Below are 56599 nucleotides of genomic sequence, written 5' to 3' on the forward strand. Positions count from 1 at the left end.
GATTCTGCGCGCCACATAGCTTCCCAGCGGGAAATTGTCGGCACGCTTGAGGCGCGTGGCGGTGACGCTCGGCTGGCTCACGTCTTACTCGCCACCTTCGAGCAGTCGGCGGCTCTTCATGTTAGAGACCGAGACCGCCTTAGGGAGATGAAGATGTACGCGGAGAAGGTTGCCTTACATCGGATGTTGATAAAAGTGCGTTTGAGCAGACTTCGCGCTCATCGTGCTGCCAAAGAAAATGGCCCCAAAGGTGTCTAGGGGGGCCAAGTGTGTTCCGATCCGGCGGGCCCTAGGCGAAATGGGGAAGCCTAGGACCCGCGCCTGTGGTTCCGGGGAGAATCATGGACGCTCATCAAACGATCGGCGAGGAGATGAAACCGCGAGCAAGCTTGATCAGCTCGTTGGGAAGCTGGATCGGTCCCGCTCTTACATGGCTGCCGAAGCCATCGAGGCTTTCGTTGAGCAGCAGGAATGGCAGCTCGTCGAGATCGAAGCCGGGTTGGCCGAGGCCGACCGGGGTGAGTTCGCCCGCGATGAAGATGTGGCGAAAGTCGTTGGGAAGTACGTCAGGTCTGTCGTCAATAATGAGTGTGAAACGTATTCGCTGGACGCTTCGGGCGTTGCGGCGGCTTGATGAGATCGGCGCGTATATCGAGAAAGACAATCCGGAGTTCTTTGACGTCAATCGCATCGTACTGGGCGTGCGTCCAGCCGGTATGGAGAGTAACTAAACATCCTCAGCGGGCCAGATTTGCGTGTCGCCTAAGGACCAATTCACGCTTGATAGGGGCTGCGACCCAGAGCGGCGGTCTTTTCAAGGAAGATCGGGAACGGATCACGATGGGGAGTGATAGAGCAGGGTCGGCCCTTCACATTCACGATTTTTTCCAGCAGAACCCTTTTCACACGGCAAACCAGATTGTTCACATAGCAGGTCTGCCCGCACCAACGGTCAACGCCGCACTCGCCGATCTAGAGAGAATGGGCATCATTGATGAGGTGACCCGCCGCAAGCGTGGACGATGTTCAGCTATCGACGACATCTTGCAATTCTGAGCGAAGCCACCGATCCCCTTCCTCTTAGTTCATGACAAATAGCTGGGTAGAAGCTTCGGTCTTCACCAAGGCGAGCGATAGTAGGCATTCGGAAGGGTCGGCATATTGCCGCCGTCCGATCGTTTCAGTGGGCTGGAGAGTTCGCGTTTCGTTCGACGCGGCTCTAAGAGAGCGAAACCCAGCCTGGGGTGTGCGTGATATCGCTGATCTTGAACACGCGGGTGAGACCGCGGGGCTTAGCGAAACGATCGAGATGCCTACCAACAACATGTTGTTGGTCTTTCGCCACCGGTAGTGCCTGAACAACAATCGCCAAAGCGTGAGAGCGAGGACGTTCAACGCCAGCCGAACCTTGCATATCCCAATATTGTGAAGAGCTGAAGGAGCTATCGTTTGAGTGCGGTCGTGGGGATCGAGAGATCAAATCGAAGTCCATCAGCTTGATATAAAAGTTGCGCCGCCCCCCCGGTTTGGAAAGATAATGCGCGTTCAATCAATCGCGATCCGAAGCCTTTGCGCGTGGGCGGCAAGACGGGCGGGCCGTTTCGCTCCTTCCATCTCAAGGACAGCCCGCCGACCCGATCCCCCCAAGTGATCTCGATCCGTCCACCGGATACGGAAAGGGCCCCATATTTGGTAGCGTTAGTTGCCAGCTCATGGAAGCCCATGCCCAAACAAAGAGCCAGCGATGAGTCGAGGCGCACATCTCTCCCCTTGATGTTAACGCGGGTCTCGAAATCGTCCTCTGCGACGAACGGACGAAGGCTGCCACGGATTACCTGGGCCAGGTCTGCGCTTTCCCAACTCTTGCATGCCAGAATATCGTGCGAACTGGCCAGCGCGAGGAGACGACCATCCAGTTGGGCCCGGACCTCTGTCTCGGCTGCGCTGTCTTTCAACGTCTCCCTCACGATGACTTGGACCAGAGCGAGGGTGTTTTTTACACGATGATTGAGTTCTCCAATGAGAGTCTTGTTCAATTCTTCGGCCCGGTGGCGCTGTGTTTGATCTCGCATGATCTTGAGGAAGCCCGGCGTGCCCTCCGCTCGGAGCGGCAACATCAAGCCGCTACCCCAAAACTGGGTGCCGTCCTTCCGCACGTGCCAACGCTCGTTTTCAGCCCTTCCGTCGGTCAGGGCTTTGGCGATTTCTTTTTCGGGCTCGCCGGTTTCGCGATCCTGCGAGGTAAAAATAATACGCCCGGGTTGCCCCAGGATCTCGCCGCCCTGATATCCAAGGAGCCGTTCGGCACCCGGGTTCCAGGTAGTCACAAGTCCGCCGCGGTCCATAGTGAATATCGCATAGTCAACGGCGCTGTCTAAGATAAGCTGCATCTGTTCTTCATCAGCCAGCTCCTTTGTTCGATCATGAACAATTCTCAAAAAGCGTGGGGGCTGGTCGCCAGAGGAGCGAATTGCGCGTTCATGGGCGTAAAACCTGCTGCCATCTTTGCGGAGATGCCATCGGTTCGCTTCAAACACCTCGTCAGCGAGCGCCTCGCCCCCCTCGGGCACGCCTGAGCGAGGATCCTCGGGTGTAAAGAGCAACGACATATTCTGACCGATAGCTTCCTCTTCGGTCCACCCGTGCAACGTGGTCGCGCCGGCGTTCCAGAATGTTATTCGGCCCTCAGCATCGGTCTCAATGATGGCGTAGTCGGTTGCACCACGCAGAAGCGCCCGCATCCGGGCAGACTCAAAGGCGGCGGCGTCCGAGATCTTGCTGTCTACCACGGGCGCAGCTTGCCCGGATTCCGTGCGTAGAAGGGCATTCTCGTTTTCCAACGAGGCTATTCTTTCATTGAGGGCTTCGATTTGTTCGGTCGACTTACGGTTCATTGCGGGCCTCCAATTGCATGGCGCCAAGCAATCCTGGTTACAGCTTTTTCTCTAAACCGGTCGCCGTCGCCATATCCAATTTGCGAGTGCTTTTGGCTTGGTGGGTGCTCTTCTGCTCACCGCTATGCTTACCCCGTTGGGCTATGGTGTCAAATTGCGATACATCAGCCCACGCGGTTCACAGGCGCATCGCCGCGATCAAAACCAAGAGTCGATCTTCTTTTCCTGGCAGCAACTAACCTCAAGGATGGACAAGAGACGCGGTCGTGAAGTGATTGCGCCGGCCAAGCGGATGGAGGCAAGGCACCTTTTGCGGCGACTAGATTTCAGAAGCAATTCCGCCACCGGGATCACGGCCGCAGTCGTGGGCTATATCGCGTCGAGATGAGTAAGAGCGGCCGCGGTCGAGCTGCGCATGCTGTAGATTCCGGGCCGAGAAACCGGCGGTCGATGCGTTGGCTGTCGAGACTGGCCGGCTTAGCGTGAGCGCGAAGGCGTCTCCCGAAACCGCATCGCGAAGTAGCGGAGAACAAAAAAGCGACTTACTCGCGGGAATTTTTGATGCATTGAACACGGTCGCGCATATGTTGCTCCCGCCGGCCACAACCTTGTCGTGCTCGACAACCAGCCCGACCGGGACTTGATCTACTCTTCCGTTCGGTTGGTGCCTCTTTCGGTCACGGTCAATTGCGGTCGTGCTTGCCGGAAAACTGAATGACGGCGCGCCGGCCCCGCCGATGTCAAGCGTTGCAGAGGGGTCACTGTTGTCCAGAGACGATGCGACGCGACTTTGGTCAAAGCCGTCACCCTCTCGGAGCCGAATATGTCCACTGACGGCTGATCATAGTGTCGGCATTTTGTGCAATTTGACGCGCCGAGCCTTGGCTTCCTCAACTTTAATGCTGACTGCAGTTCACTGCGCTGCTGGATCACAAGGTAGGCACTGAGGTTATAAGCGCATCAACTAGGCAAAAATGCATGGTTCTGCCCCGTCGGTGCAAGGCTCGGGGCGTCGCAAATGACGATTCCAGTTGCGTAAATGTATCCCGCCTCTCGCGAGTGGACTGCTGTTGCGGCCATGCCGTGATGAGATCCGCGCACACCGTTGAGCGTTGCAATCGAGCTCAGAGCCTCAAGCGAAAGCAGGATCCCTGCGTTCGCAGCCGTTCGCCCGTTTGTTTAGAACAGCCCGGAGCCGATTCATGATCCCTGCCGACGTGACGCGGCAAAGTGGTTTGGCGTACCGGAACCATCCACTGACCGGCCGGTTTGATACGGAGAAAGCAAGCGCGAGCTTGGAAGAAAATGGCGGATCGGAACGAGGCAACGGTTTTGCGACGGCTGAAAAGCGGCTGGCGGTCGCGAACTCCCGTGACGAGCGCTCGCAAAACGGCTGTGCTTGAACGCCTTTGCAAATGGCGAACAAAGAAGGGATTGCTGCGTGATCATCGACCTTCAATTCACGGTCGGACATGGAGCGGGATGTTGGAAGCCTATTCCCTTCACTGTCTCCGACTAAGTTCCCGGGGCTACTTTTGGCGGCGCGCTGTATCAATGCAAACAGGAGTAGAATTCATGGCATCGACAGTCGAAACCGGGGGTACGGGCGCTACTGATACGAGCGATGGTGAAGCGCAGCTCGAGCGTAACATCCGGGCCATCTTGAGGCGGCGATCCCAACAGGAGCAAGCACGAACGACACAGGACCGTGTTGCACAGGGGCTCACGCGCTTTGCCGGTTCGATGACTTTTGTCTATCTACATGTCGCGATATTCGGAGCTTGGATCGTCACAAATCTCGGCATCCTGCCCGGCTCGCCGGTGTTCGACCCGACCTTCGCCGTCTTGGCTATGGTGGCCTCGGTCGAGGCCATTTTCATTTCGACGTTTGTGCTTATCAGCCAGAACCGCATGGCTAACCGCGATGACGAGCGCGACGATCTCAACCTCCAGATCTCGCTTCTGGCTGAACAGGAGGCGACCCATGTGCTGACACTTGTGAGCGCCATAGCAGAACGTCTCGGGGTCAGCTCGAACGTTGACGGTGATATAGGTGGACTTGCCTCTCCGACCACGCCGGAGGAGGTAATCGTCGAACTGGAGCGGCACAAGCGTAAGTTGGAGGACTAGGTCACCAGCCCCTTAGGAGGAGCCAGGTGAGTGGAACCTCTGCGCTGTTTACCAGTTCGAAGGAGCAGGAGGTGCTGGCCGTTGCCTAAGATGGGCGTTCTCACGTTTCACAGCTGCATCAACTATGGATCCTTCTGGCAAGCCTATTGCCTTGTGCATGGCCTGAGATTGTTTGGTGCCAATGCCTGGATCCTCGACCATCGTTGCGAGCGGGTCAGGCGCGCTGAACTGCGTTGCGCCTTGCAGCCGTATCGGCCGATCAAGTCACTGCCCTCCGATCTTCCTGCCTATGGCGCAAAAGTGCGGAAGTTTGCCCGTGCGCTGGATTGTCTTCCTTTGACCACTCCGTTCTTGCTTGACGAACCGCAGGATCTTGAGGCCTTCGACACGATCATCGTTGGTAGCGACGAAGTGTGGAACCTCCGTCATCCCTGGTATGGTGGATGCCCGATCTTCTATGGCGACGGCCTTGCCGCGCGCAGGATCACTTCCTATGCGGCAACTTTTGGCAGCCACCCATCCGACTGCGGAATCGGCTCCAGATGGGCGCTGCGCCTGAAAAAATTTGATGCGATCTCCGTGAGAGACGAGAATTCCAGATCGATTCTGGAGCGATATGTTGGGCGGGAAGCCGCGATCGTCCTTGATCCTTGCCTGCTGTTTCCCGAAGTTATAGCGCGTATCGACGGTGCACGAGCCGCCATGCGCTATGCGGTCGTTTATGGCCATTCGTTTCCGCGCTGGTTCCAGTGCGGAGTTCGAGATTGGGCGAACGCGCGGGCCTACAAGCTTGTCAGCGTCGGCTATCGAAACGACTGGGCCGATGAGCATTGGCTAGATGCGGACCCCTTCGAGTTTGCCAACTGCATGGCATATGCGAGCGCCGTCGCAACCAATTTCTTCCATGGATGCGTCTTCGCCCTTCTCAACGCGAGACCGTTTGCCTGTGTTCTATCTGATTATCGTCATAATAAGATTCGTGACTTAACGACGCTACTGGGCGTGGAGGAACGCATCGTCTCCTCGCGCACGTTACCGACTCAGTACGAGGCCATTCTGGACCTACCTCTGGGACAGGCGGTTTCCGATCGCCTTCGCGAGCTGCGCCAGCAATCTTGGAAGTATCTCGGCAATGTCGTCCAGTGAGCCTCATCGAGTTGACCCTGAACGCCTGGCGCTCACGCCGGAATGCATCGTGCGCTCGGGCCTTTGCATCGGATGTGGATGCTGCGCTGCGCGATCAATGGGCGGCACGATGCGCTACGACAGGCTCGGACAAATAAAGCCCTTGGCGGCGGGTTACGTTCCCGGGTTCGGAGAGCTTTGCTCGTTTTCTCCTCACGCTTCAAACGAAGACGACATTGCGTCCTCACTGTTTCAGGCACCAAGATTTATCAATCCGTTGATCGGTAGATTTGAAGCGGCCTTCGTCGGCCATGTGCGTGAAGGCCGCTTCCGCGCGCATGGTAGTTCCGGGGGAATGGCGAGCTGGGCAGCCGCGGAGCTTTTGAAACGGGGCATGGTGGACGGCGTTGCGCATGTGGTCCCTCGCTTAACCCCTGGTGTTCCGCTCTTTGAATATGCCGTCTCGCGTTCGGCTCTCGAAGTCTGCAGCGGTGCCAAGTCGCGCTACTATCCCGTAGAGCTGTCACGCATCATCCGTGAGATCAGACAACGGCCGGGGCGCTATGCGGTTACTGGCATCCCGTGCTTCATCAAGGCTCTTCATTTGCTGGCCAAACAAGATCCGCTGATTAAGGAGCGGCTGACATTCACGCTCGGTCTCTTTTGTGGACACATGAAAAGCGCGCGGTTTGCCGAAAGCCTCGTTTGGCAGATGGGCGAACAAATGGAAGGGGTGGCGGCCCTCGACTTCCGGCTCAAGGACACCGCCCGACCTGCCAACTGGTATGCCGCGCATCTGCGTTTGAGAAATGGAGGAGTGAAACGTCTCGACTGGTGGCATCTCGCCGATGGCGACTGGGGCGCGGGCTTTTTCCAGAACTCAGCCTGCAACTTTTGCGATGACGTCGTTGCCGAAACTGCCGATATTTCTTTCGGCGATGCCTGGGTTGAACCATATTCATCCGACGGCAACGGTACAAGTGTTGTGATTGTGCGCAATCCTCAAATCGAGGAGCTTGTTCGCGCGGCGATTGCCGAAGGACGTTTAGAGTTGCGAGAGGTCGACGCAGAATTCGTCATACGGACGCAGGCGGCGGGTTTTCGGCAGCGCCGCGAGGGGCTCGCTTTTCGCTTGAGTTGGCCGCGTCGCGGCGTCATCCCGAAGAAGCGGGTCATGCCGAAACGGGGTGGACTAGAAACCCGCAGGATGGTGATCTATTGGCTGCGCAGTTCAATCAGCGAAGGCAGTCATCGTGTATTCTGGCTTGCGCGAAGCCTCAACGCTCCGAGGATCTATCTCTGCTGGGCCTCTTCGATGCTCGCCCTTTATCAGGGAGTTGCCTATTCGCGGGGCTGGTTGGGCGCCATTGTCGATCGACTGTTTCCGCCAAAGGGGGGTGAAGGCGGCGCGTAGCGCGTCGTCATGTCGGCGCAAAACTGTGCGAACTCCTCTGGCACGAGGGGTGGGCTTGTGTGATGCGGGGCGAGCCCTCTATGTTCGGGCGTGAAACAGTAAGTGATTGTTACTTCAAACTCTTCGAGAGCGCTCATCTGGCGATCGAACCAGTCGAGCGCGTTGGGGCGGAAGCTATCGGCCCAGGACAGCCCGGTACGCAGATAGGTCACCCCAAGTCGTTTCATCCAAGAAACGGCGTCCTCCAATCTTTCATCTTCGAAATTAAACCATTGAACAAGGCCCATATCAGGTGTGTTCCTCGCGAATTCTTCGAGTGCCAGCTTGGGCGAGCCATCCTCTCGAAGTAGCCCCATATAGAAGTGGCGATAGTAGGAAGACCCTTCGGCCTCCCTATGTCGCGTTGTGGCCTGCCAGGCGCGTGGCAAATCATAAAGACTGTACCATTGCAGGCGCTCGACCTTTCCTTTCAGTAGCTCGGCCGTCTTGCGCAACCCCCAAAGTTGAACTTCTTCGGCGCCAAACGTCGACACGCCTACTTCGCTCACCCAAAGGGGAAGATCTGTCACGACACGTAGCTCTTCGAGCTTTTGCGGCCATTCCTGGATCTGCCACAAGTTCCAATCGAGTGGGAACCCGTGAGCGGCCACGGCATCGACGTGATCCAGCACCCCGTATGACTTCATCAGCGACAGGAAATGCGGATCGATGGGCGATATGCCGCCGAGAACTCTTTTCAGTTGCGGGTTCACATCGCCGATCGCCCGGCATGCCAGCTTAGCCATTTGAGCAAACCGGCTCCAATCCGGATCAACCTCCGGATCCCAATGGGACTTGTTGTTCGGTTCGTTCCATATCATCGCAGCTTCGATCATCGACAACCTCCGGGCTTGACGGAAGAACGGTTCGGGCGATGCCTCGGCCTACACACGTTCGTTCAGGTTCAAGATCTTTGCACCCCATTCACCCACAACGATCGTCGAGACAGACGCGGGCGCAATTTCGAAGCTCTCCGAGGCATTCGTCGAAATTCCCAGGACATGGCACACCGCCGCCTTGATGACTTCGGCATGGCTCACAAGCAATATCGTGTCGCCCCTCCTTTTTTCTTCGAGCGTCTCGATGAGCTCCATCACCCGCTTCTCGACGTCAAGCATGGTTTCTCCACCGGCCGTTCGAGCAAAGCTGCGAACAGCGTTCCACCTGCGCCAAAGCGGATCACTGTCGAGGGTCCTGAAGCTTTCGCCGGCCCATCGGCCGAAATCCACCTCATCCAGAGCTTCCTCGATCTCCATTCGAAACAATCCGCGCGCTGCGCCAATCGCTCTTGCGGTCTCCTGGGCGCGCTTGCGCGGGCTCGTGTGAATGGCGTCGACCTTATCTGTCGTGAGCCGCTCGGCCAAACGCACCGCCTGTTGACGACCGTCGCTGCCGAGGGAAACATCCATCGTTCTACCCGCCAGGTAGCTTCCCAGATTGTCATGTGCGGCATGGCGCACGAGCAGGAACGTCGTTGTCACTTGCTCGCTCCTTGGAGCGCGTCTTCATCGCCGGCTATGAAGTCCTCAAGGAGGCGGCGCGCTTCGGCATCCGTAAACTGGCGAGGGGGAGACTTCATGAAGTAGCTGGAAGGCGCGATCAAGGGACCACCAAGTCTTCGGTCAAGTCCGAGCTTGGCGCAGCGCACCGCGTCGATGACGACTCCGGCCGAATTAGGAGAATCCCACACCTCCAGTTTGAGTTCGAGGTTGAGGGGAACATTGCCGAAGGTCGTTCCCTCCGCCCGAATATATGCAAACTTCCGGTCGGCGAGCCACGCAACATGGTCGCTTGGGCCGACGTGAATGTTCTCGGATGCGAGTGGTGCGCTTAATTGGCTGAGGACCGATTGCGTTTTGGATATCTTCTTTGATTCCAGTCGCTCTCGCTCAAGCATGTTGAGAAAGTCGGTATTTCCTCCGAAATTGAGCTGGTAGGTGCGGTCCATTCGCACCCCGCGATCTTGGAAGAGGTTCGCCAGGAGCCGATGAATGATCGTCGCTCCGACCTGGCTCTTGATGTCATCTCCGATCAGGGGGAGCCCAAGTTCTGCGAACCTGCGCTGCCAACATCTGTCAGATGCGATGAAGACGGGGATGCAGTTGACGAAGCCACAGCCGGCGGCGAGCGCCTGCTCGGCGTACCAGCGCGTCGCAACCTCGGAGCCAACGGGAAGGTAGGAAACCACGATATCGGTTTCTGTTTGCTTGAGCACCTTGGCGACGTCTACGGGTGCCTCTGTGGACTCTCTGATCGCGTCACGCAAGTATCGACCGATCCCGTCATGCGTCTGGCCACGCTGAACGACAACGCCGGCCGCGGGGACGTCGGCGAAACGGATCGTATTGTTCGGGAGGGCGTAAACCGCGTCCGCCAGGTCTAATCCAACCTTGGCGGCAGCCACATCGAAACAGGCTGAGACCTTAATATCGCGGATATGATACCCCCCGAGAGTGGCATGCATCAGTCCCGGGACCGGCTCATCGTCTGGTGCCTCCTTGTAGAAGGTTAATCCCTGGACGAAAGATGAGGCGCAATTGCCGATACCGACCAGCGCAACTCTGATGGATTTCGTTGGCATCGATGATCGTCTCCACAGCTACAATCCTCGTCCAACCAACGCCTACGACATAGGTTCCTCCAACGCATTTAAGCTGGATCAATCCGCGTTCAGGAGAGTTGGATCGACAGGCGGAGACCGGGATGATGTGGATCTACGGCGAAAAGAGGAAGTCAGTATGCGTGGACGCGATGTGCGTGGAACTGACCGCCCGGTTGCGGGCGATAGACCGGCAGGCACCCGGGCTGGAGCGCCACTGCGCACTTGTTGCCCTCTTGCTGAGCGCGGCTGAACTGGTTGAGGGGGTGGTTGACAAGGATCAGGCCATGTCGGGCTGTGATCGCCCTTCTGTTGAGCGCGACGTTGGCGAGCTTCTGCTTCGTGATCTCGCCACGCTTGTTGTTCGCTCGTGGCGGAGCGCGATGGTGGCGCCCATTATTGTTCCAGACCGTATCCCGAATTTGCTTGCCAGACTTCGGGCGCCGAAGATCGTCGAGACCAAGGAAGCAGAAGGCTACGCTTTCTATGCTGTCTATCCCGAGAGTTATGCGGAGGCTGCAGTTGCGTCCGGCCTGTCGTCGAGTACCCTGGTAATCGGGATCCGAAGCATAGGCGCAAGTCTATCGGCCATGTGCGCATCAGCCCTTGGAGCGCAGGCGCCTACAACGCTTCGTCCACTGGGACACCCATTCGACAGGCGAGTGGCAATGGCGTCAGAGCTATCAAAAAAATTGTTGAATTATGCGCAAGGCGATGTGGCGATCGTCGATGAGGGGCCAGGCCTTTCCGGCAGTTCGTTCTGCTGCGTGGCTGAATGGCTGGAAGATCATGGATTTGAAAGTGAGCGGATCCATTTCTTCCCAAGCCATAAGGGGGGACCCGGCTCGAAGGCCGGTGAGCGACGTCAAACGCGTTGGAGCAAAACCACAAGCCATGTTCGCGATCTCGACGATCTTCTTCTCGGTTCATCGTGCCGGCTCGCCCAATGGCTTAGCCAATTGGTAGGCCCGCTGATAGAGCCTTTGGAGGACATTTCTGCCGGTAAATGGCGTTGGAAGCTCGGTTGCGATGCGGGTGAATGGCCACCGACCGACCCCAGGTTTGAGCGTAGAAAATTCCTGGCTCATACCGAGGACGCCACATGGCTTGTCAAGTTCGCAGGACTTGGAGAGACGGGGAGCCGAAAACTGGTCCGGGCTCGGCTTCTGGCCGATAAGGGTTTCATACAGCCGGTTATGGGGCTTTGCCACGGTTTCCTCGTTCAACGCTGGTGCGTTGGTCGACCTTTGCAGCTGGAGGAGATTCATTGCGACATGTTCATCGAGCACCTTGGGAATTACCTCTCTTTTCGCACGCTCTATCTTCCGAAGAGCCGTTTTCGCGGTGCGCCTCTTTCGACGCTCTGCGAGATGGCCGTGGCCAATGTGCACGAAACAATGGGATCACGCGCCGCATGGCATCTAACAACGAAAATCAACATGGCGAAGATAGAGGCTGTGCGGCCCGTCGACATCGATGGAAGGCTGCATCGCTGGGAATGGTCCTTGCACGCGGGTCAAAACTACCTGAAGGCCGATGCGCTTGATCATAGCACCGGACACGATCTGATAGGCTTTCAGGACGTAGCCTGGGACCTTGCTGGTGCCTGTGTCGAGTTTGATCTTTCCCGATCGGAAACGGACGCTTTACGATCGATCGTTTCGAAAAACTGTGGAAGAGACGTGAACACCAAGCTCCAGACATGTCTTGAACCGTGCTACTCAGCGTTCCAGTTGGGACTGTGGGTATCGGCTCGATCCGGCGCGGCAGACGCCGACGTTCCGCAATTGGAAGAGACCGCATCGCGCTACCGCAGGCACCTCGAACGCTACCTGACTTGATGAGCTTTCCTCAATAACTGTCGTTTGAGCTAGCACTCGTAAATACGGTCCAGAACCTCAGCGACCCTGATCAAATTCCGGTTGCCCGCACTATAGCGATTTGCGGACGCAAGTTCCATCGCCCATGCAGCAGCGGCTCTCCCCGGCCATGAATCAGGGGGGGACGTAAGCTGCTCGCGAGCCGTTCCCTTGTTGTGATCGCTCGTAAAATCGAGAAAAGACCCATTGACGTTGCGGAAGCAAGCTCCTGCATGCGTGCCGTGGAACTCTCCGGCGATGATAGAATCGCATCCCGCATTGAGATGCCATGAGCAGGCAATACGCGCGACGAGACCGCTTGAAAGTTCGAGCGTGGCGATTGCGTAATCCTCAACCTCCTCGGCTCCCCGCTTCAGGCGCGCACCCTTCGAAAACAAGGCACTTTCGACTCGAACCACGTCTGGCCACCCAAGGAGCCATAGAAGAAGATCGACCAGATGGACCCCAAGATCGATGACGCACCCCCCTCCAGCGAGCGCCCGATCGAAGAACCAGGGCTTTCCCGGGCCATAGGCATTGTGGAAGACGAGATCAACCGCGTACAGCGAGCCTAAGTCGCCCGAATTGATCAGCGCATGGATGCGCCGCATGGCGGACATGTGCCGATAAGACAAGTCCACACCCAACAGCCGGTCGCTGCGCCGAGCAGCGTCGACCACCGCCGACGTCTCCGCACAATTGCGGCCAAGAGGCTTTTGACAAAATACCGCCGCTCCACGCTCCAATGCGGCAATCGCCTGCGCTGCATGGAAGGCGCTCGGAGTTGCAATCACGATACCCTCAACGTCCTGATCAAGCATTGCCTCGAGGGACGAGGAAACGGTTGCGTTCGGGGCCAATTCGAGTGCCGCGGCGACCCTTTCAGGCGCAGGGTCGGCGATTGCGATCGCTTCGATCCTCCCGGTTGAGAGAATTGCTCTCATGCGATCAAGACCGATCCAGCCAACACCCAGGAAGCCCAGGCGCGGCCGAACAATGCCGGGCGATGAGCCTGAAGCGACGCTAACCATCGCACCGGACCAGCGCTTTGACGAACCCTTCCGGGCGGTCACGGGTCACATTGAGTGCCGCTGCCAACTCGCGCAGCGGGAACTCGTGAGTGTAAAGGGATGACGGTGCAAACCGCTTCGCAGCCACGGCATCGATCGCGTTGCGAATGCCCACCATGTATATGCCAGGATCTCGTTCATGAGCGTTGATCACATCAAGACCCCTCCAGTTCCAGAGCTGCAGATTAACATGGCGCGGACCGTCCTGATGGTAGCCGGCAATGACGAGTCTGCCACGCTCTTTCGTCAGCTCCGCCGCAAGATCGAGTGGCCATTGTTTGCCCACCGCTTCGAGGACACAATCGCACAGGCGCCCCGATGTCAGCCGCTTGACTTGTTCGATGATCTGCCAATGGTCACTCATGGCAATGACGTCGCTGGCCCCAGCGAGCTTGGCTGAGGAGAGTGACGACTGCCGCCGCGATATCGCGATGACACGCGCTCCGGCTGCGGTCGCAAGCTCGGTCAGTACGATCCCGAGGAATCCTAGGCCGACAATCGCCACCGTTTCACCGTCCTTGATTGCGCAGCGATGCAGGATGTTGAAGGCACATCCAAGGGGCTCGCCCGGAAAGGGCTGGCCGTCGAGAGCATTCGGCAACTGCGCGACCGCGTACTGATCCGCCACATCGTGTGTGGCATAGGCATGATAGCTGAGTGCCGCGACGCGGTCGCCTACCGCTACCGTCGTTACATCATCCGCCACCGCGTCCACTATGCCCCACCCCTCGTGTCCAAGCGCTCCGGGAACTGTCGGGAACTCCATCCAAGTCGGACCTTCCCACGGCACGAGGTTTGACGCGCAAACGCCGCAGCCTTCCAGCCGGATACGTACCTGTCCGCGTTGCGGTTGAGGCAACGGAAGGGTCTCAATGCGCACTTGCCCAGGTGCGGTCACAACCGCGGCATGCATTACTTCGCTTGTCTGCAGGCTCATATTGCCCCTCCCGCTTCTTGGGGAACTCGTTCGATCGTTCGGAGGCGATTGGAAAAGGGCTGGCATCCGTCTAGATCGCGCACTTAACCGGAGGCGCCCGACTTTGTTCCTCGTCAGCGACGAAGGAACACATGGACGAAGTCGAGGTTTGTAGCTCGTGGTCATGCAATGGCCGCGCAGCACGAGAGAGAGCAGAAACAGGAAAAGCAGCACCAAGGAAACAACCCTGAAGAGGTGTTGGAGCTTTGTCGCTCTTGCTGATCAACAATCCTGAGGTGCGTTATGGTCAAGATACTTGTCACTGGAGGTTGCGGCTTCATCGGCTCGCATGTGGTTAAGGAGCTTCTCTCGAGAAATTACGAAGTGCGCGTTTTGGATGCGCTCAACGAGCAGGTTCACGGCGACACGGTCTTGCGGATTTCCGAAGGGACGGAACTCAGGAAGGCCGATATCCGGGACGTTCCGGCGATCAAGGAAGCCTTGGCCGACATTGACAGTGTCATCCACCTCGCCGCAGAGGTTGGTGTCGGCCAGTCCATGTACGAAATAGCGCGCTACGTTGGCGTCAATGACTTCGGCACGGCTGTGCTGTTGCAGGCAATGATTGACACTCCAGTGCGCAGGATCGTCGTCGCCTCCTCGATGAGTGTCTATGGCGAGGGACTCTATGAAACTGAGACCGGCGCGCGGGTTGGAGATGCCCGTCGTAATGCAGTTGATATTCGTGCAGGCAGATGGGACCCTCTTGCGGCAAATCGCTCACCCTTGCGACCTGTCGCGACCGACGAAGGCAAGCCGGTCGATCTCGCTTCGATTTATGCTTTGACGAAGTACGCGCAAGAACGACAGGTGCTCCTTTTTGGTCAAGCCTATGGCGTAGAGGCTGTCGCATTACGCCTTTTCAACGTCTATGGAGCAGGCCAGGCCCTCTCCAATCCGTACACCGGCGTTCTTGCCAACTTCGCCTCACGCCTTGCCAACGGGCAGGCCCCGATCATTTTTGAGGACGGTCGTCAACAAAGGGATTTCGTCCATGTCAGAGACGTGGCGCGGGCGTTCCGATTGGCGTTGGAGCGTCCGCAGGCTTCGGGCTGCGTGATCAACGTGGGCAGCGGGCAAGCGTTTGGCATCGCCGAGATTGCTTCGATGCTCGCCCTTGCTATGGGGGTACCCGGGATCGAACCGCAAATTCTGTACAAGGCCAGATCAGGCGATATACGCAATTGTTTCGCCGATATTACCCGGGCGCGCGCTCTTATCGGATTCGAGCCCTCGCATCGGCTGGAGACCAGCCTGGCAGAATTCGCGTCCTGGGTGCGCAGCGTCGGTGCGATCGACCGCAGCGCTGAAATGAAGCGAAACCTGGAAGAACGAGGGCTGGTGATATGAGCACAGGATCTCGCGATAACCATCCCCATCTTACAACACCAAGCCTGGCAAATGCCAATGCCGGAGCGATCGTGATCGTGGGAGGTAGTGGCTTTCTGGGCTCCAACCTTGCCCACAGCTTCCTGCGTGAGGGAGAGGAGGTGGTTGTGATCGATAATCTCAGCCGAAAAGGCGTTGAGCATAATCTTGCATGGCTCAGATCTCATCATGGCGAAGCCGTGCAGCCCCTTATTGCCGACATACGCGATTTCGACGCGATTCAGCCGGCCTTAAGGGAAGCAAAGGCGGTTTTTCATTTCGCAGCCCAGACGGCTGTCACGACCAGCTTGGAGCACCCCCTCGAAGATTTCGAAACCAATGCTCGCGGTACACTCAATGTCCTGGAAGCGGTACGAGGCGCGGGTCGTTGTGCACCCGTCATCTTTGCCAGTACCAACAAGGTTTACGGTGTGTTGCGCGACATCGGCCTGGAAGATGATTTCGGTGGCCGCCACATGCCCGTCGATCCGAAGCTGCGCGAGCGTGGTATCGACGAAACCCGACCGCTTGACCTGCACACGCCCTATGGTTGCTCGAAAGGCGTGGCGGATCAGTATGTGCTGGACTACGCTCGGTCCTTTGCCCTCAAAACGGCCGTGCTGAGGATGAGTTGTATCTACGGGCCGAGGCAGTGTGGAACAGAAGATCAGGGATGGGTAGCCCATTTCCTGAACTGCGCAATGGCAGGCAAGAAAATTTGCATCTATGGCGACGGAAAGCAGGTGCGCGATGTCCTGCATGTAGAGGACGCGATTGCTGCCTACAAGAAGTTGCTGGGCGACATCGATGTCCTCAGCGGCCGTGCATTCAATCTAGGTGGTGGTCCAGCCAACGCGGTAAGCATCGCGGAGATCATCGCCGAGATTGAAAGACTTCCCGGCTGCAAACTCACGACCACCAACGCTGACTGGCGTGCTGGAGATCAGTTGTACTTCGTCGCCGATACGACCGCCCTGGCCAAAGCAACGGGATGGACGCCGCAGATTGGGTGGCGGCAGGGCTTGCGCGATCTTCACGCCTGGCTCCTTCAGGAAGGGCCAGCCAAAGAAGAGCGTCACGTCCAGCCAAGGAGTATCTCTGCATGAGTGGCTTGGTGACGGTGGCAATGGAGACCGACGCACGTCGAAGGCTGCCTCAAAACTTGCCCAGCCGGGTCCTGATGACTGTCGATGCTGTCGGGGGCGTATGGCGGTACGCAATGGACTTGGCTTCCGCCGCGCAAAGTATGGGGATAGAGGTGATCTTTGCCGGGTTCGGCCCGCCGCCATCGGTGGAGCAAGCTGACGAAGCCAGGCGGATCGGGACGCTCGAATGGGTTCCCGCCCCCCTCGACTGGACTGCGACCGCCGAGCAGGAGCTTACTCTCGTACCATGGCTTCTTGAAAAGCTGGTGACGCAGCACTCCGTCGACCTGCTTCACGTAAATTTGCCTTCCCAAGCCGTCGGAATCCACGAGGATATACCAGTCGTGGCGGTCTCCCACTCCTGTGTGGCGACCTGGTTCCAATCTGTCCGTGGGACGCCACCTTCACCGGATTGGTTCTGGCACAAGCGGCTCAATAGTGAGGGGTTTAAACGAGCGAACGTGGTGCTTTCCCCGAGCGCCAGCCACGCGGCGTCACTGGTGCGTTGCTATGGCGCCATCGAGCGGATTGTCGTCGTGCATAACGCCACCCGGTGCTCATGCCGCAATCCGCAGAAGCAACATTTCGTTTTTGCCGCGGCCCGATGGTGGGATGACGGCAAAAATGGAGCCGTTCTCGACGCCGCTGCCGGGCGGATTGTTTGGCCCCTGATCATGGCAGGCGCTTGCACCGGTCCTGACGGGCAGGGGATAACGTTTGATCATGCAAATAGTCCAGGCGAGCTCAGCCACCCGGAGGTGACCAAGCTCATGTCTCGCGCGTCGATCGTGGTCTCCCCCTCGATTTACGAACCGTTCGGTCTGGTTGCTCTTGAGGCCGCGCGAGTGGGGGCGGCACTCGTTCTGGCCGACATCCCGTCCTATCGAGAACTTTGGGACGGAGTTGCTGTTTTTGCGAATCCGCATGATCCGGCAGCTTTTGCTGATGCCGTCAATGCGTTCATCGTAGACCCGTCCCGTACGATAGATTTTGCTCGCAGGGCACAGATCCGCTCCACAGATTTCACCATCGAAGCCCAGCGCGACGGCGTGTTGAACGCTTACCGCCAAGCTATGCGCCCCTTCGTGCAACCGCAACTGGTGGGTGAAAGATGAATTTCCTGTTCTACACGCACTCCCTCATCTCTGATTGGAATCACGGAAACGCCCACTTCCTGCGGGGCATCATGCGTGAATTGTTGCGATGCGGCCACGGTGCCTTTGCGCTCGAACCCAGCCATTCTTGGAGTCGGCGCAATTTGATCGCTGACCAGGGCATCGGGCCGATTGCCGCGTTCCGCGCAGCTTTTCCGGATCTGTCGGTAGACATCTACGAACCGGGTTTCGACCACGAAGCCGCGGTTGCCGCGGCAGACGTGGTAATCGTACACGAGTGGACAGAACCGGAGCTCATCTCACACCTCGGTCGGCTTCGGCACGGGTCCAGATCGTTCACTCTGGCTTTTCACGATACGCATCATCGTGCGGTCTCAACCGAGGGCGAGATCGCACGCCTTGATCTGTCAAACTTCGATTTTATCCTGGCTTTCGGCGAAGCTTTGCGCGAACGCTATTTAAGTGCGGGCTGGGGGAGCCACGTGTTCACGTGGCACGAGGCTGCCGACACCGCCCTTTTCCATCCCCTTGCGCACGTCGAGAAACAAGGAGATCTCGTCTGGGTCGGAAACTGGGGCGATGACGAGCGCAGTGCGGAAATCATATCCTTTCTCGTGGAGCCTGCGCGTGCGCTGAAACTGCGCACGAACGTACGTGGTGTCAGATACCCGCAAGAGGCTCTTGCGACGTTACGCCAGGCGGGCGTTTCCTACGGCGGATGGCTTGCTAATGCGGCGGTGCCCCAGGTCCTGGCCGAGCACCGCATGACAGTGCACATCCCCAGACGTCCCTACACGAAAGTGTTGCCGGGCATACCGACTATTCGAGTTTTTGAGGCTCTTGCCTGCGGCATTCCACTTGTATCTGCCCCTTGGAATGATGTCGAAGGCCTCTTTCGCCCAGGCAAGGATTTCGTGTTCGCGCACAACAGCGCACAGATGACCCGTCTCCTGAAACAGATCCTTTGTGAACCGGCCTTTGCTGAGGAGATGGCAAGCAACGGCCTTCAAACGATCCGCAGCCGTCATACGTGCGGGCATCGTGTCGGCGAGCTTCTCGAGGTCGTTGCCGGCTATCGCAATATATCACTCAACTCACAATTCACTCAGTCAGAGGTCACATCATGAAAGTGGCGTTCTATGGATCCAGCCTCCTTTCGGCCTATTGGAATGGGGCAGCGACCTACTACCGCGGACTGCTGCGAGCGCTCGCGCGACGCGGCTATGAGATCACGTTCTACGAACCCGACGTCTACGATCGGCAGAGGCATCGTGACATCGACCCACCTGACTGGTGCAAGGTCGTCGTTTATGAGGCAACGGTGGGCGCGGTTCAGCGGGTCGCGGGCGAAGCGGCCCTCGCCGACATTGTCGTCAAGGCCAGTGGCGTCGGATTTGAAGACCATCGACTGCTTCGCGAAGTGCTGAAGGCAGCGCGCCCTGAGGCCTTGGTGATCTTCTGGGACGTCGATGCGCCCGCCACATTGGCTGAAATGAGATCGTCTGACGAGCATCCGCTTCGGTGCGACCTTGAACGGCTCGATCTGGTGTTGACCTACGGTGGAGGCGAACCGGTCGTCAAAGCATATCGCGAGCTGGGCGCTGTGGAATGTGTTCCGATCTACAACGCTGTCGATCCCGAAACCCACCACCCCGTACCGCCTGAAGCACGATATTCCGCTCATCTGGCCTTCCTCGGGAACCGCTTGCCGGACCGTGAAGCCCGCATGGAAATGTTCTTCCTCTATCCGGCCTATCGCTCTTTGGATCGACGGTTCGTCTTGGGCGGAGCAGGTTGGCACGACAAGCCTCTGCCAGCCAACGTCATCTATCTCGACCACGTGCCAACGGCCGAACACAATGCTTTCAACGTCAGCGCCAATGCCGTTCTAAATATCTCGCGTGCCAGCATGGCCGAAACCGGGTTTTCCCCGGCAACACGCGTCTTCGAGGTGGCTGGGGCTGGCGGGTGTCTCATAACCGATGACTGGAAAGGAATAGAGTTGTTCCTCAAGCCAGGCCAGGAAGTTCTGGTCGCCAGAGACGGCCAGGACGTTCTGGAACTGACAAAGGATCTGACGCCCGCCCGCAGCCGCGAAATTGGCGAGCGCGCGCTCCAGCGCGTTTTGAGGGACCATACCTACGCGCAGCGTGCCTGTGAGCTCGACCGCCTTCTTCGCCAGTCAACTGACCGAGCTGAGGCAGTCGTATGACACAGACAGGGAAGATCATTGTTCTAGGCCTTTCGCTCTCGTCTTCATGGGGAAATGGTCATGCCACAACGTTTCGTGCCCTGCTGCGCGGCGTAAAGGACGCCGGCAGCTATCATGTCCAGTTTCTCGAAAGGGATGTTCCTTGGTATGGGCGTCAAAGAGATCTGCTGGTCCCGGATTTCTGTGATCTGGATTTCTATTCGAGCCTTGGCGAGTTGATGGATCGGTATTCCCACCAATTCATCGAGGCAGACGCGATCGTCATCGGTTCCTACGTGCCTGACGGGGTAAAAGTGATCGACGCCATCTGCGCGCTCCAACCCTGTCGGTTGTGTTTCTATGACATCGATACACCTGTGACCCTTGCGAAGCTTGACCGGGGAGATGAGGAATATATCGCCCGCCGACAGATCCCGTGTTTTGACGTCTACTTCTCCTTTACTGGCGGGCGGACGCTCGTACGCCTTTCGGACGAATTCGGCGCGAAGCGGCCTCAGGCGCTTTATTGTGCTGTCGATCTCGATCTTTACCGAAATACCAGCGAACGCCAGGAATGGGATCTTGGCTATCTTGGTACCTATAGCGGCGACAGGCAGCCGACGTTGCAAAAGCTCCTGATCGAGCCCGCGCGCAAATTGCCTGACCGGCGCTTCGTCATCGCTGGGCCGGGCTATCCAGATCCCGGCGCGTGGCCCTCTAATGTCGAGCACATCGAGCATTTGCCTCCCTCTGCGCACGCAAGTTTCTATAGCCGACAGAGGTTCACTTTAAACGTAACCCGCAGCGACATGGTGCAGGCGGGGTGGTCGCCAAGCGTCCGTCTCTTTGAGGCCGCCGCCTGTCGCACGCCCCTGATTACCGATTGGTGGGACGGAATTGACAGTCTTTTCCCCCCAAATGAAGCCATCGTGATCGCAAGAACCTGCAGCGATGTCATTACGACACTGACGAGCACCAACGAGACGGAGCGGCAGGCCATCTCAGATCTTGCATACCGTTGTGTCGAAAACGACCACAGCGGTCATGCACGGGCAAGAACGTTCATTGAGGCGATCGAAAGCATCGAGCCACGGGGCAGTCTCGCACCCAAGCATCTGGGGCAACACCTCCCGATCTGACGTCACAAGGAGAATAGCCGATGGCACGGATAAATATCGCAGACAAGAGAAAGGTCGCCCTCGTCGCTGGCGGCGCCGGTTTTATCGGATCTCACCTCTGCTCGGAGCTCCTCACGGCCGGCAGTCGGGTGATCTGTGTCGACAGCTACCTCACGGGTTCTCGCGCAAATCTCGGTGATTTGTTGGAAGATCCTCTTTTTTCGGCTGTCGAGCACGATGTTTGTGATGAACTCAGTTTCGAAGAGCGGATCGATTGTGTCTACAATCTTGCCTGCCCTGCGTCTCCCCCATCTTATCAGGCCGATCCCATTCACACCTTGATGACGAGCGTCACTGGGACTGCGAATCTGCTACGGCTTGCCGAACGAGATGGTGCGGTCTTTCTGCAGGCTTCGACGAGTGAAATCTACGGTGATCCAGAAGAGCATCCGCAGGGTGAGGACTATTGGGGACACGTCAATTGCACGGGGCCTCGTGCCTGCTATGATGAAGGAAAGCGCGCGGCCGAGACACTGTGTTTTGACACTTTGAGGGCAGGCAACGTCGATGCGCGCGTTGCCCGCATCTTCAATACTTATGGTCCGCACATGCAGCCGAGTGATGGGCGCATCATCTCAAACTTCATTGTCCAGGCGTTGAGGAATGAACCGCTCACTATCTATGGCAGCGGCCTACAGACGCGTTCCTTCTGCTACGTGTCTGATCTCGTTGACGGGCTCTTACGTTTGTCGCAGCGCCAAACGAATCCTCTCGGACCGGTTAATCTGGGAAACCCGCAGGAATTCACGGTGGTTAAGTTGGCTGAAATGGTCTTATCCATGGTTCGTACAAAGTCATATGTTGTGCATGAAGCCCTGCCTGAAGACGACCCGCAGAGGCGCCGACCTAATATAGCGCGCGCCCGGGAACTGCTCGGCTGGGAGCCGAAAGTGGCTCTTGAGGAGGGCTTGTCACAGACAATCGAATGGTTCCAAGGGGAATTAGCCTCGGCGCGACTGAGGAGGCGACCGGGCAGCGCGCGACCTCAGGCCCAGGTTGCCGCCCTGCGGCAGGATTACTGACCATGAGAGAACAAGCAGACCTGAAGGCGCAGATCCATGCTCTCGGCCCCTGGTTCCATAATATGCGGATCGATGGGGTGGAGACGGCTCCCGACCACTTTCTGGGTGACTACCCGGCTGTAAAATGGAAAAAGTTCAAACATGTGCTCCCTGATGATCTGACAGGTCGCAGCGTTCTCGATATCGGCTGCAACGCGGGTTACTACGCACATGAAATGAAGCGCCGCAATGCCGACCGCGTGGTGGCCATCGATTCAGATCCCCGCTACTTGCGGCAAGCTGAGTTCGCGGCGAAACAGATGGACGTGAAGATCGAGTTCAGGCACATGTCGGTCTATCAAATTGCTGAATTGCGCCAGAAGTTTGATCTCGTCCTTTTCATGGGAGTACTTTATCACCTTCGACATCCGCTGCTCGCCCTGGACCTCATCCACCAGCATGTCGTTGGCCACCAGATGCTATTTCAATGCATGCAACGTGGGTCGAACATGGTGACGCCACTCGAGGCCGACTATCGGTTTGAGGAATGGAAAATTTTCGAGGAGCCTGGCTGTCCGAAGCTGTTTTTCATTGAAAGGCGTTTCGCCGAAGATCCGACGAATTGGTTCATTCCAAACCGAGCGGGTGTTGAGGCAATGTTGCGCGCGTCGGGCTTTGTCATCGAGGCTCATCCCGAGCGAGAGGTCTATCTCGTGAGAAAGGGAGATATGCCCATGATCGATCCTGTACCGTTCGCCCCCGCAGCGGCCAGGTGATCGGCGTCTTATCTAGCCTGTGACACGGTTGTTAGGCGACAGGAACACAGATCGATAAAAGACCTCACCAACAAGGAACGCGAAGACCTATTTGCTGATATCGCCCATGTCCTCGAGGACACCTCCGACGAGGCCTGTGAAGGTAACCCGCACCCTCCGCGGTTTCAGTCAACATCTCTCAGGCGGTGCGCGCAAACGCCAGCGAACTGGCATGCAATCGCGCGCAAGATGCCGAACGCATGCTTCAGTAGGCGAGGGCTGTCATCCCCCAATTTCACGCAGGTCGTCCTTATCGAATGATAGGCTACGCCATCCCTTGGCCGCCGGCCTTTGGTAAGGGACGATGATTGCCAGTGAGTATTAGTACAACCGTGACCGATGGCCGTGGTAAGGCAGAGCGCCGAGGCAAAAACTCGCAATAATCTACGACAAGAAAATTTAACGCCCACGGCTCTTGAAACTACCAAATCGCAAACCACATCGATCGTCGCCAGTCGCCGCAAGGGCTGGCTTTGCTGGAGGCGTCGTCTTCGGCGCCTTCATAATCCATGTTGCTTCAAGGAGGATATGGTTATGGCAACATCGTACGATTATGCACCGCTGTTCCGCTCCAGCGTCGGGTTCGACAGGATTTTCAATCTGCTTGAGAATGCCCATCGCGGCCGCACGATCAGTGACTGGCCGCCTTACGACATCGTAAAGACGGGCGATGACAGCTATCGCATCTCGATCGCGGTCGCAGGCTTCACCTCGGAAGAGCTCGAAATCACATTTCAATCCAATCTCCTAACCGTCACCGGAAAGAAGCAGGAACCGGCTTTGGACGGCTATTTGCACCGCGGCATTGCCGGGCGACCGTTCGAGCATCGCTTTGAGCTTGCCGATCACGTCAAGGTTCATGCTGCTGACCTGAGCAACGGTCTTTTGAAAATCGAACTCGTGCGCGAGGTTCCGGAGGAGATGAAGCCGCGGAAAATTACCATCCAGAGCTTGACCCCTGCGCCAGGCGTGGATGCTGCGCCCCAAATCGACGAGCGGAAAGCAGGATAAAGGTCGCTGTGAGAAGGGGGCCTTTGCCGATGGGCCCCCAACGGCATTTTGGGTTGGAAAGGAGACACACGAATGAAACCCGATATGTTCAAAACCCCCGTGACCATCTTCGTCGGACTTGGATTTCCCACCGATGTCTGTTGCGTGATGGAAGCTTACCGGCACCTGGTTGAATGGCCAGCCTCGAACCGGGATGCGTTGCACCGCGCGGCGCTCAATGCCTGTGGCGCCGCGCTGCGCGGCGAGATCGAAGCGGAAACAGCTGATTGTTTGCAGCCTTTGCGCAAAAGCACGATCTGCTTGCGCCAGAGGCCTTTGTGCCAGCGGCAATAAGGTCAAGGCGCGACCGGGATCCGCGCGTCAGATGAGGTGAGCGGGGATGAAACACATCTTCGAACGCACCATCAGAGCGATGGCTGGCGGCCCTGCCGTTCTCATGCCTGCAGCCTCGGGGATCAATCGGCCGATTGACGTTGTTCAACTCGCCGGCCTCCCGGTCGATGACAAGAGGGCCATCCTTGCGTCCTGGGCGTCGGATTACCATGCTGTGCGGTCACGCCCGTCTATGCGTTGGATACCAGGAACGCCAAACCCAGTTGCAATTGCCGAAATCAAAGCAGCGCTCGTGGAGCTTGACCGGCGCTATGACATATAGAGCTTCGGCCGCGATTGGACCCAGCGTTGCGAAGGAGCGTTGTTTAGGTTCTTCGCACGCTGATCACAATCGGTACAGGCGAGATTAAGCGGCAATTCTTATCCGCCCTCGTGAGACGGCACAGCGCGGTGGCCGGGAACATCAGCTCGAAGCGCGGGGACCGGAAGTGATTGTCGCGGATTCTACCGTCGGTGACCATGCATCTTCAACTGGGTCATCAACCCTAGTGGGTGGGCCGGACGACCGGCGCGCCAAGCTGGTCATTGAACCCCGCAGTTTGCGCGCGCCTCTGCAAGTTTGATCAGGTGATCAACCAACAATGTCATGTTGAGGGGTTTGTCGAAGTGCGGGAGCGCTCTGTATCGGTGCGGCATTAGCGCGCGGCTGTGGCCGCTTACGAACACCACCGCGACATTCTTCTCCAGAAGCTCGCGGGCCAGCGGGAACACCGTCTGTCTATGCAAGTTCACATCAAGTAACGCGGCATCTATGTTGTGCAATGCTTTGGAGACCTCCATTGCGTGTTCAAGATATGAGATCGGTCCAAGCACCCGCGCCCCCAGATCGTCCAGTCGTGTCATCACGTCAGACGCCGCATAGTAGTCGTCCTCGACGAGCAGATATGTCCGGTCTTTGAGAGGGAGATGTGTGATTGTTTTCCTCCCGAGGTCTTTCGGTTCATCTGTGCGCCAGACAGCGTGTTAAGGATTGAAGCCTGAACCCCGACGGGAAATCACATTTCAGCATCGCGCTGCCGCACATCGGCTCACCGGTTAACACACGATGTGAACAAACAACCAGTTCGATCACGATCGCCGCGCGGCGAACTGCCGTTGCCTTCACTCTGGGTGATGTTGCCAAACCCGGCCAGCCGTGTGCGCCGCGTACAAAGGAACCGTCCGCGGCTGGCACGGACGGCCCTGCTTTATGCTAGCAACCGCTGACTTTATAGAGTTCTGCTTCGGAGTTTTGACGAGACCGCCGGCCTCATTCAGCTCTTACGATCGTTGTCGCGACTGCCAGAGCTACCCTTGCTGCCGGCAGAACTGGAACTTTTGCTGCTGCTGCTCTCGCGGCTCGATTCCCGCTTGTCGTCGTTCTTGTGACTTTGTTCGCCAGCCTTGCGATGTTGTTCGCTGCTGCCACCTCGACCGCCTTGATTTGCCATTTCCATTCTCCTTAAGTGCTGCTCAACCGTTTGCCGGCTGAGAGGCTCTCCTAAACCCGGACGAGCGATAAGGTTCCCGCAAGGTAGGCAGAATCGCGGAAGAAGGCCTCGCTCAAAAGGATACGGAAAGTAAAGCCGGCCGGGCAACGCCTGGCCCTCGTCTCCCCTGACCGCACACAGTATCATTCCTGATTGACGCCGAATCTCACCTTGATTGCCGGCACGCACCGCATTGCGGCATTTTCGCCAAGCAAGAGTGAATAGTGACTTTAGAAGCGCCTGAAACCCACGATCTGCGGGGCGATGACACGGGCGCGATCCTCGGTTTCCCGCATTTTACGGGTTCCCGGCCTCATCACCAAAGCTCGCGGATGCTGGCGGCGGTGGACTGCGACGCAAGCGCGCGCCCTTCAGCCAGAGCCTGAGCGCTTCCCAGTGGATACCAGCAATCACCTTCAGTGTCATAAAGGGAAAACGTAGGAGAATGCGCACGAGATTGGTGTCGGAGACGAAGGCCGCGTTGCCATTGAACGTTGCGGCCAGGACAGGTGTGTTTCCCGCGGTCTCGTGGATGCGCAGCCGCACGATTTTCCCCGGAGGCAACACCCGGAAATGGTAGCGCAGGCTCATGTCCATGAAGGGCGAAACATGAAAAATCTTCGTGCGGCTCTGCCGGATGCCAGCAGCACTTTCTTCGCCAGGCAACACCGGTGCGACATAGCTGTGCCGTTGGCCGAAGGTGTTGCGCACAGCATAGATGACGGCGATCAGCTTTCCTTGCGCGTCATAGGCGAAATAGGTGGAAAGCGGATTAAAGGCGTAACCCAACATCCGCGGAAACGCGAGCAGCAAGACGCGCTCCGCCGGCGTCGCAATTCCCGCCTTGGCCAACAGGCGATCGGCGAAGGCCCTCACGGTTTCGTTTTCCTGCTCGACGTGATCCCGCGTATGAAAGGACAGGATGCCGGGCCGGTCGACGGAGAGGAGGTTAGACATGCGGCCGAGTTCTTCCAGTCGATCGATGTCGACGAGCAGGGAGAAGACGGAATAGCTGAAACGGTGGCCGAACGGTCTTAGCCGCTGATGCATGACCTTTCCGCAATAAAGGGTTCCCGCCGTCACGCACGGCGCCCCGTTTTCTGCCATGCAAGAGATCCTCTTGTGGGTCATGTGAGCCTACCTGAAGTCCTCACTGTGCCGATGCCCAATGCACATCCCGGCAAAGGATGCCGCCGAGTATGCACCCGCGCGTAACCAGCGATTTGTCTAAGACGACCACGGTTATCGAATAGGTCCTGTTGCGTTTGGGATCGTAGGCCGTTCCGGTGAGCGTATCGGCCGTTTTCGGCGTGAGCGACATCACGAGACGGTCACCGGCTTCCTCGCCCTTGCTCGTGTCGCCTATCCAAAGGTTGGTGGCGCAGATGTTGGAGCCGCATGGCGCAATGCGCACGCGCGCATTGCCATCGTCGCGCATCCAGACACCGCTAGGGTCGGCCGATTGTTGGGCGGCGCCGGATGCTGCCAGTGTCGACAAGGCAAGTGCTGTCAGAAGAGGGATTTTCATCATGTATCCTCCACCTCTTTCTTACGCGACAGAGAGGCGAACGGTTCACTCTGAGGTGATCCGAAGAAGTGCAGCCGGCGTAAAAGCCGAAAGATCATACCGGAGTTTCGGCATGAAGACCGCAATAACTGCCTATTTTGCCGTCGGCATCGCGTTCCTTGTCGTTGATGCCGTCTGGCTGACAACCATGGCCGACACGCTTTACCGGCCTTTGCTGGGCGACAGGCTGGAGCCGGCGTTCAAGCTTGCGCCCGCGATCTGTTTCTACCTCATTTATGTGGCGGGTATCGTCTTTTTCGCGGTGTTGCCAGCGCTTCAGGGCGGTGGAGTGTTAAAGGCAGCCCTCAACGGTGCGGTGCTCGGGATTGTCGCCTATTCGACCTACGATCTCACAAACCAGGCGACGCTGCGCGATTGGCCGCTGGCGGTAACGCTCGCTGATATTCCCTGGGGCGCCTTCGTGACGGCGGTCGGCGGGTCAACCGGGTTTCTGGCCGCCAACCGCATCGGCTGATCGTTCGGCCTCGGCGAGGCGGTTCGAAAAAACAAGCGCGACGAAACCCGTCAGCATTGCAGCACTGATCGCATTCAGACGTGCAAGCGCCGTATATTCTTGTGCGGTATAATCGATCATCGGCGGTCCATAGACCTCGTGGAGGAACAGGAACGCTGCCAGAGCCAATCCCGCCAAGGCTATGGCGACAGGGCGCTCGGAGGGGCGAAACAGGAGAAGCGCGATAACCGCGCAAGGGAGCAGGAAGATTTCCACGGCTGAGGTTACGCCAAACAGCCAGGCGCTGAGAACTGTATTTGCAATGCCGGTAAGTGGCAGCAAGACCCGCCCCGCGACACCGTTACGGCGTGAGAGCGCCGGTACCGCGATAAAGAACGGCGTCGAGAAAAAGGTGAACCAGACCGGCGTGATATCCTGCCTCACCGCCCAAAGGACGTAGAGCGGATAGAACGGCTGGTTGGAGGCGACGAGCAGCGCGATGGTGTTTGCGCAAGCTACGCGAGGATCCGGGTGACCGGCATAGCGCCGCGCGGTCGCAAAAACGTTTCTAAGAACCGGGGTCATATGCGTTCAGCCGGACGAAGCAGATAGTGACTGACGCCCCATTCCATCCCGTCTGCATGGCCGAACAGTCCCGCCGTAGCCAGGAAGAACAACCGCCAGCGCCGCAGCCAAAGCGCTGCGTCGCGACCGTACGTCGTCTCAAAGATCGCGCGGACCACTTCGCGGTTGGCATCCATGTTGCGTAACCAATCGAGGGCGGTGCGGGCATAATGCTTGCCGTTCCAGCGCCACTCCCTCTCGACGGTGAAACTCTCGCCGAATTCCCGCATCAGGCTATGACTTGGCATGATGCCGCCGGTGAAGAAATGCTGGGCGATCCAGTCCTCCTTGTCGGTATGGTCGAAGCGGTAGGCGCAACTCCGATGGGAGAAGACATGCACAAACAGCCGCCCATCCGGCTTCATCCAGGCGCGTGCCCGTTCCAATAGGTCCTTCCAGTTCGACATGTGCTCGAACATTTCAACCGAGACGATCCGGTCGAAATGCTGGGCTGACGCAAGGGTACTGACGTCGGCTGTAACGACCGCGAGGTTTTCAAGCCCGCGGCGCCCGATTTCCGCCTCGATATGAAGTCGTTGCGAAACCGAGTTCGACACCGAGAGAATGCGCGACGACGGATAACGCTCCGCCATGAAGAGAGACAATGAGCCCCAACCGCATCCAAGCTCCAGCACGTCCTGCCCATCGGCGAGTGCGGCATGCAGGCAAGTCTGCTCCAGCGCCGCTATCTCGGCTTGGGCAAGCTTGGTGTTTGGCGTGTCGTAGAGGCAGCAGGAATATTTCTTGCGGGCTCCAAGGGTCAGCGCGAAGAATTCCGACGGCAGTTCGTAGTGCTGCGCATTGGCTGTCGCCGTATGGAGGGCGATCGGCCATCCCGCCATGGCCGCTGCGAAATCCGGATCGGTCGAAAAACCGTCTTCCAATCGGCGACGGGTTCGACTGACAAGGCGTTCGATGCCGAAGCGAAGGGCGCGGTCGGGAAGCGGCAGTCGTTCGGCGGCGGTGATGGCGGTGACGGCAAGTTTCAACTCGATACCTCCCTGGTTTGCGGCCCCGGCCAAAACGCGTTGACGCGCTCTACGTAGGTGGCAAATGCCTGCCCGCGCGAGCGCCGCATATGCGCTTCCAGCGGCGGAATGCCGGAAACGTGGACCAGTAGCCAGTACATGGAGGCGGGCCCGGCAAGCGCCGCCCAGCCCAAGGGCCACCCACCCACGGGGCCGATCGCGATCACCGCGTAACCGGTCCAGCCAAGCCACTGGAAGAAATAGTTCGGATGGCGCGAGAGGCCCCACAGGCCAATATCGCAAACCTGATCCTTGTGTGCGGGGTCGCTGCGAAACCGCGTCAGTTGGGCGTCTGCAGCGCCCTCACCAACGATCGCGATTAAGAGGATGAGGAAGCCGGCGACGTCGGTCCACTGCAGACCCGCGGTCGGGTTGCGGGCAGCGAGAAAAACCGTGCCGGCAAGCAACAAGGCGGCGGCCGCCTGGATCTCAAGGAAGACGAACAGGCGAAAACGCCAGCGTGCGCCCCATTCCTCCCGCAGCTTCGCGTATCGCGGGTCCTCACCGCCGCCAAGCGTGCGGAGGGCGATGTGGAATCCAAGCCTGCACGACGAGATACCGGCGGCGACCGCAACGGCAAGCTGCCTTGCAAACTCACCCTCCCAGCCCAAAAGCGGCGTCAATGCCGCTGCAAGTCCGGCCGCTCCGACGAGAAAGGACCAGGTCGCGTCGACCCAGCCGGATTTGGAACCGGACAGCACGGACAGCCAGGCAAGCATCATGGCAAGGGAAAGGGCGGCAGCGAGCAGGAGGAAGAAGGATGCCGGTACCATGGCTCAGATCCCGAAGATTGGCTGCAGTATCCGTCCGATCATCCCCTTGAAGCGCATCTTTCCTTCCATCGCGGCAAGACAAATGCATTCACCGTCCGGGTCGACGATCGGTTGGTGCTCTACGTCCTCGTCCATTTCGGCAAGGTCGCCGGGCCGAAATGTGCCGAACCGGTCTGTGTAGGAGCCCGAGACGATGTAGGTGAACTCTGTCCCGACATGCCCATGATCGGGTAGAGCCCGGCCGGGCCCAACCCTCAGAAGAATGAGATTGGCGTCGGGATCGTGTGGCACTGCGACCCGGCTCATCTTCATGCCTGGCCCGATCCAGCGCCAGCGTCCGATATCGCAACCGCGCAGTGCTTCTGGAAGTAGAACGCCGTCGATCTCCAGGGGGGCGAGGGGACGCGTTGCGGGCGCGTCAACCGCTTGCTCTGCTTCGATGAGCGCAAGCACGTCGCCCAGTGCGGTCGCGGAAAGAGAGGTCGCAGCCGTATCTTCGAGGAGTGCGCCACCCAATGCCTGGTATTCGCCCGCACGCGCACGACAAGCGAAGCATTGCGCCAGATGGGCTTCCACGGCAATTGCCGGTCCGGCAGCGAGTGTGCCGGCCGCAAAGCGCATCAGGGTCTCATCCGTTGCGTGGTGATTGGCGGTCATGTCTGGTCTTCCAAAAGCGTGCGGAGGCGGTTGATCGCCAGGCGTGTTCTCGATTTCACGGTGCCGAGCGGAATGCCCAGTTCCGCGGCTATGTCGCTCTGCGACTTCTCGCTGAAATAGGAAAGGCGGATGATCGTCTGTTGTTCAGCGGAGAGTGCGGCAAGCGCGCGACGGACCCGCTCATCGCGCTCGGCGCCAATGACGTGCTCTTCGACGGAAGCAGGCATCTCCTGCGGATCGGGTGGTAGGCTCGACGGATCGCGCCGGCGGCGCAGATGATCGATGCGAATATTGCGGGCGATCGTAAAGATCCACGTCGCTACGCCGGCGCGCGCGGGGTCGAAATAGGAGGACTTGCGCCAGACATTCAACATCGTTTCCTGCATGAGGTCCTCGGCCATATCCGATGACACGGTCAGCCGTAGGAAGTATGTCTTCAATCGCGGCCCAAAGTGCTGAAAGACCAGCGCAAAGGCCAGCCGGTCTCGCTCGCGCGAGACCGCCCGCATGAGGTCGATCAGCTCTTCCGGGGTCGGCGCCTGCCGGTTTTCAATGAGGCTCACGATGGCATGCCGCTTTGGTGGCGTGCCATGACCAGGCATTTCGTCGATGTCGGTCGAGCTACCATACATGCGCCTTTTTACGCTGCGGTTGCTTCCGCGGATCACCGGTTCGAAATTATTGAACAATGGTGATCCGCAGGGGCTCCGCACTCGTAGAATTACAGAAACTCCGAGACAAAGCGACAGCGGCAGGAAGGTTCCCAATGCGCCATATTTCGCGGTCCGGCCGGCCCCTCAAAGTCGCCGTGGTGGGCACGGGTATCGCCGGTCTTTCCGCTGCATGGCTGCTGTCGCAGCGTCATGAGGTGACGGTGTTTGAGGCAGACGACCGCATCGGAGGGCACTGCCACACGGTGGACGCGGACAGTGCGGCGGTCGATACCGGCTTCATCGTCTATAACGAACTGACCTATCCGAACCTGGCGGCGCTGTTTCGCCACCTTGAAGTGCCGACGAAGGCCTCGGACATGTCCTTTGCGGTTTCCATGGATGACGGGCTTCTCGAATACTCTGGAAGCAGTCTCGCCGGTCTCTTTGCTCAGCGCAGCAATCTTGCAAGTCCACGCTTCTGGTCGATGCTGCGCGATCTGGTGCGTTTCTACAGGGAGGCGCCGGAGGGCGTGCGGAGCCTTGATCCCTCGGCAAGTCTCGACGACTACCTCAACGGTGCGGGGTTTGGAACGGCCTTCCGCGAGGATCATCTCTATCCGATGGCAGCCGCGATCTGGTCGACGCCGGCGCTCGAGATTGGCAACTATCCCGCGGTGTCGTTCGTCCGCTTTTGTGAAAATCACGGCCTCCTGAAATTCTTCCGCCGCCCCGTCTGGCGCACCGTGGATGGGGGCAGTCGTGCCTATGTCGAACGGCTTACCGCTTCCTTCCGCGATCGCATCCGTTTGAAAGCACCCGTGAAGGCAATCCGACGGCTTAACGGCGCGGTGGAGATAACGGTGCCAGGCGCGGAACCGGAATGGTACGACCGCGTCGTGATCGGCGCCCATGCCGACCACGCGCTTGGTCTTCTGGTTGACCGTTCGACACGAGAGGCCGAGGTCTTAGGCGCCTTTTCCTATGGCGTGAACGAAACGATTCTTCATAGCGACGAAAGCCTGATGCCGCGGCGCAATCGCGTCTGGGCGAGCTGGAACTATCTGGCGCGCTCGGGCCGCGAGGGCGGCGAGCGACGCAAGCCCTGTGTGACTTACTGGATGAACAGGCTCCAGGGCGTTGGGAGCCGACGTCCGCTCTTCGTGACGCTCAGCCCGCTCCATTCGCCGGCCAAGCACAAGGTGCACTGGCGGGGCTTCTATCAGCATCCGCTCTTTAACGCTGCGACCCTTGCGGCCCAGAACCAGCTCTGGTCGTTGCAAGGGCAGTCCAACACATGGTTTTGCGGCTCGTATTTCGGCTCCGGCTTCCACGAAGATGCCTTGCAGGCGGGGCTCGCAGTGGGTGAAACCCTCGGCGGCGTTCAACGACCTTGGGCGGCGTCCGGACTTCGGACCGTATTTGCAGGAGCGCGCAACCTGTCTTCGCCGTGACGTTCGACCGCGGGTCATGCGGCAGAGTTCTAAAGCGGCTCCTTTACAGCCAGTTTTCGTGCCGAGCACCTTGGAGTGTTCCTAGGTTTCCTTTGGACCGAAATAATCGCACAATGTATCGTCGGGAATTCTTAAGGCAGAGCGCGCCGACGAGCCGCGGATCTTTGCCGTCGATAGTTCGAAGGGCTTGAAGTTCAGCGAGAAAGGCAGTTGCAACCTCGGTCATGAGATGCGACCACGGGAGCGACGTCCAGGCCATGCGCTGCTCTGTTCATCGTGTGAAGCGCGCCTCGAAATTGGTCTGCGGTTTTCGGCGCGAACCCGAGGCGTTCGACCTCTCTGCGGAACTTTACTAGCGACATTGACGGAATTCCCGTGCAAGCTCTGCTTCGGTCGGTAGCTCCCTTCGCAATGGTGGGGAAGGGCGGCGGATAGCCGATATTCCGCAGCAGCGCCCATCGGCTTTGTCGAATCTCGAAGTGCGTACTCGACGATTACCTCGTTCTTGCCCTCGCACAGCATGATCCTGATGCTCCGAGCATCGGACTTGCGCCAAGTCTGACTGCGGGGCCAGCAATGTCTGATTCCTTGCGATCTGATGGATAAGAACGTTCGGTTCCACCCCTGTTCTACCGCTTGGCGTGCCTACCACGGCCTCTCTTCAAGGCGCGCATGTATTTGGGCGTTCGCTTCAGACGCCGCCGTTTTGCAGCCGCTTCCACCACGGCCAGAGATGCCAACACCCGACGAGCATCAGGACGACCACGACTGCCGTTACGTTTGCAACGGCCGGACTTTCAGTGATCTTACCGATCACCACGTGAATGTCAGCTGCCAAACCCAATGCCAGAAAGGCCGTGGCAGCAATCAGGAAGCGGCTCGCAATGTGATAGAACGCTGGTATATCGGCGCCGTCATAGACGATACGATGGTACGCTGCGGGCGTCATCAAGAGCATGGTAGCAACCGCGACCGAACTCAGCGCCACACAATGAACCGCTTTCGCCAGAACGCCGAGCTCGGCGAATCCCTTCGTCAGCACGATTTGCAAGTTGGAAGCCCAGTAACGCCTGGGCACCTGGCAGGACCACGCGGGCTTCCGTCAGGACGTAGTCGATCTTGCAGCAGTCGGTGTTTTTTCATTGGAAGTGGCCATTCTCGTATCCCTGTAGTTGTCGCTTATCAGCGTGGGTCCGTACCAAAGCCCAAGTGCCACGGCCCCACTAAAGGCTCCGGCGACGCCTCCGATCAACCAGCCAAGAGCGCGACCGATAGCAATGCTGAGGTCCAAGCCAAGTGCGAGCGAAAACGGAGCTAGCGTCAGAAAAGAAATCCGCGTCACAAAAGCGATGAAACGCTGCGTCGCTTCACCCCTTTCGACAATCCGATGACGCGCACTCGGTGTGATCAGAAGCGCGATGATTAGGACCATGATGCAGAGAACAATCGCTTCGATCCATTTCTCGAAGACGCTCAGATCTGAAAACGCATCTTGAAACGGCGCCTGGAGCTGAAATCCGAGCAGGATTTGCGCGCCCAGCATCAGCATGCGCAACTCGTCAAGAGCCGTCTTCGTTTTCTCAGCCAGAGACACCCGCTCGACCTTTCTTTCAGACGAAAGCAACGGCTGCGCGGCCGTCGAGTTCGATCATCCTGAATAACCGTCGCCCTTGGCGAAAGTTCCTGTTGACCAGCGTCGTCAGCAACGAGCGTCGACTTCCCGCGTCGAGCACGACCGCTTCACGGCTATTGCGGGCGAAACGCGAGACCTCGCGCGGCCACGGCGCCGACCGTTCCAAGGGAGACTTCCGCCACCGTCCGGTCAAATCCAGAGCGGGTCACGCCGCCGGCGGCAGAACGACCGAGACCTCGTCCAGACGCAACGCCTTTGACGTGATCCCGAGCAACTTCGCCGCACTGCCGATTAAGCCACGGTTCAAACCCCGTCGTCTCAGCGCAGTGCCCCGCTCCCGAGCCCAGCGACAACGTCATTGGCAATAAGCACGAGCTGTCGCACAGCATCGACAATGTCTTCAGGCGTCGCGTTTCTGTGGCTGCAGTGCCGCTTCGGCAGGCGCAGTTCGGTGTGGACGCCACCAACCCAATGAACGACGAGGACGATCTCAGAGGTTGGAACCGCGCGGGCTTGCCGGAGGCCATTTGGTTTGAGTTATGCGGCCATGGCCGGTTCGTCCAGCATGGCGTAGTAGCGTTCTTCTGCTCGCCTCAGGCTTAATCGTTCTTTCGATAGGCGCGCGAACGCGTCACCTCCAATCCCGCTTCGACACCAGCAGACAACCAGTTCGTTCATGAGGGCGCTGTCATTGTCGAAGTCGACGCCAAGCAGCGGAAATGGAAACTGCGAGCGGGCTTGCTTGATCGCAGCGATCACGAGGCCGCTTTCGCGCGTACGCACTGGCACGCACTCGGTCCAGCCCATAGCGATATCGGTCAGCACCATCGTCTGCGCGAAGCTGCCGGACGAAAAGGTACCCGAATGGGCCACGAAATTGACCTCGACATGGCCGGGCAACGGATCGTTCCAGTCCCCGAAGGTGCGACCGCACCGACCGGCGTACCGAGGGGACCCATTTCGGCACGCCGACACTGGCCGCTGCGAGCCACCACACGGACTCTGACAGCAACCGATCCATCGTCGCTGCACTGACCATCGGCAGTTTATCGCGAAGGCCGTCGTTCAGCTCGAGCCGGCCATGACGCTCAAGGGCTGGCAGTAAAAACGGAATCAGCGGTTTCAGGCGTCTCGAGCAAAGACGATCGGATGCTTCCCATTGAACCACCAGCGCTTCCCTGACATCGGGAGTGTAGTGGACAACATGCTGCCGAGCGGAAGGCGGCTCGGCCCCACGATAGCGGAGCACTCTGATTGCATGTTTACGGGGATATCCGGTAACAGCGACGAACTCATCTAGGATCCCTTGCCTGTCCGCCCGACAGCTCGATCGATATCGCTCGATGGCGCCTCAACTCGTTCCGTCCGTATCGCTATGCTGATCCGCAGTGCCATCCATTCCGAGCTGGGACAGCGAACCATGACCATCCCATCGGAAACATCAACACTATCGGTAACATTTTGCTTGAGGCAATCCGGGCTTAATAGTTGGCTGTGCGGATGCGAGCGACGGTTCCGAGGCGTCATCCGAATGCGACTTCCAGGGAACCGTTGCCGCGACCGAAGGTTGGAAGGAGCGTTTAGGAAAGGGGCGAACATTGGGGCCCAAATGTTCCTTGCCGGCAATATCGAGCCGGTTATGAGCCCTATCGTGCTGACCGGCTCGCTGAGGATCGGGCGATGCGCTTGAAATCCGTAATTCTTATCGGTGTTGGCACGTGTGGAGTGGCCGGCATCCTCTGGTTTTTTTCTGTACCATCACCGCCATTTGCCAGCGATGATCGGAGATTTGACGGTTCTGGAAGCGTCGCGAAGGGCCGGATCGTATTCGCAGCCGGCGATTGCGCCTCTTGTCACTCCACTCCGGGGCAATCCGACCGGCTTAAGTTGGGAGGCGGTATGGCGCTGGCGTCACCTTTTGGCACCTTTCGCCCGCCAAACATTTCACCAGACCCGGTAGACGGCATCGGTGCCTGGAGCGCCGTCGATCTCGCAAACGCCCTGATTGGGGGCGTTTCGCCGCGGCACACGCATTACTATCCAGCCCTTCCCTATACTAGTTTTAATAGCATGACGATCGCGGACCTTAACGACCTCTACGCCTATCTTCGCACGCTGCGGAAGGTCACCGGCCGGGCACCGCAACATGATCCGGCAATTCTATCCGCCGCACGGCGACTGGTTGGCTTCTGGAAACTGCTGTTCTTGCGCGACGATCGATGGAAGCGAAATGGCGATGTTGTCCATGACCGCGGGGCCTATCTCGTCGAAAGCGTCGCGCACTGTGCCGAGTGTCATTCGACCAGAAACGTCTTCGGTGCAATTCGCCCAGAAACCCGGTTTGCGGGCGGCATCGACCCGCAGGGGACGGGTTTCGTTCCGAACATCACCCAGGAAAGGTTAAGCGGTTGGTCGGAAAATGATCTCGTCGAAATGCTGAAAACCGGGAAGACCCCCGATCACGGCCAGGTCGGTTCGTCTATGGTGGACGTCGTGACGAATACCGCCATGCTGTCACAGAGTGACCGCGTCGCCATCGCACGCTACATTAAGACGCTTCCGCCCGTTCCTACTCCACACCCCTGACCTTCGCCGATATCAACGCGCGTAAAGATAAGCGGCAAGATCCCGCGCTTCCTTCTCAGAGACTCCCGTAGGCGGCATCGCCGAGTTCGGCGAGAAGCGCTGCGGTGACACGACCCACGCGGTGAGATTGTCGGAGCTGTTTTCCAGCACCCCGGCGATGTATAGCCGCTGGGAGAGCTCGGAGAGCGGAGGCCCAACCTGCCCGTCAGCCCCGGGCACGCCCGGGATGGCATGGCAACCCGCGCAACCATACCGGCGAAAAATCTCCGGTGCACGGGAAGGATCGCCGCCGGACAGCGTCTCGGCTGTGTTAACCTTGAGCCGGTGATGGCGCAACTCAGTGGTTGAAACCAATGCGGCAAGGCTGACGACCATAGTCAAAACCAGCCAGACGGCGCCATGCGAAAGCGGAACCTTAGACATTTTGCTCCCCTATTCGACCCGACCGGTAGATCCACAAAGCAAACATCGTCAGACAGGCGGCAGCGTAAACCGTTCCAGCCGGAACCCACATGATCATTCCAGCCAGTTGTTGGTCCTGTAGCGGTGTCAGGCCCCAGGAGAGCGTCGTGTTTGTTTGAGCAAAGTAAACCGCGCGGGGCGCCAATGCCATAAGCGCCCCAAGGATGTTGGTATGCATCATCGTGACGAAGAGATGCCAGCCTGCCACTCCGTGGCCGCTTTTCCAGACGAGGGCCCACCAGAACAGGATTGCCGTGGCAAAGAAACTGATGTGCTGAAGCCGATGAATGTGAGGACTGAGAAAGGCGGCGTCGAAAAGCGTTGGCACATGCCAGGCCCAAATCGCGATCCCGTGGAGGATAGTTGCGTTGGTCGTGCGCGTAGACCATTCCCACGCCTTCGACATGGCAGGAGAGTGTATGGCTCTGCCAGCGAGATGACGCGTCCGCCTCGGCAATGCCCACAGGAGGAACCCCATTGGCCGGGCGATAACCATCAACGGCGCCGAGACCACCATAACGATCTCGTGCTCGATCATATGAAACGCGAAGAGATGTTCACCGAGCCAGTGAAGGGGGGAGAGGAGCGCACCCGCCAAGCTCAGCACCCCTGCATAGAATAAGAGAATTCGCTGGGCGATCGGGCCCACGCGCCGCGCTCGACGCCAGACTTTGATGAGACCCAAACCGTATAACAAGCTGATTATCGCGAGCGGAAGCGAGATCCATGGATCGAAAGTCCATTGAGGTCCCGAATGAGCCTCGCCACCATGGGCGATCGCAGGGGACGCCGTCATGAGAATGGTAAAGAGCCCGATCAGCGCTGACATGGTTCCAGCAGCAGCGACGCTGCTCCCTGCAACGACAGAGCGAACACAAAAGCCAGTCCGAGCAGGTGGCCGCCATTAAGGATGAACCGCTCGGTGCCCAGTGTCGGTTGCGAGGCCGATCGGGAGGCCGCGATAGCGGCAAGCGATATGATCAGCAAAAGTCCGCATGAGATCGCCGACCAGGAGATGCCCTGTCGACAGTCGACAACGGGTGTGATTTGTCCAAGCTGTGTCGCCGCTGCCCAGGCGATGGGAGGGAGGATAAGTCCAGCATGGCGTAGCGAACGTGCAGTCATAGGCGCGGTACCCAGTAAAGGCACAGGAATAACGGTAACCACGTCGCGACAACGAAGTTCCAATACATCGCATTATCGGAGACATCTCCGAAACGGCGAGGATTTTTGCCATGACGTGAAAACATCAGGCAGGTTAAAACCAATGTGTCAACGAGGTCGGTAAGAATATGCGTCGTGTGTAGGCCGAGCATCACCCATACGATCGACCCATAGGCGTTCCGATCCCATGCGATCTGCATAGCCGAAAACTCAAAAATGCGCAGTGCCAAGGGAACCACGCCCATTACGACCATGACGATCAGCCCGATGCGTACTCTTTGAAGGTCTTGTGTCCGCGCCCATCGAGCGATGAGGATATTTGGTAAGAGACTTAAAAGAAGGACAGCCGTAAGCAGAGTTCCAGGAAGGAGATCGGGCGGCGGCGCGTTGAGTGGCCAGCGCGGCGCCAGGGCCATGAGATACAGGTAAACTGCGACCGTGAGGGCAAAGCCGGTGCCCTCGATCAGCATGAAAGCGAGCGTCCCCCACCAAGTCGGGCTCGCGGTGCCAAACCCGTGTGCCGGCAATGTCGTCAAGTCCTGGGCGACGTAGGTTTTCATGCATCGTCCTCCGGCGTGCCTTTCGGCCAGAACCAACCCGTAAGAGCAATTGCGACCGGGATCGAGCCCCAAACAACCGCCCATGGCGTGAATATTGACCAGATCAGCAGTATCGACGTCGCGACAGCCGACCAGAGCGGCCAGATGGAAGCGGTGGGCGACGACTCGCGAGCCTCCGGACGAGCCTCTATGACAGTGCTGACGATTAGCTCGCGACGGTGAACACTGAGACCACAGGCAACATCAAGCACATGGGGATTATCCATCAAAGGCTGGAGGCTTTTGACAACCGGCAAACGACTGAAATTGTAAGCGGGTGGCGGTGACGATGTCGCCCACTCGAGTGTTGTGGCACCCCAGGGATTTGCCGAGGCGGTACGACCGGATCTGACGCTGCGCAGTGCGTCCATAAAAAACAAGAGGAATCCGACGGCAAGGAGGAGGGCACTTAAGCTGACAAACAGGTTTAATCCGGCCCACGGCATTTCGGGCTGATATGTATAAATTCGTCTTGGCATGCCTTGAAGTCCGAGGATGTGCATGGGGAAGAAGGTCAGGTTAAAGCCTATAAAAATCAGCCCGAAGACCCAGCGACCCAGCGTCTCGCTCATCATCCGACCCGTTATCTTCGGGAACCAGTAATAGATGGCGCCCAGCAAGGGGAATACGGCGCCTCCAACAAGGACGTAGTGGAAATGGGCCACGACGAAATACGTATCATGGACCTGCGTATCCAACGGCACTGACGCCACCATTACGCCGGTGAGGCCACCCACAACGAAGGTGACGATGAAGCCGGTCACGAACAGAAATGGCGTCTTGAATACTGGTTTGCCAGCCCAAATGGTTGCGATCCAGCAAAAGACCTGAAGGCCCGCAGGCACCGCAATTGCCATGCTCGAAGCCGTGAAAAAACTCTCGCCCACACGCGGCAGACCCGCGACGAACATGTGGTGGACCCAGAGGCCGAAGGAAAGGATTCCGGTAGCGACGAGCGCCACGACCATCGCGAGATATCCGAATACAGGACGGCCGGTAAACGTCGCAACGATCGTCGATACCATTCCGACAGCCGGCAGGAAAATGATGTACACTTCCGGATGGCCGAAGAACCAGAACAAGTGCTGCCATAAAAGCACGTCACCGCCTTCGGCGGGATTGAAAAAGTGCGTACCGACGAGGCGATCCAGGATTAGGCTCGAGCTTGCGATCATGATTGCCGGCATTGCCAGGATGACGAGAAACGAAGTCACCAGCATCGACCAGACAAACAGGGGGATTCGGTCGAGCGTCATTCCAGGCGCGCGTTGTTTGAACACCGTCACGACGATTTCAACCGAGACCGCAAGCGCGGACAATTCGGTAAAGGTAATCATCTGAGCCCAGATGTCGGCTCGCTTTCCCGCCCCATATTCTGGCCCTGAAAGAGGCACATAGGCAAACCAGCCGACGTCAGGACCTGCGTCGATTGCAAAGGCCACCCAAAGCAACAATCCTCCCGCAAGATAGACCCAATAGGAAAACGCATTGAGACGCGGGAACGCGATATTGCGCGTGCCGACCATGAGGGGAACGAGATAAACGGCTATTGCCTCCATCACCGGCACGGCAAACAGAAACATCATGTTGGCGCCGTGCATCGTGAAAATTTGATTGTAACGGTCGGGCCCAATTAACCTGGCTTCCGGCTGCGCGAGTTGCAGCCGCATGGCGATCGCCAGCACACCGCCCAGAGCAAGGAACACAAATGCGGTCACGATGTAGCGGCGACCGATGATTTTGTGATCGACCGTTGAAAGAGCGCCCCAAATCCCCGACGCCGTATTCCACGTGGCCGCCAGACGGCGGTTGAGTTCCGCGTCTTCTAGCAGAGTGTCGCGAAGATCTGGGTCCTCAGCCGTCGTGGTCATTTGAGGCTTTCCATGTAAGCAGAGATGTTCCGCAGTTCCACACTGCTCAACGGTACGACCGGCATGTTGTTGCCGGGCTTCAGGGTTTGTGGATCGGCAATCCAAGCCGCGAGCGATCCGCGCGTCGTTTCAAGCAGGCCGGTCGCAATCGTTGCCCGGTCTGCCACGTGTGTGAGGTCCGGACCGGTCTTACCTTTGGCCGGCGTGCCTCTGACCGTATGACAGGCGGCGCACGGTTTGGCCAGGAACGTGACCTTGCCCGCCACAGCATCTGGCTCCTCGGATGACACACCATCGCTTCGCTGCGCTGCTGCCCACTGCTCGAACTCGCCAGGGCTTTCGGCAATGACGGCGATGGCCATATGGCTGTGTTGGAGCCCACAAAATTCCGCGCACTGCCCTCGGTAGATGCCCGGCCGCTCAGCACGTAGGAGGAGAGCGTTCGATCGTCCTGGTATCATATCCTGCTTTCCAGCAAGGCTCGGTACCCAGAATGAATGAATGACATCCGAGGCTTCAAGCACGATGCGGACATCCTGTCCGACCGGAATGTGGATTTCATTTGCTGTTTCAAAGCTGCGGGAAGGATCCGGGTCAGTATAAACGACCTGCCACCACCATTGCTTTCCTCTGACCATAATAGTGAGGCCGGCGGCATCCGGGCTACCAATGTTGCGCGTCGTTAAAAAGCTCCAGATGGTCAGCCCCGAAATGACGATGACGGTCGCTCCCACAGCAAAGGCTACAATCGCCGTCAGCCGTTGATCGGACGGTCGCCAACCTTGTATCGAGCGGTCGCGCAGGAGCCCCCAGGCAAGCGCTGTCATCACCAGAATCCAGACAACGAAGCACATGGTGATGAAACCGATGATCAGTTGCTCGAGGTGGATCGCAGGAGCTCCCTGGGCCCCAAGCGCCGACTGATTGGCAGTGCATGCGCGGGTTATCGCAACGGTCGACATAACAATGAGCAAGCCGGACGATTTCATGGTGATTGCCCCTGGTTCGGGTGGACCGCCACCGGCCCCTCTTGAAAGAGGATCGCTGCGGGCCTTCTGTTTTCGGCTGGCCTTGTGTGCGCATCGTCGTTTCTTCCCGTCGCCGCCATTTTTGCCTGATAGGCCCCGATCGTCTGCACATATCCGGCAAGTTGCCAGATCTGCTCGATCGTCATCCTATCCTTGAAGGCCGGCATGCCCTGTGGTCGACCGTCTCGAATAGAGGCGACGATCGATACGACCTCCGGTCCGTAGAGCCACCAGCCATCGAGGAAGGATGGTCCACCATTGCCGCGACCATCGCCATGACAGGATTGGCACCCAAACCAGGTATAAAGGCGTTTGCCCTGGCTAAGACTGTAGGAGTCGGCTTCATACGGCTTGCCGCGCGCAAAATAGCTTTCAGGCGGTGCTCCGCTGATGCCGTTGGGCATCAACCGCAAATTGTCCAAATCTGCAGCAAGAGCGGGTTCTAACCGGAACTCTCTTGGCTGGCGCTCCCAACCGAGCAATGCGGCCGCAGCTATGGGGATAAGCGACGCCATCATCCATCGTAGCCATTTTCGTTCGTAAAATGCCCTTCGGATCATGGCGCGTCACCGAACACAGATATTCTTCATCCAGATCCCCTTGGCGACCGCAAAAGACGCACCGGAAGAAGCTTGTAGGACGGCGTCTTAGATTTCGGGTCGTGGTGGGGCAGCGGAAAGAGAGGGTTGGTCTCGGGATAGTAGGCCGCGCAGCAGCCTGAGGGGATATCGTAGGAGACGATCCGCATGCCCGCCACTTTGCGGATGGTATCTGTGTCGATTGCGGTCGTCAGGTCGACAGTATCGCCATCGGCAAATCCTAGGCGCACAATGTCATCTTTGTTCACAAAGACCACTTTGCGTGAGCCGCGGACCCCACGAAAGCGATCGCTGTAGCCATAGATCGTTGTGTTGAATTGATCATTCGATCGCAACGTTGCGAGATGTAGCACGTCTGCGCTCTGTGAAGTCGAGAACTCTGGAAAAAGGGCTTTCGGCGTGATGAAGTTCGCCTTTCCTGATTTCGTAACCCATTTGCGCTCGCGCGCGGGTAGCGGTCGCGGAAACCCACCGGGTTGGAAGAGCCGTTCGTTAAAATTTCGGAACGTCTCCGGATAGGTCTGTTCGATGGCGTCGCGGATCTTCGAATAGTCGTCGACCCACATATCCCAGGGAACATTCGTGTGACCAAGCGTTGCCTTCGCGATACCAGCGACGATCGCCGGTTCCGAGAGCAGTTCGGGGCCAGCTGGCTTCACTTTGCCCCGAGATCCATGAAAATGGGCAACGGAGCTTTCCATCGAGACCGCCTGCGGGCCGGTCGCTTGTTCATCGATCTCGATGCGGCCGAGACATGGCAGCAGATAAGCGATCGCGCCATGGACAACATGGCTCCGGTTAAGCTTGGTGGCGACCTGCACAGTCAGGCGCAGCTTGCGCCAAGCCTCTTCCATAGCCACGGTTTCAGGGGTAGCGCGCAAGAAATTGCCGCCGAGACCGATGAAGGCGCGCGATTGGCCGCTCATGATCGCTTCGCAGGTCTCAACGGTCGAGCGCCCCTGCCACCGTGGCGGTTCAAATTGGTAAAGTTGGGAGAGCCTGTCGAGTGGGACGAGCCCGGGCTTTTCCGTGATCCCGACTGTTCGCTGCCCCTGAACGTTCGAATGACCGCGCACCGCACAGATGTTGGCACCCGGCTTACCAATATTGCCGCGCAGAAGGGCGAGGTTGCAGACCATTTGAACGTTTTCGACGCCCATCAGGTGTTGTGTCAGTCCCATGCCGTAGACCATCATAACAGCGTCGGAGTTCGCATATGTGGCCGCGGCTTTCTGCATTTCTTCCTGAGTAAGCCCGGAAATTCGCTCCAACTCCGACCACTGAAGCATGCGGGCCGTCTGAGCGAACTCGTCGAAGCCCGTCGTGTGCTCCTCGATGAAGTCGTGGTCGAGCACGTTCTTTTTGTCAGCGGCCGCGATCGAGGCCGCGAAGGCGACCATGGCAGCGTTTTCCGCATCCTTTGGTTTGTCATCATTGCCTGTGATGCGACTACGCCCCGATGCTCTCAACTCATCGTCAGCTTCTATCAAGGCTTTGCAAACGCCAAAGAGAGCCGCGATATCACCGCCGTTCTTCACCTGATAGTATTCAGAAGAGATCGTGGTTTCCTTACCAGTCAGCATTTGCGATGGCGATTGTGGGTTGACGAAGCGCTCCAGCCCGCGCTCGCGTAAAGGATTGAACGTCACGATCTTCACGCCTCGGTTGACCGCGTCTTGAAGGTCATGAAGCAGGCGAGGCGACGAGGTCCCAACATTCTGAGCTATGTAGAAGATGCAATCCGTGTTTTCGAAGTCGGATAGGATGGCCGTACCCACCGAGGCGCCGATGCTTTCCGGTAGCGCCACCGAGGAACTCTCATGACACATGTTCGAACTATCCGGCAGGTTATTGCTGCCGTACAGGCGGGCAAACAGCTGATACATGTAACTTGTTTCGAGTGACGCTCGGCCAGACGTGTAAAAATCCACGCGATCAGGTGCGAGGTCGCGCAATTCATTGCCGATTTCTTCGAAGGCATTTGCCCAGGAAACGGGGACATATTTGTCCGTCTCGGCGTTCCAGCGCATGGGATGCGTCAGGCGGCCTTCTTCTTCAAGATCATGATCGGACCATCCTTCGAGCTGATGAAGGGTGTGCGCACTGAAGAAGACTCGGTCTGCCCGTCTCGACGTCACTTCCCACGCCGTTGCTTTTGCCCCATTTTCGCAGAACTCTAGTGGATGTGTCTTGGCAGGTTTCGCCCAGGCGCAGCTGACACACATATAGCCGTCCGGCTTGTTCTGGACCGACAAGATTGTTGGCGCCGTCACCACTACGTGTTCTCGCAGCGTGATTTCGGCGACGGACTTTGCCGAACCCCAACCGCCCGACGGTCCCCTATAGGGCTTTATCCTAGGCACACCTTGTTTAAATGTCATGTCCGCCTCGCGGAGATGCGGCAGAGCCAGCTCGATCAGCGCTGCTGCGGCTGCCGATCAAATGGTTCAAACTCGCTTCGTTTATCTATGTTCCTTTCGATAATGTGATGAGCATCTGAATGCCGTTCCCAGCCTGCTCTGCCCAAATCGACGCATCGACTGATTTAGTGTTGAGGCGCTGCGGTATAGCTCGGCCTGCTAGGACTGTCACGATAGCGAACACCTAGCTAAAGGACCGCCTCGCCACCGGGGCCGGAGGTCGTTTCACGCGAGCACGGGCCGCAACCCGGTCGATCTTCGATGGGCAAAATCGAGATCTTCGCCTTCGCTGGGGGGCGGAGTACGATGGGAGTTTCTGCGTCCACTCGTCTAGTTCCCCTTCTCGGATCTGCACCTTAGACCCCAGGGTTGGGGTCGGCATGACGTCATTTATGGTCGTTCGTGCCTTGGCTGTTGGCCCATTGACGCATCCCGGTTTTTACGCTCGCTAGTGCAACTGCCGGTGGGAGCCGCTCTTGTTGCTATTGGAGTTTTGCTGCAGTCGTTTTCGCGGCTGCTCAATTCTCGTTTATCCTCGTTGTTATGGCTCTGTGCAGTCTTGCGATGTTGTTCGCTAGGGCCGCTTGGCTGCGCTGATTTGGTCATTTTCGTTCTCCTCAGTGTTGTCCAACCGATTGATGACCGGGGCGAAACCAAGTGGGGCGGATCAAAGAAAAACGCGGAAGGGAATGCCAGACCGATCGCTGCATCGCGCACCGGTATGTTGATCGGACGTCGCCGTATTGGCCTTGAGAGGTTAGTCCAGTTCGTCGATGATCGGCAGCTGCGGCCTGGACAGTGATGTCAACTGCTTGTCGACCAGCCGTCAAAGCGAGGATCGGCAGACGTTTCTGCTCAAGCGGAGCGACGCCATGCGACCGGCGGGGCCGCAGCTGATATCCTGGTCGCGGCGGTCCGCCTGCCTGTCGAACATCTGAGTGCCATCTGACGAGATACGATCTCGACGTCATCCCCGAAGACGTGAGCGATATCCCGACGCGGAAGCCTTTGCCGATGCGGCAAGTGGTAGATGCCATCAGCAGCCAGACTAGCGCGGCGACCGTCACCGAACTTCTGGAGTGAGGAACATTCCCAAAGTGGACTGGTTCTGAGGGGAGAGCGCAGGACGCGCGCAGCAGTTCGGAAAGTATCGATGGCAGCGTTTTTCTTATTAGCAGTTATGTGGTTACCGCTCGGTTTGGCTCTGACGCTGTTGTGGTTCGGTCCTTTTGGGAGAGAGGAAGTAAGACCGCCCGCGCGTCCCACGATTTGGTTCGTCACCCCGAAAACTTAGCGCGTTTCGTCTCGGTCGGGATGCGGCGTACCATGCCGCGCCTGAGGAAATCAGGTTGCGTTCGCTTGTTCGTGGATTTGGCCTCGGCAAACTGTGTCAGCGAACTGTCGATTTTTTCTTCTTCCACCAGCGGCTGTTCGAGCAGGTTGGCGACATCGCGCTTTCTCAGCTGCAAAGCCCATGACCGCACGGTTCCGTAACGAGCGATTTCACAATGACCGACGGCTGCGCAGCGCCTAAAGGCCCCGCATCCATGCGGGCGAGTCTTTGAATTTCTACACCATTTCCTCACTCTCTTTGATAAGGCCGCCGCCCATCGCGCGACAGGTTTTCCGCATGCGGGGTTGTCCAGCAACACTAGCCTGTCCACTTGCAGTTCTGTTTCCTGGAGATGCTTATCGAACGCCGCCTTCCCCGACTGGTCGCCGGATATGGAATACTTCTGACCGCTCGCGGCATCTTGAAACTCTTTGCAGCTGCGCCATAAATAGTAGTTCGTCTGTGTCTTCGAAAAACCAGACAGAGGGCCCTGGATCTCCCCGTTTCGATCCGGGGCCTTTTTTTTATCGCTCTGCTCACGACCTGCGCGGCGTTCGATACCAGAAAAGCCACAAGCGCGACGGCTGTTCCCTATCGCGCGATCTTCATGCGACGCCCGCGAGCCGGCCTCATGCCGCGCCGGACGGTGGCCTGCCTTACCTACAAAGAGGTAAGTCGACCGAAAGGAGCGACGTTCGAGGCGCGTGCCTCGGCACGCAATCCGAGATCGGCGCAGGAATGACCATCCTCGACGAGCGGGATCTGCGCGAGCCGATCGGCTAGGTGGTCGGACAACCGCATCTCGCCTACATGCTGGCGACCATCTTTCACGAAACCGCCTCTTCGGCCAGGAACTGCTCTGGAAAATACGGACTGCAGTCTTCGTCGGGTAGGGGCTTGCGGCTTCACTCTTGCCCGCCGATGGCCACCGGTTTGATCGCCGCGCTCGCCTACGTTGGGACGCGTGGCTCCGAGGCTGTTCATGCGATGGTTCGGGGCGAAGGTGGAGAGGGGATAATACTTGCGCAGGAATCGAGGTTCAGAAGTGGCTAGGGCTGTTCTCTATCTCGCGCGTGCAGATGGGAGTACGTTGAACGCGGAAGGCGGTGCGTCATGGCTTGCTATCTCCGCGCAGACCTGGACACGGCGCGCAAAACGGTCGCCATGAGCGAAAGACACATCATCCTGCATGAAATTCGATTAACTCGGTTGCGGATGGCAGGATTGCCGACTGCACACGCGGAGTGGGCGCTTGCGGAGTTCAAGCGATTGTTGATTGGGCATAGAGAACATCTCGATCACATTGAGAAATGGCTGCGCCATTAAACAACTGAAGCCTCGCAGTGTAGTGGCCCCTAAATCCCTGAACACGATCTCCCACTTGTTAAGTGTTAGGAGTAAGGTGCCCATTATGACCAGTCACATACCTAAGATAGAAGTGCTGTCCGGCCCGGAGCGGGATCGGCTGAACCGAAACTTCGAGCGGGGTGTCGATCTAAAGATTGGACTTGGCGTTGCCTGGAACGTGGAATTAGGAAGGTCCGACCGCATCTGGCGCGGCCGAGGAAGGTGAGAGGAGGAGGGTGCTTGATCCACCCTCATTTCGCGGTCGGCCATTGGTTTAGCTCCAAGCCACTGCGCGATGCGTCTGTACGAGACAGACAGCGGCGTTTGCCTCCGCGTGAGCATTCAGGAACTCGGCTGATCGGACCGTAGCGTGGCGAGATGTTGAGGAACCATCGGACCATCGATCGCCTCACCGTTTCAAATTGCGCAATAAAATCGAAACTATTGGCGCAATTGTGAGCGCCCTGCGCTTTCGGCAGTATCAGCCCGTCAGACGAACTTAATGTCGGCTGAAGCCTCAATGAAGAAGCCGCCGGTAGACGAAATGACCCAGACCTTTTCTTCCATCACACGCAGAAACGCACTTCGTTCCGCAGGTGCCGCCCTCGCAACCATGGCGCTTTCACCGTCCCTCAATCTGGCAGCCAAGGCTGCATCAGCATCAAGCTTAACCGAAGGAACCAAGACAATGGCATATGTCACCACCAAGGACGGCGTCGAAATATTCTACAAGGACTGGGGTCCGAAGGACGCTCAGCCGATCGTCTTCCACCATGGCTGGCCGCTGTCGTCGGACGACTGGGATGCCCAGATGCTGTTCTTCCTGTCAAAGGGTTATCGCGTCGTTGCTCATGATCGCCGTGGGCACGGACGTTCCGCCCAGGTTTCCGACGGTCATGATATGGATCACTACGCCGCGGATGCCTTTGCCGTCGTCGAAGCGCTCGACCTTAAGAATGCCGTCCACATCGGTCACTCGACGGGCGGTGGCGAGGTCGCCCGCTATGTCGCCAAGCACGGCCAGCCGAGCGGTCGCGTCGCCAAGGCGGTTCTCGTTTCCGCCGTACCTCCACTGATGCTCAAGACTGAAGCCAATCCTGATGGCCTGCCGATGGAAGTCTTCGACGGTTTCCGTTCGGCGCTTGCCGCCAACCGCGCGCAGTTCTTCCGCGACGTTCCGGCCGGCCCGTTCTACGGCTTCAACCGTGATGGTGCCACAGTCCAGGAAGGCGTGATCCAGAATTGGTGGCGCCAGGGCATGATGGGCGGAGCGAAGCCCCATTACGATGGCATCAAGGCTTTCTCCGAAACCGACCAGACGGAAGACCTGAAGGCCATCACGCTGCCGACGCTGGTCCTACACGGCGAAGACGACCAGATCGTGCCGATCGAAGACTCTGCGCTGAAGTCTTCCAAGCTTCTGAAGAATGGCGCGCTCAAGACCTATCCCGGCTTCTCGCACGGCATGCTGACCGTCAACGCAGATGTCTTGAATGCCGATCTCCTGGCCTTCGTGAAGGCCTGATCGCTCCGGCGGCGGGTGCGGCCTCCCAAGCATCCGTCGCCTCCATGTACCACGCGTGCGTACTCGGCGCGCCATCATTCTATGCAAGGAAGCTATCATGACGAACAGCAAACCATCCAAAAAGGTAGAGAACCACGGCGTCGCCTGGGAGCGCGCCTTCGGATACGTTCAGGCCGTGCAGGTCAAGGACACGATCTATCTCTCGGGCCAGTTGAGCCACGATGACGACGGCAATCTTGTCGCTCCGGCGGAACTCGATGAGGATAGGCGGCCTGTGGACTTCTCGCAGATGGAGAGCCAGATCCGCCAGACCTACGTCAACGCAAAGACGCTGCTGGCCAGATACGGTGCGACCCTCGATGATGTCGTTGAAGAGACGCTGTACGTGCTTGATGTTCCTAGCGCCTTTGCCGCTGGATCCAAGGTCCGCAAGGAAATGTACGGCACCGATGTGCCCCAGTGCGCCAGCAATCTCATCGGGGTTTCGGCGCTGGCTTTCCCCGAGCAGCTCGTCGAAATCACATTCCGGGCAATCATCAACCGACCCACTGATTGATCGGGCGGCAGCCACTCCAAGAACCGCCGGAGGCCATGAGCCGCCGGCGGCAAACTCGTTGAAACGGTTGACACGATGCCAAAGACACCGGCCGCCAAGGTGCCCGCACCTGCTACCATGGACCTTACCCCCGAGCTCGTCGCCACGACCATCAGGATTGTAAAAGACGAGGGCCCGGAACCCAATTGGCATCCGATCTCGCCTGAGCAGCTCGACGACCTCGTCTGCAGGGTTGAGGAAGAGGCCGGTGACGAGGAGATATGGGTGTTCGCGTATGGTTCCTTGATGTGGAACCCGGGTTTCGAGGTGGCCGCCAGCGAAGAGGCCGTCGCTTACGGCTGGCACCGTGCGTTCTCGTTGAGGATTGAGCGGCTGAGGGCCACCTCCGACGCGCCCGGTCTCATGCTCGCGCTTCGGCCAGGCGGAAGCTGTTCGGGTCTTGTCCTCAAGCTTGCGTGCACTAGCAAGAGGGAGGATCTGCGCACTCTTCTCGCGCGAGAGCTACGGTATGCCGAAGTGTGCGACATGGTGCGGTGGGTTTCAGTCAAGACACCGACGGGTGTGCGGCGGGCGCTCACGTTCTGGGCGAGTGGCAGGCAATCTGCGCTCACGCAGAAGATCCCCCTCGAAGAGGCGGCAGGGTTGATCGCGCAGGCCTGTGGACCTGCCGGATCTTGCGCGGAATACCTGCATCGGACGGTTTCAGATCTGGCGGATCGCAAAATCTATGATCGAAACCTATGGCAGCTACAGCAAATAGTCGCGGGTAGGCTTCGAGCGCTCCAACAGCATGATCCAATCTGAAACGGGTGTGCCAGATCATGGTGACGGGCATTTGCGTGCGTCAGTCCAACATGACCATCTTTGCCGCGACCTGCTCCTCGAAGAACTTGGAGAATGACGCAATCCTTGGCGGGAGGGTTTGGTAGGGCGGGTAGAACAGCGTCAGCCACAGTTCCGGCGGCGCCCATCCCTTGAAGACGTGGACAAGGCGACCGCTACTGATGTGATCGGCGATGTTGAATCCTGGAAGCAGCGCGACACCCGCACCGTCGGCGGCCATGTCCGCCAGAACCTCTCCGCTGTTCGCGCTGAAGGCTCGACCTGCCGAAATCGCGATGCTTGACGCACCGTCCGACAGCACCCAGTTCTCACGCCGGCTTTCGCCGCTGTACGCGAGGCAGTCATCGGGCTTCAGTTCGTTCGGGTGCTGCATGTCGACGTATCTGCTTCCGGGAGCGGCAACCAGGATGCGCGGCACCACCCGGATCTTCCTCCAGATCGTGAACTTGTCCGAAGGCTGCGACGAGATGCGGATCGCCAGATCGTAGTCGTCGTCGACGATGTTCACCAATCCATCGGACAGCGAAATCTCGAAGCTCATCTTCGGATAGCGTTCCTTGAACCCAGACAGGATCGGCGGCAGCACTGTCTTGCCGAACCATGTCGGCGCACTGATACGCAGCCGGCCCTCGTCCGACTTGTGTGCGTTCATTACTTCGCGCCGCGCCTCCTCCAGAGTCTTGAACGCTGGCTGGATCTGCGCCGCAAAGATTGCGCCGTCGGTTGTCAGCGATACCTGTCTTGTCGTGCGAACGAAGAGCTGCACGCCAAGTTCCGCCTCAAGCGCGGCGATCGCCCGTGTGACGGCTGCGGGCGTCATATCCAGTTCGCGGGCGACCTGGGCAAAGTTCCGCTTCTCAGCCGCGAGCAGAAAGGTTCGGAGAGCTTTGTAGTCGTTCATCTCATTGTTTCATGAATTGCAATTCAATCAAAAGGAATATTGCAATTCTGAACGACGATCAACGGGCCTACATTCTTATCAACACCGGAACACAAACCGAGAGGCTTCAGGATGATCAAGGACATCAAGGGACTGCACCACGTGACTTCGATGGCATCGGACGCGCGGCAGAACAACCGATTCTTCACCGACACGCTCGGTCTTCGTCGCGTCAAGCAGACTGTTAACTTCGACGACCCGAGCGTCTATCACCTCTACTATGGTGACGAGGCGGGCTCGGCCGGAACGGTGATGACCTACTTCCCATTCCCGAACATGATGCTTGGCCGCCCCGGTGTCGGTGAAGTCGGCGAGACCCAGTTCTCCGTTCCCGAGGGATCGCTGAAGTTCTGGCAGGATCGCTTCACAACCAAAGGCGTGGACGGTCTGGAGCGCGATACTGTCTTCGGCGTCGACCGACTCCGTTTCATGGGACCGGACGGCGACAGCTTTGCGCTTATCGAGTCCGCTGACGACAAGCGTGCTCCATGGCTGGCAGATGGTATTCCAGATGATGCAGCCATCCGCGGTTTCGCTGGCGCGCGCTTCAGCCTGCGCGACACCGCTGCAACGGAGGAGCTGCTCGGCTTCATGGGCTACGAGCGCGCCGAGAAGGAGGGCGACGTCGTACGCTTCATCATACCCAACGGTAACGGAGCGGACACGATCGATCTACTGGCGTTGCCAAAGACGCCGTTCGCGCGACAAGGTGCAGGTTCGGTGCACCATATCGCATTCGCCGTCGACAACCGCGAGAAGCAGCTAGAGGTGCGCAAGGCGCTGATGGACACCGGCTACCAGGTCACCCCCGTCATCGACCGCGATTATTTCTGGGCCATCTACTTCCGCACGCCGGGCGGTATCCTCTTCGAGGTCGCCACAAACGAGCCTGGATTCAACCGCGACGAGGATACAGCTCACCTCGGGGAAGCCCTTAAACTTCCGGCCAGATACGAGGAATACCGCGAACAGATCCAGGCCAATCTCGTGCCGCTGGCGGTATAAGCAGCAGTCACCGAAAGTTTGGAAACAGCGCCGTGATCCGAAAGGATCGCGGCGTTCTTCCGTTTCTAACGTGCCCTCCAAGCAACCATTGTTGCAAATATAGCAATTCAATCAAAATTTTTATTGCAATTCCTCGGGTGGTAGCGACGCGGTAAGTTTGTTTTCAGCCGCCAAGACGACGAGTGCATCGGCCCGGAACGGAGCCAGCAACACTCAAAGAATTGCAGAGCGAGCGCCGCTCGACGGCGTCCGATCGACCGCTGCTGACCATTTTCTGGCACCGCACACGGGCCGCAACCGAAGAGGAAAGAACCATGTCCAAGCTTGAAGTCCTGACCCCGGCGAACAGCCAGCTCATCTTCATTGACCAGCAGCCGCAGATGGCCTTCGGTGTCCAGTCGATTGACCGCCAGACGTTGAAGAACAATGTCGTCGGCCTCGCCAAGGCCGCCAGGATCTTCGATATCCCGACCACGATCACCACGGTCGAGACGCAATCCTTCTCTGGCAACACCTTTCCCGAACTCCTTGCCGTTTTCCCGGAGAACGACCTCCTCGAGCGCACGTCGATGAACTCCTGGGACGATCAGAACGTCCGTGACGCTCTGGCGAAGAATGCCTCCACCGGCCGGAAGAAGATCGTCGTCTCCGGTCTCTGGACCGAGGTCTGCAACACTACTTTTGCTCTTTCCGCTCTCCATGATGTTCCGGAATACGAGATCTACATGGTCGCCGATGCTTCCGGCGGCACTTCGGCGGACGCGCACAAGTACGCGATGGACCGGCTGGTGCAGGCAGGCGTGATCCCGGTCACCTGGCAGCAGGTCCTGCTCGAATGGCAGCGCGATTGGGCGCGGAAGGAAACCTACGATGCGGTCACCACGCTGGTGAAGGAGCATTCCGGCGCCTACGGCATGGGCATCGACTACGCCTACACGATGGTTCATGGCGCAGAAGAACGCGTCAGGCATGGCAAGCGCATCGGCCCGAACCCCGCAAAGTAGGGCCCCGATCCAACCGCTCCGGTCACACGGTCGGAGTGGCCCTTTCGCAACCGGAGATCATCCCATGAAGCTCTACCTCCTATCGCTAGGCGCAGGCCTGCTTGTTGGCATCGTCTACAGCCTGCTCAATGTCCGCTCACCCGCGCCGCCCGTTATCGCCCTCGTTGGCCTTTTGGGCATCCTGGTCGGCGAACAGATCATCCCGCTCGCGAAATCTCTCTGGACGAGGGAACCGGCGGCCATTTCATGGATCCATCAGATCAAGCCACACATGTTCGGTCATCTGCCGAAGGGCAACGAGGTTGCTCATCAGACGAAGGTTCATGTAGGGGAGCGGAGCTGATGACGACGCGTCGATCCTTTCTTGGAGGCGCATCGAGCCTTGCTTTCTCGAACCTCTTCTCACCGGCGAAAGCCGCCGATCCCAGCCAGACCGGAGTAACCACGGTGCAGCATCCCGACTTGATCCTCCACAATGGCCGCGTGACCACTCTTGACCGAACCAATCCGAATGCGACAGCGATCGCCATCAAGGATGGTCTGTTTCTCGAAGTCGGATCCGACAGCGAGATCATCGCGCTCGCAGGTTCCAGCACCAGGGTCGTTGATCTCAAGGGCAAGCGTGTCCTGCCCGGTCTCATTGACAACCACACCCACGTCGTGCGCGGTGGCCTGAACTACAACATGGAACTGCGCTGGGATGGCGTGCGCTCGCTCGCCGACGCCATGGACATGCTGAAGCGCCAAGTGGCGATCACGCCTGCGCCGCAATGGGTGCGCGTGGTCGGCGGCTTCACCGAACACCAGTTCGCCGAAAAACGCCTCCCCACCATCGAGGAAATCAACTCAGTCGCGCCCGACACGCCTGTCTTCCTCCTTCATCTCTACGACCGCGCGCTGCTCAACGGCGCCGCTCTTCGTGCCGTCGGATACACCCGCGATACGCCGAACCCGCCTGGCGGCGAGATTACGCGTGATGCCAGCGGGAACCCCACGGGCATGCTTCTCGCCAAGCCGAATGCAGGCATTCTGTATTCGACACTTGCGAAGGGTCCGAAGCTTCCTCTCGACTATCAGGTCAACTCGACCCGCCACTTCATGCGCGAACTCAACCGCCTCGGCGTGACAGGTGTCATCGATGCAGGCGGCGGCTTCCAGAACTATCCCGACGATTATGAAGTCATCCAGAAGCTTTCCGACGAGAACCAGATGACGGTACGGCTGGCCTACAACCTCTTCACCCAGAAACCGAAGGAAGAGAAGCAGGACTTCCTGAACTGGACGCAGTCAGTCAAATACAAGCAGGGCAATGACTACTTCCGCCACAACGGCGCCGGCGAGATGCTCGTCTTCTCGGCCGCCGACTTCGAGGACTTCCGCCAGCCGCGTCCGGAGATGGTCCCGGAAATGGAAGGCGAGCTTGAAGAGGTCGTCCGCGTCCTGGCGGAAAACCGCTGGCCCTGGCGTCTGCATGCCACCTACGACGAGACGATCTCTCGAGCCCTCGACGTGTTCGAGAAGGTCAACAAGGACATCCCGCTCGAAGGTTTGAACTGGTTCTTCGACCACGCAGAAACGATCTCCGACCGCTCGATCGACCGGATCGCCGCCCTCGGTGGTGGTATCGCCACGCAGCACCGCATGGCGTATCAGGGCGAATACTTCGTCGAGCGCTACGGCCACGGCGTCGCGGAAGCGACACCGCCGATCAGGAAGATGCTCGACAAGGGCGTGAACGTCTCGGCTGGCACCGACGCCACCCGCGTCGCCTCCTATAATCCTTGGGTTTCGCTATCGTGGATGGTGACTGGCAAGACCGTTGGCGGCCTGCAGCTCTATCCGCGGGCCAACTGCCTCGACCGTGAAACCGCGCTGCGGATGTGGACGGAAAAGGTCACATGGTTCTCCAATGAGGAGGGTAAGAAGGGGCGTATTGAGAAGGGCCAGTTTGCCGACCTCGTGGTGCCGGACAAGGATTTCTTCTCCTGCGCCGAGGATGAGATCTCCTTCCTGGTATCGGAGCTGACCATGGTCGGCGGCAAGATCGTCTACGGCGCGGGCGACTTCAAGACGCTGGACGAGAACGACATCCCGCCTGCGATGCCCGACTGGTCGCCTGTCCGCAAATTCGGCGGCTATGCGGCCTGGGGTGAACCGGAAGGGGCGGGCGCTCGTTCCCTGCGCCGCACCGCGATCTCCACATGCGGATGTGCGAGCGATTGCGGCGTTCACGGCCATGACCACGCCGGTGCCTGGACATCCAAGCTCCCGATCGCCGATCTCAAAGGTTTCTTCGGCGCTCTCGGCTGCTCCTGCTGGGCGGTCTGAGCAAACTTCAGCTCGGGTGATCTGGTCACCCGAGCATCACTCTATAATTGCAGATTTTGCAATTAAATCGAAACTATTGCTGCAATTGTTGGTAAGGCGGCAACCAGACAATATCGCTCCATCGAACGCAGCCGCTCGCGGCGACCACGCAGGAGCAGATATGATCTACCAATCTCTAAAATCCGACTCAGTCCGGAGCGGTTTGGCACGCGTCGTCGCCTCGCCTGTCGTGCGGACAGCTTCGCTGCTGGCACTTTGCGCAGCCTATATCCAGGGTTCGCTCACCAAGATCTTCGACTTCAATGGCGCGTTGGCGGAGATGGAACATTTCGGCCTGCAGCCGGCTGCGTTCTTCGC

54 protein-coding genes and 6 pseudogenes (2 of these 60 only partly in view) are annotated in these 56599 nt (G+C 58.5%); 30 read left to right on the forward strand and 30 right to left on the reverse strand.

The features are described 5' to 3' along the window. Positions 1-81, reverse strand: partial view of a hypothetical protein gene (locus LAC81_RS35440; protein ID WP_223730875.1) — the 5' portion only. It extends 69 nt beyond the left edge of the window; the window shows 81 of its 150 coding nt (coding positions 1-81); it begins with the start codon at positions 79-81; its stop codon lies off the left edge, out of view. A gap of 289 nt (positions 82-370) precedes the next feature. On the opposite strand from LAC81_RS35440, the pseudogene LAC81_RS35445 reads away from it, so the two are divergent. From LAC81_RS35445 to LAC81_RS35455, 3 pseudogenes are all read left to right on the forward strand, one after another. Next, positions 371-634: pseudogene (locus tag LAC81_RS35445) on the forward strand (CopG family ribbon-helix-helix protein); the annotation flags it as partial. A 152-nt stretch (positions 635-786) separates the two neighbouring features. Then, a pseudogene (locus LAC81_RS35450) lies at positions 787-1091 on the forward strand (helix-turn-helix domain-containing protein); the annotation flags it as partial. A gap of 113 nt (positions 1092-1204) precedes the next feature. Continuing rightward, positions 1205-1351 (forward strand): annotated as a pseudogene (locus LAC81_RS35455) (DUF938 domain-containing protein); the annotation flags it as partial. Positions 1352-1442: 91 nt separating this feature from the next. Here the strand turns inward: LAC81_RS35455 and LAC81_RS35460 are convergent. Then, positions 1443-2894 carry a sensor histidine kinase gene (locus tag LAC81_RS35460; RefSeq protein ID WP_223730876.1) on the reverse strand — a complete coding sequence of 484 codons (1452 nt, stop codon included), beginning with the start codon at positions 2892-2894 and terminating at the stop codon, positions 1443-1445. 1202 nt (positions 2895-4096) lie between these two features. Here LAC81_RS35460 and LAC81_RS35465 point away from each other — a divergent pair. The 4 genes from LAC81_RS35465 (at position 4097) to LAC81_RS35480 (ending at position 7563) form a co-directional block, all read left to right on the forward strand. Next, positions 4097-4297 carry a hypothetical protein gene (locus LAC81_RS35465; RefSeq protein ID WP_223730877.1) on the forward strand — a complete coding sequence of 67 codons (201 nt, stop codon included), beginning with the start codon at positions 4097-4099 and terminating at the stop codon, positions 4295-4297. A 172-nt stretch (positions 4298-4469) separates the two neighbouring features. Then, positions 4470-5024: a DUF1003 domain-containing protein gene (locus tag LAC81_RS35470; RefSeq protein ID WP_223730878.1), complete on the forward strand. Its 555-nt coding sequence runs from the start codon at positions 4470-4472 to the stop codon at positions 5022-5024. An 81-nt stretch (positions 5025-5105) separates the two neighbouring features. After that, positions 5106-6170, forward strand: coding sequence for a polysaccharide pyruvyl transferase family protein (locus LAC81_RS35475; RefSeq protein ID WP_223730879.1), 1065 nt, complete (start codon positions 5106-5108; stop codon positions 6168-6170). After that, on the forward strand, positions 6157-7563 hold the full coding sequence (locus tag LAC81_RS35480; RefSeq protein WP_223730880.1) for a Coenzyme F420 hydrogenase/dehydrogenase, beta subunit C-terminal domain: 1407 nt from the start codon (positions 6157-6159) through the stop codon (positions 7561-7563). Before LAC81_RS35475 ends, LAC81_RS35480 begins: the two co-directional genes overlap by 14 nt. Here LAC81_RS35480 and LAC81_RS35485 read toward each other — a convergent pair. Genes LAC81_RS35485 through LAC81_RS35495 form a run of 3 tightly spaced genes read right to left on the reverse strand, consistent with a single transcriptional unit; the run spans position 7491 to position 10183 of the window. Then, positions 7491-8438 (reverse strand): beta-xylosidase, encoded by a 948-nt coding sequence (locus tag LAC81_RS35485; protein ID WP_223730881.1) that lies wholly within the window; start codon positions 8436-8438, stop codon positions 7491-7493. The genes LAC81_RS35480 and LAC81_RS35485 overlap by 73 nt on opposite strands. Positions 8439-8486: 48 nt before the next feature. After that, positions 8487-9083: a histidine phosphatase family protein gene (locus LAC81_RS35490; protein WP_223730882.1), complete on the reverse strand. Its 597-nt coding sequence runs from the start codon at positions 9081-9083 to the stop codon at positions 8487-8489. Further along, a complete protein-coding gene (locus LAC81_RS35495; protein WP_223730883.1) occupies positions 9080-10183 on the reverse strand; it encodes an inositol-3-phosphate synthase in 1104 nt (367 codons plus the stop codon). The genes LAC81_RS35490 and LAC81_RS35495 overlap by 4 nt, the downstream gene beginning before the upstream one ends. A 122-nt stretch (positions 10184-10305) precedes the next feature. Here LAC81_RS35495 and LAC81_RS35500 point away from each other — a divergent pair, with 122 nt between their 5' ends. Then, a complete protein-coding gene (locus LAC81_RS35500) occupies positions 10306-12042 on the forward strand; it encodes a hypothetical protein (protein ID WP_223730884.1) in 1737 nt (578 codons plus the stop codon). 29 nt (positions 12043-12071) lie between these two features. Here the strand turns inward: LAC81_RS35500 and LAC81_RS35505 are convergent, their stop codons facing one another. Together LAC81_RS35505 and LAC81_RS35510 are read right to left on the reverse strand one after the other, a co-directional pair. Then, the gene (locus LAC81_RS35505) at positions 12072-13091 is read right to left on the reverse strand and encodes a Gfo/Idh/MocA family protein (protein WP_223730885.1); all 1020 of its coding nucleotides are present in this window, start codon (positions 13089-13091) and stop codon (positions 12072-12074) included. After that, positions 13084-14067, reverse strand: a complete 984-nt coding sequence (locus tag LAC81_RS35510) for an MDR/zinc-dependent alcohol dehydrogenase-like family protein (protein ID WP_223730886.1) — start codon at positions 14065-14067, stop codon at positions 13084-13086. The genes LAC81_RS35505 and LAC81_RS35510 overlap by 8 nt, the downstream gene beginning before the upstream one ends. 282 nt (positions 14068-14349) lie before the next feature. On the opposite strand from LAC81_RS35510, the gene LAC81_RS35515 reads away from it, so the two are divergent. From LAC81_RS35515 to LAC81_RS35560, 10 genes and pseudogenes are all read left to right on the forward strand, one after another. Beyond that, positions 14350-15456, forward strand: coding sequence for an NAD-dependent epimerase/dehydratase family protein (locus LAC81_RS35515; RefSeq protein ID WP_223730887.1), 1107 nt, complete (start codon positions 14350-14352; stop codon positions 15454-15456). Further along, a complete protein-coding gene (locus LAC81_RS35520; RefSeq protein ID WP_223730888.1) occupies positions 15453-16580 on the forward strand; it encodes an NAD-dependent epimerase/dehydratase family protein in 1128 nt (375 codons plus the stop codon). Before LAC81_RS35515 ends, LAC81_RS35520 begins: the two co-directional genes overlap by 4 nt. A 74-nt stretch (positions 16581-16654) precedes the next feature. After that, positions 16655-17734 carry a glycosyltransferase family 4 protein gene (locus LAC81_RS35525; RefSeq protein ID WP_419195929.1) on the forward strand — a complete coding sequence of 360 codons (1080 nt, stop codon included), beginning with the start codon at positions 16655-16657 and terminating at the stop codon, positions 17732-17734. Further along, on the forward strand, positions 17731-18861 hold the full coding sequence (locus LAC81_RS35530; RefSeq protein ID WP_223730890.1) for a CgeB family protein: 1131 nt from the start codon (positions 17731-17733) through the stop codon (positions 18859-18861). Before LAC81_RS35525 ends, LAC81_RS35530 begins: the two co-directional genes overlap by 4 nt. Next, a complete protein-coding gene (locus LAC81_RS35535) occupies positions 18858-19946 on the forward strand; it encodes a CgeB family protein (protein WP_223730891.1) in 1089 nt (362 codons plus the stop codon). The genes LAC81_RS35530 and LAC81_RS35535 overlap by 4 nt, the downstream gene beginning before the upstream one ends. Beyond that, complete coding sequence (locus tag LAC81_RS35540) at positions 19943-21064, forward strand: CgeB family protein (RefSeq protein ID WP_223730892.1); 1122 nt, start codon at positions 19943-19945, stop codon at positions 21062-21064. Before LAC81_RS35535 ends, LAC81_RS35540 begins: the two co-directional genes overlap by 4 nt. Positions 21065-21084: 20 nt before the next feature. Beyond that, a complete protein-coding gene (locus LAC81_RS35545; RefSeq protein ID WP_223730893.1) occupies positions 21085-22125 on the forward strand; it encodes a UDP-glucuronic acid decarboxylase family protein in 1041 nt (346 codons plus the stop codon). Positions 22126-22127: 2 nt separating this feature from the next. Then, a complete protein-coding gene (locus LAC81_RS35550) occupies positions 22128-22880 on the forward strand; it encodes a TIGR04290 family methyltransferase (protein WP_223730894.1) in 753 nt (250 codons plus the stop codon). Between the two features lie 573 nt (positions 22881-23453). Then, on the forward strand, positions 23454-23930 hold the full coding sequence (locus tag LAC81_RS35555; protein WP_223731033.1) for an Hsp20 family protein: 477 nt from the start codon (positions 23454-23456) through the stop codon (positions 23928-23930). A 72-nt stretch (positions 23931-24002) separates the two neighbouring features. Further along, positions 24003-24298: pseudogene (locus tag LAC81_RS35560) on the forward strand (DUF982 domain-containing protein). A 547-nt stretch (positions 24299-24845) separates the two neighbouring features. Here the strand turns inward: LAC81_RS35560 and LAC81_RS35570 are convergent. The 4 genes from LAC81_RS35570 to LAC81_RS35585 form a co-directional block, all read right to left on the reverse strand. Then, positions 24846-25166: a response regulator gene (locus LAC81_RS35570; RefSeq protein ID WP_223730895.1), complete on the reverse strand. Its 321-nt coding sequence runs from the start codon at positions 25164-25166 to the stop codon at positions 24846-24848. A gap of 410 nt (positions 25167-25576) precedes the next feature. Next, complete coding sequence (locus LAC81_RS35575) at positions 25577-25753, reverse strand: hypothetical protein (RefSeq protein ID WP_223730896.1); 177 nt, start codon at positions 25751-25753, stop codon at positions 25577-25579. Between the two features lie 336 nt (positions 25754-26089). Beyond that, positions 26090-26899, reverse strand: a complete 810-nt coding sequence (locus LAC81_RS35580; RefSeq protein WP_223730897.1) for a DUF1365 domain-containing protein — start codon at positions 26897-26899, stop codon at positions 26090-26092. A 43-nt stretch (positions 26900-26942) separates the two neighbouring features. After that, the gene (locus tag LAC81_RS35585; RefSeq protein ID WP_223730898.1) at positions 26943-27320 is read right to left on the reverse strand and encodes a DUF2147 domain-containing protein; all 378 of its coding nucleotides are present in this window, start codon (positions 27318-27320) and stop codon (positions 26943-26945) included. A gap of 112 nt (positions 27321-27432) precedes the next feature. On the opposite strand from LAC81_RS35585, the gene LAC81_RS35590 reads away from it, so the two are divergent. Beyond that, a complete protein-coding gene (locus tag LAC81_RS35590) occupies positions 27433-27834 on the forward strand; it encodes a DUF2177 family protein (RefSeq protein WP_223730899.1) in 402 nt (133 codons plus the stop codon). Here the strand turns inward: LAC81_RS35590 and LAC81_RS35595 are convergent. Genes LAC81_RS35595 through LAC81_RS35615 form a run of 5 tightly spaced genes read right to left on the reverse strand, consistent with a single transcriptional unit; the run spans position 27799 to position 31662 of the window. Beyond that, entirely contained in the window at positions 27799-28398 is a 600-nt protein-coding gene (locus LAC81_RS35595; protein ID WP_223730900.1) for a hypothetical protein, read from the reverse strand. The two genes, LAC81_RS35590 and LAC81_RS35595, sit on opposite strands and share 36 nt — an antisense overlap. Further along, positions 28395-29426, reverse strand: coding sequence for an SAM-dependent methyltransferase (locus LAC81_RS35600; RefSeq protein ID WP_223730901.1), 1032 nt, complete (start codon positions 29424-29426; stop codon positions 28395-28397). Before LAC81_RS35600 ends, LAC81_RS35595 begins: the two co-directional genes overlap by 4 nt. Then, positions 29423-30238, reverse strand: coding sequence for a DUF1295 domain-containing protein (locus tag LAC81_RS35605; RefSeq protein ID WP_223730902.1), 816 nt, complete (start codon positions 30236-30238; stop codon positions 29423-29425). The genes LAC81_RS35600 and LAC81_RS35605 overlap by 4 nt, the downstream gene beginning before the upstream one ends. Before the next feature lie 3 nt (positions 30239-30241). Further along, entirely contained in the window at positions 30242-30895 is a 654-nt protein-coding gene (locus LAC81_RS35610; RefSeq protein ID WP_223730903.1) for a ChrR family anti-sigma-E factor, read from the reverse strand. Then, the gene (locus LAC81_RS35615; RefSeq protein WP_223730904.1) at positions 30892-31662 is read right to left on the reverse strand and encodes a sigma-70 family RNA polymerase sigma factor; all 771 of its coding nucleotides are present in this window, start codon (positions 31660-31662) and stop codon (positions 30892-30894) included. The genes LAC81_RS35610 and LAC81_RS35615 overlap by 4 nt, the downstream gene beginning before the upstream one ends. Between LAC81_RS35615 and LAC81_RS35620 the strand changes: the two genes are divergently transcribed. Next, the gene (locus LAC81_RS35620; RefSeq protein ID WP_223730905.1) at positions 31662-32999 is read left to right on the forward strand and encodes an NAD(P)/FAD-dependent oxidoreductase; all 1338 of its coding nucleotides are present in this window, start codon (positions 31662-31664) and stop codon (positions 32997-32999) included. The two genes, LAC81_RS35615 and LAC81_RS35620, sit on opposite strands and share 1 nt — an antisense overlap. 222 nt (positions 33000-33221) lie before the next feature. On the opposite strand, the gene LAC81_RS35625 is transcribed toward LAC81_RS35620, so the two are convergent. The 5 genes and pseudogenes from LAC81_RS35625 to LAC81_RS35645 all read right to left on the reverse strand — a co-directional run bounded on the left by LAC81_RS35625 (position 33222) and on the right by LAC81_RS35645 (position 35532). Next, the gene (locus LAC81_RS35625; RefSeq protein WP_235693209.1) at positions 33222-33521 is read right to left on the reverse strand and encodes a hypothetical protein; all 300 of its coding nucleotides are present in this window, start codon (positions 33519-33521) and stop codon (positions 33222-33224) included. Between the two features lie 169 nt (positions 33522-33690). Continuing rightward, positions 33691-34041 carry a DUF6328 family protein gene (locus tag LAC81_RS35630; RefSeq protein WP_223731036.1) on the reverse strand — a complete coding sequence of 117 codons (351 nt, stop codon included), beginning with the start codon at positions 34039-34041 and terminating at the stop codon, positions 33691-33693. A 60-nt stretch (positions 34042-34101) separates the two neighbouring features. Next, complete coding sequence (locus tag LAC81_RS35635; protein ID WP_223730906.1) at positions 34102-34593, reverse strand: DUF6328 family protein; 492 nt, start codon at positions 34591-34593, stop codon at positions 34102-34104. 145 nt (positions 34594-34738) lie between these two features. Further along, positions 34739-34865: pseudogene (locus LAC81_RS38660) on the reverse strand (ATP-binding protein); the annotation flags it as partial. Between the two features lie 304 nt (positions 34866-35169). Next, a complete protein-coding gene (locus tag LAC81_RS35645) occupies positions 35170-35532 on the reverse strand; it encodes a hypothetical protein (protein ID WP_223730908.1) in 363 nt (120 codons plus the stop codon). 780 nt (positions 35533-36312) lie between these two features. Here LAC81_RS35645 and LAC81_RS35650 point away from each other — a divergent pair. Beyond that, positions 36313-37218 carry a c-type cytochrome gene (locus LAC81_RS35650; protein WP_223730909.1) on the forward strand — a complete coding sequence of 302 codons (906 nt, stop codon included), beginning with the start codon at positions 36313-36315 and terminating at the stop codon, positions 37216-37218. A 12-nt stretch (positions 37219-37230) separates the two neighbouring features. Here the strand turns inward: LAC81_RS35650 and LAC81_RS35655 are convergent, their stop codons facing one another. The 8 genes from LAC81_RS35655 to LAC81_RS38490 form a co-directional block, all read right to left on the reverse strand. Next, positions 37231-37641, reverse strand: coding sequence for a c-type cytochrome (locus LAC81_RS35655; protein WP_223730910.1), 411 nt, complete (start codon positions 37639-37641; stop codon positions 37231-37233). After that, positions 37634-38509 (reverse strand): cytochrome c oxidase assembly protein, encoded by an 876-nt coding sequence (locus LAC81_RS35660; protein ID WP_223730911.1) that lies wholly within the window; start codon positions 38507-38509, stop codon positions 37634-37636. Before LAC81_RS35660 ends, LAC81_RS35655 begins: the two co-directional genes overlap by 8 nt. A gap of 292 nt (positions 38510-38801) precedes the next feature. Further along, positions 38802-39404 carry a cytochrome c oxidase subunit 3 gene (locus LAC81_RS35665; RefSeq protein ID WP_223730912.1) on the reverse strand — a complete coding sequence of 201 codons (603 nt, stop codon included), beginning with the start codon at positions 39402-39404 and terminating at the stop codon, positions 38802-38804. After that, entirely contained in the window at positions 39401-41314 is a 1914-nt protein-coding gene (gene ctaD / locus LAC81_RS35670; RefSeq protein ID WP_223730913.1) for a cytochrome c oxidase subunit I, read from the reverse strand. Before ctaD ends, LAC81_RS35665 begins: the two co-directional genes overlap by 4 nt. After that, positions 41311-42303 carry a cytochrome c oxidase subunit II gene (gene coxB / locus LAC81_RS35675; RefSeq protein ID WP_223730914.1) on the reverse strand — a complete coding sequence of 331 codons (993 nt, stop codon included), beginning with the start codon at positions 42301-42303 and terminating at the stop codon, positions 41311-41313. The genes ctaD and coxB overlap by 4 nt, the downstream gene beginning before the upstream one ends. After that, positions 42300-42860 carry a c-type cytochrome gene (locus LAC81_RS35680; protein WP_223731037.1) on the reverse strand — a complete coding sequence of 187 codons (561 nt, stop codon included), beginning with the start codon at positions 42858-42860 and terminating at the stop codon, positions 42300-42302. The genes coxB and LAC81_RS35680 overlap by 4 nt, the downstream gene beginning before the upstream one ends. Positions 42861-42928: 68 nt before the next feature. After that, positions 42929-45322 (reverse strand): FdhF/YdeP family oxidoreductase, encoded by a 2394-nt coding sequence (locus LAC81_RS35685; protein WP_223730915.1) that lies wholly within the window; start codon positions 45320-45322, stop codon positions 42929-42931. A 1316-nt stretch (positions 45323-46638) separates the two neighbouring features. Beyond that, positions 46639-47727: a DUF892 family protein gene (locus LAC81_RS38490; protein WP_328717968.1), complete on the reverse strand. Its 1089-nt coding sequence runs from the start codon at positions 47725-47727 to the stop codon at positions 46639-46641. A gap of 80 nt (positions 47728-47807) precedes the next feature. On the opposite strand from LAC81_RS38490, the gene LAC81_RS35695 reads away from it, so the two are divergent. From LAC81_RS35695 to LAC81_RS35710, 4 genes are all read left to right on the forward strand, one after another. After that, positions 47808-48020, forward strand: coding sequence for a hypothetical protein (locus tag LAC81_RS35695; RefSeq protein WP_223730916.1), 213 nt, complete (start codon positions 47808-47810; stop codon positions 48018-48020). 709 nt (positions 48021-48729) lie between these two features. Further along, positions 48730-49566: an alpha/beta hydrolase gene (locus LAC81_RS35700; protein WP_328717963.1), complete on the forward strand. Its 837-nt coding sequence runs from the start codon at positions 48730-48732 to the stop codon at positions 49564-49566. A gap of 97 nt (positions 49567-49663) precedes the next feature. Next, complete coding sequence (locus tag LAC81_RS35705) at positions 49664-50122, forward strand: RidA family protein (RefSeq protein ID WP_223730917.1); 459 nt, start codon at positions 49664-49666, stop codon at positions 50120-50122. 75 nt (positions 50123-50197) lie between these two features. Continuing rightward, a complete protein-coding gene (locus tag LAC81_RS35710; protein ID WP_223730918.1) occupies positions 50198-50926 on the forward strand; it encodes a gamma-glutamylcyclotransferase in 729 nt (242 codons plus the stop codon). Positions 50927-50966: 40 nt separating this feature from the next. Here the strand turns inward: LAC81_RS35710 and LAC81_RS35715 are convergent, their stop codons facing one another. Continuing rightward, positions 50967-51866, reverse strand: coding sequence for a LysR family transcriptional regulator (locus LAC81_RS35715; protein ID WP_223730919.1), 900 nt, complete (start codon positions 51864-51866; stop codon positions 50967-50969). A 111-nt stretch (positions 51867-51977) separates the two neighbouring features. Between LAC81_RS35715 and LAC81_RS35720 the strand changes: the two genes are divergently transcribed. The 5 genes and pseudogenes from LAC81_RS35720 to LAC81_RS35740 all read left to right on the forward strand — a co-directional run. Next, positions 51978-52910: a VOC family protein gene (locus LAC81_RS35720; protein WP_223730920.1), complete on the forward strand. Its 933-nt coding sequence runs from the start codon at positions 51978-51980 to the stop codon at positions 52908-52910. A 314-nt stretch (positions 52911-53224) separates the two neighbouring features. Then, entirely contained in the window at positions 53225-53914 is a 690-nt protein-coding gene (locus tag LAC81_RS35725) for a hydrolase (protein WP_223730921.1), read from the forward strand. A gap of 64 nt (positions 53915-53978) precedes the next feature. Continuing rightward, complete coding sequence (locus tag LAC81_RS35730; RefSeq protein ID WP_113536219.1) at positions 53979-54257, forward strand: XapX domain-containing protein; 279 nt, start codon at positions 53979-53981, stop codon at positions 54255-54257. Continuing rightward, entirely contained in the window at positions 54257-56242 is a 1986-nt protein-coding gene (locus tag LAC81_RS35735; protein WP_223730922.1) for an amidohydrolase, read from the forward strand. Before LAC81_RS35730 ends, LAC81_RS35735 begins: the two co-directional genes overlap by 1 nt. Positions 56243-56402: 160 nt before the next feature. After that, positions 56403-56599: pseudogene (locus LAC81_RS35740) on the forward strand (DoxX family protein); it runs 245 nt beyond the window's last position.

Origin of the sequence: Ensifer adhaerens (assembly GCF_020035535.1) — a bacterium.
In the GTDB taxonomy this organism is placed as follows: domain Bacteria; phylum Pseudomonadota; class Alphaproteobacteria; order Rhizobiales; family Rhizobiaceae; genus Ensifer.

Coding starts and splice junctions, on each gene's coding strand:
- LAC81_RS35695 (WP_223730916.1), top strand. CDS start 47,808: ATGGCTTGCTATCTCCGCGCAGACCTGGACACGGCGCGCAAAACGGTC.
- LAC81_RS35725 (WP_223730921.1), top strand. CDS start 53,225: ATGTCCAAGCTTGAAGTCCTGACCCCGGCGAACAGCCAGCTCATCTTC.
- LAC81_RS35650 (WP_223730909.1), top strand. CDS start 36,313: ATGCGCTTGAAATCCGTAATTCTTATCGGTGTTGGCACGTGTGGAGTG.
- LAC81_RS35545 (WP_223730893.1), top strand. CDS start 21,085: ATGGCACGGATAAATATCGCAGACAAGAGAAAGGTCGCCCTCGTCGCT.
- LAC81_RS35495 (WP_223730883.1), bottom strand. CDS start 10,183: ATGCCAACGAAATCCATCAGAGTTGCGCTGGTCGGTATCGGCAATTGC.
- LAC81_RS35550 (WP_223730894.1), top strand. CDS start 22,128: ATGAGAGAACAAGCAGACCTGAAGGCGCAGATCCATGCTCTCGGCCCC.
- LAC81_RS35580 (WP_223730897.1), bottom strand. CDS start 26,899: ATGGCAGAAAACGGGGCGCCGTGCGTGACGGCGGGAACCCTTTATTGC.
- LAC81_RS35480 (WP_223730880.1), top strand. CDS start 6,157: ATGTCGTCCAGTGAGCCTCATCGAGTTGACCCTGAACGCCTGGCGCTC.
- LAC81_RS35515 (WP_223730887.1), top strand. CDS start 14,350: ATGGTCAAGATACTTGTCACTGGAGGTTGCGGCTTCATCGGCTCGCAT.
- LAC81_RS35605 (WP_223730902.1), bottom strand. CDS start 30,238: ATGGTACCGGCATCCTTCTTCCTCCTGCTCGCTGCCGCCCTTTCCCTT.
- LAC81_RS35485 (WP_223730881.1), bottom strand. CDS start 8,438: ATGATCGAAGCTGCGATGATATGGAACGAACCGAACAACAAGTCCCAT.
- LAC81_RS35500 (WP_223730884.1), top strand. CDS start 10,306: ATGATGTGGATCTACGGCGAAAAGAGGAAGTCAGTATGCGTGGACGCG.
- LAC81_RS35700 (WP_328717963.1), top strand. CDS start 48,730: ATGGCATATGTCACCACCAAGGACGGCGTCGAAATATTCTACAAGGAC.
- LAC81_RS35660 (WP_223730911.1), bottom strand. CDS start 38,509: ATGTCAGCGCTGATCGGGCTCTTTACCATTCTCATGACGGCGTCCCCT.
- LAC81_RS35625 (WP_235693209.1), bottom strand. CDS start 33,521: ATGCTGTGCGAGGGCAAGAACGAGGTAATCGTCGAGTACGCACTTCGA.
- LAC81_RS35465 (WP_223730877.1), top strand. CDS start 4,097: ATGATCCCTGCCGACGTGACGCGGCAAAGTGGTTTGGCGTACCGGAAC.
- LAC81_RS35620 (WP_223730905.1), top strand. CDS start 31,662: ATGCGCCATATTTCGCGGTCCGGCCGGCCCCTCAAAGTCGCCGTGGTG.
- LAC81_RS35575 (WP_223730896.1), bottom strand. CDS start 25,753: ATGGCAAATCAAGGCGGTCGAGGTGGCAGCAGCGAACAACATCGCAAG.
- LAC81_RS35470 (WP_223730878.1), top strand. CDS start 4,470: ATGGCATCGACAGTCGAAACCGGGGGTACGGGCGCTACTGATACGAGC.
- coxB (WP_223730914.1), bottom strand. CDS start 42,303: ATGAAATCGTCCGGCTTGCTCATTGTTATGTCGACCGTTGCGATAACC.
- LAC81_RS35710 (WP_223730918.1), top strand. CDS start 50,198: ATGCCAAAGACACCGGCCGCCAAGGTGCCCGCACCTGCTACCATGGAC.
- LAC81_RS35590 (WP_223730899.1), top strand. CDS start 27,433: ATGAAGACCGCAATAACTGCCTATTTTGCCGTCGGCATCGCGTTCCTT.
- LAC81_RS35535 (WP_223730891.1), top strand. CDS start 18,858: ATGAAAGTGGCGTTCTATGGATCCAGCCTCCTTTCGGCCTATTGGAAT.
- LAC81_RS35540 (WP_223730892.1), top strand. CDS start 19,943: ATGACACAGACAGGGAAGATCATTGTTCTAGGCCTTTCGCTCTCGTCT.
- LAC81_RS35530 (WP_223730890.1), top strand. CDS start 17,731: ATGAATTTCCTGTTCTACACGCACTCCCTCATCTCTGATTGGAATCAC.
- LAC81_RS35595 (WP_223730900.1), bottom strand. CDS start 28,398: ATGACCCCGGTTCTTAGAAACGTTTTTGCGACCGCGCGGCGCTATGCC.
- LAC81_RS35655 (WP_223730910.1), bottom strand. CDS start 37,641: ATGTCTAAGGTTCCGCTTTCGCATGGCGCCGTCTGGCTGGTTTTGACT.
- LAC81_RS35680 (WP_223731037.1), bottom strand. CDS start 42,860: ATGATGGCGTCGCTTATCCCCATAGCTGCGGCCGCATTGCTCGGTTGG.
- LAC81_RS35735 (WP_223730922.1), top strand. CDS start 54,257: ATGACGACGCGTCGATCCTTTCTTGGAGGCGCATCGAGCCTTGCTTTC.
- LAC81_RS35520 (WP_223730888.1), top strand. CDS start 15,453: ATGAGCACAGGATCTCGCGATAACCATCCCCATCTTACAACACCAAGC.
- LAC81_RS35720 (WP_223730920.1), top strand. CDS start 51,978: ATGATCAAGGACATCAAGGGACTGCACCACGTGACTTCGATGGCATCG.
- LAC81_RS35685 (WP_223730915.1), bottom strand. CDS start 45,322: ATGACATTTAAACAAGGTGTGCCTAGGATAAAGCCCTATAGGGGACCG.
- LAC81_RS35665 (WP_223730912.1), bottom strand. CDS start 39,404: ATGAAAACCTACGTCGCCCAGGACTTGACGACATTGCCGGCACACGGG.
- LAC81_RS35460 (WP_223730876.1), bottom strand. CDS start 2,894: ATGAACCGTAAGTCGACCGAACAAATCGAAGCCCTCAATGAAAGAATA.
- LAC81_RS35570 (WP_223730895.1), bottom strand. CDS start 25,166: ATGACACGACTGGACGATCTGGGGGCGCGGGTGCTTGGACCGATCTCA.
- LAC81_RS35610 (WP_223730903.1), bottom strand. CDS start 30,895: ATGACCGCCAATCACCACGCAACGGATGAGACCCTGATGCGCTTTGCG.
- ctaD (WP_223730913.1), bottom strand. CDS start 41,314: ATGACCACGACGGCTGAGGACCCAGATCTTCGCGACACTCTGCTAGAA.
- LAC81_RS35705 (WP_223730917.1), top strand. CDS start 49,664: ATGACGAACAGCAAACCATCCAAAAAGGTAGAGAACCACGGCGTCGCC.
- LAC81_RS35715 (WP_223730919.1), bottom strand. CDS start 51,866: ATGAACGACTACAAAGCTCTCCGAACCTTTCTGCTCGCGGCTGAGAAG.
- LAC81_RS35585 (WP_223730898.1), bottom strand. CDS start 27,320: ATGAAAATCCCTCTTCTGACAGCACTTGCCTTGTCGACACTGGCAGCA.
- LAC81_RS35505 (WP_223730885.1), bottom strand. CDS start 13,091: ATGGTTAGCGTCGCTTCAGGCTCATCGCCCGGCATTGTTCGGCCGCGC.
- LAC81_RS35555 (WP_223731033.1), top strand. CDS start 23,454: ATGGCAACATCGTACGATTATGCACCGCTGTTCCGCTCCAGCGTCGGG.
- LAC81_RS35510 (WP_223730886.1), bottom strand. CDS start 14,067: ATGAGCCTGCAGACAAGCGAAGTAATGCATGCCGCGGTTGTGACCGCA.
- LAC81_RS35525 (WP_419195929.1), top strand. CDS start 16,655: ATGACTGTCGATGCTGTCGGGGGCGTATGGCGGTACGCAATGGACTTG.
- LAC81_RS35730 (WP_113536219.1), top strand. CDS start 53,979: ATGAAGCTCTACCTCCTATCGCTAGGCGCAGGCCTGCTTGTTGGCATC.